Annotated in this window: 38 protein-coding genes and 1 tRNA gene; 22 read left to right on the forward strand and 17 right to left on the reverse strand. The window is 66.3% G+C overall.

Annotated features, from left to right (window positions below; translation table 11 throughout):
* Positions 1-171: 171 nt before the first annotated feature.
* Genes ABE483_RS16275 through thiS form a run of 4 tightly spaced genes read right to left on the reverse strand, consistent with a single transcriptional unit; the run spans position 172 to position 3,811 of the window.
* Positions 172-2,019 carry an SLC13 family permease gene (locus ABE483_RS16275; protein ID WP_121039313.1) on the reverse strand — a complete coding sequence of 616 codons (1,848 nt, stop codon included), beginning with the start codon at positions 2,017-2,019 and terminating at the stop codon, positions 172-174.
* Positions 2,020-2,043: 24 nt separating this feature from the next.
* Positions 2,044-2,778: a tRNA (guanosine(46)-N7)-methyltransferase TrmB gene (gene trmB, locus ABE483_RS16280; RefSeq protein WP_313210056.1), complete on the reverse strand. Its 735-nt coding sequence runs from the start codon at positions 2,776-2,778 to the stop codon at positions 2,044-2,046.
* Complete coding sequence (locus ABE483_RS16285; protein ID WP_313210058.1) at positions 2,778-3,572, reverse strand: thiazole synthase; 795 nt, start codon at positions 3,570-3,572, stop codon at positions 2,778-2,780. Before ABE483_RS16285 ends, trmB begins: the two co-directional genes overlap by 1 nt.
* A gap of 38 nt (positions 3,573-3,610) precedes the next feature.
* The gene (gene thiS, locus ABE483_RS16290; protein WP_121039303.1) at positions 3,611-3,811 is read right to left on the reverse strand and encodes a sulfur carrier protein ThiS; all 201 of its coding nucleotides are present in this window, start codon (positions 3,809-3,811) and stop codon (positions 3,611-3,613) included.
* Positions 3,812-4,015: 204 nt separating this feature from the next.
* Between thiS and ABE483_RS16295 the strand changes: the two genes are divergently transcribed.
* A complete protein-coding gene (locus tag ABE483_RS16295; RefSeq protein WP_313210061.1) occupies positions 4,016-5,836 on the forward strand; it encodes an autotransporter domain-containing protein in 1,821 nt (606 codons plus the stop codon).
* Positions 5,837-5,961: 125 nt separating this feature from the next.
* Positions 5,962-6,035: transfer RNA gene (locus ABE483_RS16300), tRNA-Gly, on the forward strand.
* A gap of 24 nt (positions 6,036-6,059) precedes the next feature.
* On the opposite strand, the gene ABE483_RS16305 is transcribed toward ABE483_RS16300, so the two are convergent.
* Complete coding sequence (locus ABE483_RS16305; RefSeq protein ID WP_346482042.1) at positions 6,060-6,806, reverse strand: hypothetical protein; 747 nt, start codon at positions 6,804-6,806, stop codon at positions 6,060-6,062.
* Between the two features lie 142 nt (positions 6,807-6,948).
* Between ABE483_RS16305 and rimK the strand changes: the two genes are divergently transcribed.
* The 4 genes from rimK (at position 6,949) to ABE483_RS16325 (ending at position 10,742) form a co-directional block, all read left to right on the forward strand.
* Entirely contained in the window at positions 6,949-7,842 is an 894-nt protein-coding gene (gene rimK / locus ABE483_RS16310; protein ID WP_121039296.1) for a 30S ribosomal protein S6--L-glutamate ligase, read from the forward strand.
* A gap of 250 nt (positions 7,843-8,092) precedes the next feature.
* Positions 8,093-8,581 (forward strand): hypothetical protein, encoded by a 489-nt coding sequence (locus ABE483_RS16315; RefSeq protein WP_313210067.1) that lies wholly within the window; start codon positions 8,093-8,095, stop codon positions 8,579-8,581.
* A 156-nt stretch (positions 8,582-8,737) separates the two neighbouring features.
* Entirely contained in the window at positions 8,738-9,415 is a 678-nt protein-coding gene (locus ABE483_RS16320; protein ID WP_019183933.1) for a response regulator transcription factor, read from the forward strand.
* Complete coding sequence (locus tag ABE483_RS16325; RefSeq protein ID WP_346466647.1) at positions 9,378-10,742, forward strand: HAMP domain-containing sensor histidine kinase; 1,365 nt, start codon at positions 9,378-9,380, stop codon at positions 10,740-10,742. The genes ABE483_RS16320 and ABE483_RS16325 overlap by 38 nt, the downstream gene beginning before the upstream one ends.
* 80 nt (positions 10,743-10,822) lie before the next feature.
* Here the strand turns inward: ABE483_RS16325 and coaE are convergent, their stop codons facing one another.
* The 3 genes from coaE to ABE483_RS16340 are packed head-to-tail and all read right to left on the reverse strand — an operon-like array spanning position 10,823 to position 13,575.
* The gene (coaE, locus tag ABE483_RS16330) at positions 10,823-11,434 is read right to left on the reverse strand and encodes a dephospho-CoA kinase (protein ID WP_346482043.1); all 612 of its coding nucleotides are present in this window, start codon (positions 11,432-11,434) and stop codon (positions 10,823-10,825) included.
* A gap of 10 nt (positions 11,435-11,444) precedes the next feature.
* Positions 11,445-12,308 carry an A24 family peptidase gene (locus ABE483_RS16335; RefSeq protein WP_121039283.1) on the reverse strand — a complete coding sequence of 288 codons (864 nt, stop codon included), beginning with the start codon at positions 12,306-12,308 and terminating at the stop codon, positions 11,445-11,447.
* A gap of 7 nt (positions 12,309-12,315) precedes the next feature.
* A complete protein-coding gene (locus tag ABE483_RS16340) occupies positions 12,316-13,575 on the reverse strand; it encodes a type II secretion system F family protein (protein ID WP_346482044.1) in 1,260 nt (419 codons plus the stop codon).
* Positions 13,576-13,937: 362 nt separating this feature from the next.
* Between ABE483_RS16340 and ABE483_RS16345 the strand changes: the two genes are divergently transcribed.
* The 3 genes from ABE483_RS16345 to pilB all read left to right on the forward strand — a co-directional run bounded on the left by ABE483_RS16345 (position 13,938) and on the right by pilB (position 16,824).
* Positions 13,938-14,405, forward strand: coding sequence for a pilin (locus tag ABE483_RS16345; protein WP_346482045.1), 468 nt, complete (start codon positions 13,938-13,940; stop codon positions 14,403-14,405).
* Between the two features lie 149 nt (positions 14,406-14,554).
* The gene (locus tag ABE483_RS16350) at positions 14,555-14,968 is read left to right on the forward strand and encodes a pilin (RefSeq protein WP_346482046.1); all 414 of its coding nucleotides are present in this window, start codon (positions 14,555-14,557) and stop codon (positions 14,966-14,968) included.
* Between the two features lie 125 nt (positions 14,969-15,093).
* On the forward strand, positions 15,094-16,824 hold the full coding sequence (gene pilB / locus ABE483_RS16355; RefSeq protein ID WP_346482047.1) for a type IV-A pilus assembly ATPase PilB: 1,731 nt from the start codon (positions 15,094-15,096) through the stop codon (positions 16,822-16,824).
* Between the two features lie 89 nt (positions 16,825-16,913).
* On the opposite strand, the gene ABE483_RS16360 is transcribed toward pilB, so the two are convergent.
* A complete protein-coding gene (locus ABE483_RS16360; RefSeq protein WP_121039246.1) occupies positions 16,914-18,299 on the reverse strand; it encodes a sigma-54 dependent transcriptional regulator in 1,386 nt (461 codons plus the stop codon).
* Between the two features lie 70 nt (positions 18,300-18,369).
* Complete coding sequence (locus ABE483_RS16365) at positions 18,370-19,983, reverse strand: ATP-binding protein (RefSeq protein ID WP_346482048.1); 1,614 nt, start codon at positions 19,981-19,983, stop codon at positions 18,370-18,372.
* A gap of 332 nt (positions 19,984-20,315) precedes the next feature.
* On the opposite strand from ABE483_RS16365, the gene sucC reads away from it, so the two are divergent.
* Complete coding sequence (sucC, locus tag ABE483_RS16370; protein WP_313210085.1) at positions 20,316-21,485, forward strand: ADP-forming succinate--CoA ligase subunit beta; 1,170 nt, start codon at positions 20,316-20,318, stop codon at positions 21,483-21,485.
* 21 nt (positions 21,486-21,506) lie between these two features.
* Positions 21,507-22,382: a succinate--CoA ligase subunit alpha gene (sucD, locus tag ABE483_RS16375; RefSeq protein WP_137190155.1), complete on the forward strand. Its 876-nt coding sequence runs from the start codon at positions 21,507-21,509 to the stop codon at positions 22,380-22,382.
* On the opposite strand, the gene ABE483_RS16380 is transcribed toward sucD, so the two are convergent.
* Positions 22,375-22,575 (reverse strand): hypothetical protein, encoded by a 201-nt coding sequence (locus tag ABE483_RS16380; RefSeq protein WP_346482049.1) that lies wholly within the window; start codon positions 22,573-22,575, stop codon positions 22,375-22,377. The genes sucD and ABE483_RS16380 overlap by 8 nt on opposite strands.
* Positions 22,576-22,774: 199 nt before the next feature.
* Here ABE483_RS16380 and ABE483_RS16385 point away from each other — a divergent pair, with 199 nt between their 5' ends.
* The gene (locus tag ABE483_RS16385) at positions 22,775-24,409 is read left to right on the forward strand and encodes an NAD+ synthase (RefSeq protein ID WP_313213006.1); all 1,635 of its coding nucleotides are present in this window, start codon (positions 22,775-22,777) and stop codon (positions 24,407-24,409) included.
* Between the two features lie 157 nt (positions 24,410-24,566).
* Here the strand turns inward: ABE483_RS16385 and ABE483_RS16390 are convergent, their stop codons facing one another.
* A complete protein-coding gene (locus ABE483_RS16390; RefSeq protein ID WP_088433876.1) occupies positions 24,567-25,451 on the reverse strand; it encodes an outer membrane protein assembly factor BamD in 885 nt (294 codons plus the stop codon).
* 116 nt (positions 25,452-25,567) lie between these two features.
* Here ABE483_RS16390 and rluD point away from each other — a divergent pair, with 116 nt between their 5' ends.
* From rluD to ABE483_RS16405, 3 genes are read left to right on the forward strand one after another with little or no spacing between them, the layout of a single operon-like run.
* The gene (rluD, locus tag ABE483_RS16395; protein ID WP_123730367.1) at positions 25,568-26,563 is read left to right on the forward strand and encodes a 23S rRNA pseudouridine(1911/1915/1917) synthase RluD; all 996 of its coding nucleotides are present in this window, start codon (positions 25,568-25,570) and stop codon (positions 26,561-26,563) included.
* Positions 26,563-27,342, forward strand: a complete 780-nt coding sequence (gene pgeF, locus ABE483_RS16400) for a peptidoglycan editing factor PgeF (protein ID WP_346482050.1) — start codon at positions 26,563-26,565, stop codon at positions 27,340-27,342. Before rluD ends, pgeF begins: the two co-directional genes overlap by 1 nt.
* Entirely contained in the window at positions 27,339-27,764 is a 426-nt protein-coding gene (locus ABE483_RS16405; RefSeq protein ID WP_346464017.1) for a thiol-disulfide oxidoreductase DCC family protein, read from the forward strand. The genes pgeF and ABE483_RS16405 overlap by 4 nt, the downstream gene beginning before the upstream one ends.
* 82 nt (positions 27,765-27,846) lie before the next feature.
* Here ABE483_RS16405 and otsA read toward each other — a convergent pair whose 3' ends face one another.
* The 4 genes from otsA to ABE483_RS16425 form a co-directional block, all read right to left on the reverse strand.
* Positions 27,847-29,211, reverse strand: coding sequence for an alpha,alpha-trehalose-phosphate synthase (UDP-forming) (otsA, locus tag ABE483_RS16410; RefSeq protein ID WP_313213011.1), 1,365 nt, complete (start codon positions 29,209-29,211; stop codon positions 27,847-27,849).
* On the reverse strand, positions 29,208-30,989 hold the full coding sequence (locus ABE483_RS16415; protein WP_346482051.1) for a glycoside hydrolase family 15 protein: 1,782 nt from the start codon (positions 30,987-30,989) through the stop codon (positions 29,208-29,210). The genes otsA and ABE483_RS16415 overlap by 4 nt, the downstream gene beginning before the upstream one ends.
* Positions 30,990-31,075: 86 nt before the next feature.
* Positions 31,076-31,834: a trehalose-phosphatase gene (otsB, locus tag ABE483_RS16420; RefSeq protein WP_088433909.1), complete on the reverse strand. Its 759-nt coding sequence runs from the start codon at positions 31,832-31,834 to the stop codon at positions 31,076-31,078.
* 204 nt (positions 31,835-32,038) lie between these two features.
* Entirely contained in the window at positions 32,039-34,489 is a 2,451-nt protein-coding gene (locus ABE483_RS16425; RefSeq protein WP_346482052.1) for a TonB-dependent receptor, read from the reverse strand.
* 242 nt (positions 34,490-34,731) lie between these two features.
* Here ABE483_RS16425 and ABE483_RS16430 point away from each other — a divergent pair, with 242 nt between their 5' ends.
* From ABE483_RS16430 to ABE483_RS16445, 4 genes are all read left to right on the forward strand, one after another.
* Positions 34,732-35,214 carry a DUF3574 domain-containing protein gene (locus ABE483_RS16430; RefSeq protein ID WP_313219712.1) on the forward strand — a complete coding sequence of 161 codons (483 nt, stop codon included), beginning with the start codon at positions 34,732-34,734 and terminating at the stop codon, positions 35,212-35,214.
* A 35-nt stretch (positions 35,215-35,249) separates the two neighbouring features.
* Entirely contained in the window at positions 35,250-36,110 is an 861-nt protein-coding gene (locus tag ABE483_RS16435) for an SH3 domain-containing protein (RefSeq protein ID WP_313219713.1), read from the forward strand.
* Between the two features lie 84 nt (positions 36,111-36,194).
* Positions 36,195-37,916 carry a thiamine pyrophosphate-dependent enzyme gene (locus ABE483_RS16440; protein WP_346482053.1) on the forward strand — a complete coding sequence of 574 codons (1,722 nt, stop codon included), beginning with the start codon at positions 36,195-36,197 and terminating at the stop codon, positions 37,914-37,916.
* Between the two features lie 138 nt (positions 37,917-38,054).
* Positions 38,055-39,653, forward strand: coding sequence for a hypothetical protein (locus ABE483_RS16445; protein ID WP_313212525.1), 1,599 nt, complete (start codon positions 38,055-38,057; stop codon positions 39,651-39,653).
* Between the two features lie 231 nt (positions 39,654-39,884).
* Here ABE483_RS16445 and ABE483_RS16450 read toward each other — a convergent pair whose 3' ends face one another.
* Positions 39,885-40,595, reverse strand: a complete 711-nt coding sequence (locus tag ABE483_RS16450) for a glutathione S-transferase (RefSeq protein ID WP_346482054.1) — start codon at positions 40,593-40,595, stop codon at positions 39,885-39,887.
* Between the two features lie 114 nt (positions 40,596-40,709).
* Between ABE483_RS16450 and ABE483_RS16455 the strand changes: the two genes are divergently transcribed.
* From ABE483_RS16455 to ABE483_RS16465, 3 genes are all read left to right on the forward strand, one after another.
* Positions 40,710-42,026: a retropepsin-like aspartic protease gene (locus ABE483_RS16455; protein ID WP_346482055.1), complete on the forward strand. Its 1,317-nt coding sequence runs from the start codon at positions 40,710-40,712 to the stop codon at positions 42,024-42,026.
* Positions 42,027-42,131: 105 nt separating this feature from the next.
* On the forward strand, positions 42,132-44,717 hold the full coding sequence (gene clpB, locus ABE483_RS16460) for an ATP-dependent chaperone ClpB (RefSeq protein WP_346482056.1): 2,586 nt from the start codon (positions 42,132-42,134) through the stop codon (positions 44,715-44,717).
* A 124-nt stretch (positions 44,718-44,841) separates the two neighbouring features.
* Positions 44,842-46,143, forward strand: a complete 1,302-nt coding sequence (locus ABE483_RS16465) for an aminotransferase class I/II-fold pyridoxal phosphate-dependent enzyme (protein ID WP_313212521.1) — start codon at positions 44,842-44,844, stop codon at positions 46,141-46,143.
* The last annotated feature ends 131 nt before the right edge of the window (positions 46,144-46,274 follow it).

The raw sequence follows: 46,274 nt of genomic DNA on the forward strand, positions 1-46,274 counted from the left end.
CCGCTGGCCGGCTGCTCTTGATGGCCAACCGTACGTGGAGCCGGCCAGCGGCCGGCACTACTACGTCTTCAATGCCGGCCAGCGGCCGGCACTACCTAGGGTATTGGGCGAGCCGGCCAGCGGCCGGCACTACCTGGGGCATCGGGCGAACCGGCCAGCGGCCGGCACTCCCTAGAACATCAGGTTGATCATCAGCACCACCACCGCCGTATAGATCAACGACAGCGGGGCGCCGACGCGCCACAGCTCGCGCGGGGTGTAATTGGCCGGGCCGGTGATCATCGAAATCACCGGGTTGGAGGCTGTCATCAGATTGTTCGAGGCCGACAACGCCACGATCAGCGCGAACGCGGTCGGGCTGCCCCCGGCGGCCAGCGCCAGGTTCACCGCGATGGGCACCATCACGATGGTTGCGCCCACGTGGCTGATCACCAGCGAGAACATCGTGGTCAACAACGCCAGCGCGATTTCCAGCACCCACACCGGGATGCCGGTCGGCAGGCGGTCGATGGTGTGCCCGGCGATCCACGCCGCCGCGCCGCTGCTGTCCATTGCCCAGCCGAGCGGAATCAGCCCGGCCATCATGAACACGGTTTTCCAGTTGATCGAGGCGTAGGCCTCGTCCATGCGCAGCACGCCGGTCAGCAACATGCCGGCCACGCCGGTCATCAGGGTCAGCGCCACCGGCAGCTTGGAGGTCAGCGCGATCAGGATGGTGATGGCGAAGATACTCATCGCGATCTTGAACTTGTGCGGCCGCTGCTCGCCCTTGGGGTAATCGGTCACCACCACGAAGTCGCGGCTCTTGGCCGCCTGCGCCAGGTCGGTCCAGATGCTGTGGAAGACCAGCATGTCACCGGCGCGCAGCGCCACGTTGCGCACGTCTTCGCGGATCACCTGCTTGTCGCGGTTGATCGCCAGCAGGCTGATCCCACGCTGCTTGCGCAGGCGCAGGTCCGAGGCGCTCTTGCCGATCACATCGGAGGTGGGCGGCACCACTGCTTCGGAAATGCCGGCGCGGCTGGGGTTGAACAGGTCGCCCAGGTGCTTCAGCCGCGAGGACATCCGCAGGAACTGGTTCTGTGCGAAATCGCTGACCTGCTGGCGCGCGCCCATCACGCCCAGCACGCTGCCCACCCAGATCCGCATCTCGGCCGGCGGGGCCAGACGGGTGTCATTGCCGGTCTTGAGCGCCAGCAGCAGCGGCGCATCGTGCACGTTCTCGGCCTCGCCCAGGGTCATGCCGACCAGGGGGCTTTCGGCGGTGACCACCAGTTCGAACACATCGCCTTCGATGCCGTAGGTCTTGGCGAAGTAGCTTTCGGTGCGTGACGGGGTGACGCCATCGTTGGCCAGCGTCTCTTCCTCCACCAGCTTGCGATCACCGAAGTAGCGGAAATACAGCAGCGAGGCGATCAGCAGCGCCACGCCGATCGGCAGCGGTGCGAACATGCGCAGCGGTTCGATCGTGGCCAGGCCCGAGGGCAGGTTGTTGTTGGCCGAGGCCAGCAGATCGTTGAGCAGGATCAGCGGCGAATTGCCGACCATGGTCAGCGCGCCGCCCATGACGATGGCCGCGGCGATCGGCAGCAGCAGACGCTGCAGGGTCAGCCCGGTGCGCGCGGCCAGCCGCGAGGCGACCGGCAGGTACAGCGCCATCACCGAAGGGTTCTGCATGAACGAAGAGTTCAAGCCGGCGATCGCGGTGGTCATCATCAACAGGCGTGTCTCCACGCCATGCCCGCGCCGCAGCAGCCACGCCGCCAACCGGTTCAATGCCCCGGTGCGGTCCAGGCCCGCGCCGAGGATGGTGGTGGCGATGATGCTCATCACCGCGTTACCGGAAAAACCACCGAAAATTTCTTCCGGGGCGATCAGGCCGGTAACGCCGAGCACCACCAGCACCACCAAGGCCACCACGTCGGCGCGAATGCGCTCGAACAGGAACATCGCCATCGTGAAGCCGACCAGCCCGAGAACGAGCTTCATGTCGGTAGTCAGCGTCAGCGCGGTATCCATGGGGTGGCGCGGTTCCTTGTGGGATCAGGTGCGGTCGTACAACAGGTCCCACACCCCATGGCCAAGCTTCTGGCCACGGGTTTCGAAGTGGGTCTGCGGGCGCCATTCCGGCCGCTCGACCTGCCCACGCGGACCGGCGCGGTTGCTCAGCCCGGCGGTGGCGTCGAGCACGTCCCACATCTGCTCGGCATAGTCTTCCCAGTCCGTGGCGCAGTGCAGGCGGCCACCGACGCGCAGCTTGCGCACCAGCAGCTCGGCAAAGCCAGGCTGGATCAGGCGACGCTTGTTATGGCGCTTCTTGTGCCACGGATCCGGGAAGTAGATGCGCACTTCATCCAGCGCGCCATCGGCGATTTCCTTCTCCAGCACCTCCACGGCATCGTGGTGGTACAGGCGCACGTGGTCGGCGTTGTCGTCGGCCAGTGCATTGAGCAGGCGTCCCACGCCGGGCGCGTGCACTTCCAGGCCGATGTAATCGCGGCTCGGGTCCTGCTGCGCGGCGAAGCGCAGCGCGGCGCCATTGCCGAAGCCGATCTCCAGCACCTTGTGCGCATCGCGCCCGAAGGTGGCATCCAGATCGCGCGGCTCGCCGGTGAAATCCAGCCCGAAGCGCGGCCAGCGGTCGTCGAACGCACGCTGCTGGGCGGGAGTGAAACGCCCCTGGCGCAGCACGAAACTGCGGACCTCGCGGCGGCCTTCGGTGATGGTGAAGGGCTTGGGCGGTGCCTTGGCACCGGCGCTGTCGAAAGGATTGGTCATCAGCCGATCAACCCGTCGATCGGCGAGGACGCACTGGCGTAGCGCTTGCGCGGAATGCGCCCGGCCAGGAAGGCCTCGCGGCCCGCCTCCACGGCCTTGCGCATCGCGCTGGCCATCAGGATCGGGTTGCGCGCGCCGGCGATGGCGGTGTTCATCAGCACGCCATCGCAGCCCAGCTCCATCGCAATGGCTGCATCGGAGGCCGTGCCCACGCCGGCATCGACGATGATCGGTACCTTGGCGTCTTCGATGATCTGCAGCAGGTTGTACTTGTTCTGGATGCCCAGGCCCGAGCCGATCGGCGCGGCCAGCGGCATCACCGCAGCGCAGCCGATGTCTTCCAGGCGCTTGGCCAGGATCGGGTCATCGGAGGTATAGACCATCACCTCGAAGCCATCCTTGACCAGCTGCTCGGCCGCTTTGAGGGTCTGCACCACATCCGGGTACAGGCTCTTCTGGTCGCCCAGCACTTCCAGCTTGGTCAGGTTGTGGCCGTCCAGCAGCTCGCGGGCCAGCCGGCAGGTGCGCACGGCGTCTTCGGCGGTGTAGCAGCCGGCGGTGTTGGGCAGGATGGTGTAACGGTCCGGCGGCAGCACGTCGAGCAGGTTCGGCTCGCCCGGGTTCTGCCCGATGTTGGTGCGGCGGATCGCCACGGTGACGATCCGGGCGCCAGCGGCCTCGGTGGCCAGGCGGGTTTCTTCCAGATCCTTGAACTTGCCGGTGCCGGTGAGCAGGCGGGAAGCATAGGTCTTGCCGGCGATCACCAGCGAATCAGTGGGGGCAGGTGCATTCATGGCCCGAATTATCGCCTATCGCGCGTCACGATGCTGCCTCAGCCGCCGCCCAGTGCATGCACGATCTCGACCACGTCGCCCTCGCGCAGGGGGTGGCTGGCGTGCTGGCTGCGGGTGACGATCTCGCCATTGACTTCGACCGCGACGCGGCGCTCGAGCAGGTCCTCGCTGCGCAGCAGGTCGTGGACAGTGGCGGTGTGCGGAAGCTGGCGGTTCTCGCCGTTGAGCTGGATGTTCATGACGGTATTGTCCCGTAATCACATCCCAGTGCGTACCCTGTGCGCCCCGCGGCAGAGGTGCCGCGAGCGCCAGGCCAACGATGGCCGGGCGGCGGGCTGCGGCGTTCATGCCGCAGCGCAGCGTGATGCCGGCCAGGTGCAGTGGAACCATGGCACCGTGCGCCGGCGTACGTCCGCCGTCTTCCCCACCCTCAAGGAGTTTCCATGTTGCTCAGCAAACGCCCGATCCGTTCCCTCATGGCCGTGGCCATCGCCCTGGCGGCGATGCCGGCCATGGCCCAGTCGCCGTACACCAAGACCGTCTTCATCGGCGACAGCCTGACCGATTCCGGCTACTACCGCCCGCTGCTTCCGGCCGCTGTCCGCCCGGTGACCGGCCAGGCCACCACCAACCCGGGTTGGCAATGGGCGCAGCACGTGGCGAACTACTACGGCACCGATGCCAGCCCGAACGGTAACGGCCAGAACGGCGACAACTACGCCGTTGGCGGGGCCCGCGTGGGCGTGGACCTGACCCAGCCCGCGCTGGGCGGTGTGCCGATTCCTTCGCTGAAGACCCAGACGGCCAACTATCTGGCGGCCAACGGTGGCAAGGCCGACCCGAACGCGCTGTACACCGTGTGGGGCGGTGCCAATGATCTGTTCGCGATCCAGACCGGTGCGCCGCTGGTCCCGACCCTGACCGGTGCCGTCACCGACCAGGTCGGCATCGTCGGCACGCTGAAGGCAGCGGGCGCTGAATACATCGTGGTGCCGACCATCCCGGACATCGGCCTGACCCCGGGCGCCCGCGCCGGCGGCCCGGCTGGCATGGCCGCCGGCACCGCGCTGGCCAAGGCCTACAACGACGCCCTGTTCGGTGGCCTGAAGGCCGCCGGCCTGCAGGTGATCCCGGTCGACACCTTCCACATCCTGCAGGAAATCGTCGCCAACCCGTCGACCTACGGCTTCAGCAACGTCAGTGGCACCGCCTGCACGGTGCCTTCGTCGCTGACCTGCAACCCGACCAGTCTGGTCACCCCGGACGCATGGCGCACCTATGTCTTCGCCGACGGCGTGCACCCGTCCTCGGCCACGCATGAAATGCTGGGCCAGTACACCCTGTCGATCCTGGAAGCGCCGCGCAACCAGCAGATCCTGACCCACTCGGCACAGACCATCGGCCGCTCGCGCGCTGACCAGGTCAGCTGGCACGTGGATGGCCGTCCGGCCGACGGCCTGAGCTGGTGGGGCAACCTGCGCGGCGACATGCAGCGTTACGCCCACGCCGATCTGTACGACGGCATGGCCCCGGCCGGCCTGTTCGGTGTGGATTGGGCGCGTGATGGCATGGTGGTCGGCGGCTTCGCCGGCTATGGCCGCATGGACGCCGATTTCGGCAACAACAAGGGCGACTTCACCCAGTCCGATACCACCCTGGGCCTGTTCGCCGGCTGGTACGGCGAGCGCGCCTGGGTCAACGGCCAGCTCAGCTACAGCTGGCTGGACTACGACGTGACCCGCAAGCTGCAGCTCGGCCCGGCAACGCGCATCCACAAGGGCTCGCCGGAAGGCAGCAACCTGACCGCCGCGTTGAACGCCGGTTACGAGTTCGGCACCGAAGGCGGCTTCCGTCACGGTCCGGTCGCCGCGGTGATCTGGCAGAAGGTGAAGCTGGATGGCTACACCGAGTCCAACCTGAGCGCCTCGGCGCTGGGCTATGGCGACCAGGATACGGATTCGACCGTCGGCCGCGTCGGCTGGCAGGCCCGCTTCGATGGCGGCAACGTCAAGCCGTACGTGCAGGTCACCTATGACCACGAGTTCGAGGACAGCAAGCAGGCCAGCGCCTGGCTGCAGACCATGCCGGACGTGGGCATGTACAAGGTGCCGGGCCTGGAGTTCGACAAGAACTACGCCACCGCCGTGCTGGGTGCGCGCCTGAACCTGTGGGGCCTGAGCAGCAACATCGGCATGAGCACCACCACGATGCAGAAGCGTGCACGTGACGTGTCGCTGTTCGCCAGCTTCGGCGGCAGCTTCTGATCCCACGTGCGCAGCGCCCGCCCGCGGGCGCCGTGCACGGCGGTGGAAAAGCGTGAAACAACGGGCGGCCCAGTGCCGCCCGTTGCGTTTGAGGGCCCCGCCCGAATAGACTTACGCCGCGCCTTGCGGGTGTAGCTCAATGGTAGAGCTGTAGCTTCCCAAGCTACTGACGAGGGTTCGATTCCCTTCACCCGCTCCACGCTTCACCCTCCCATGCCGCCCGTCACCGCACGCGCGATGCCTCGAAGGTGAAGGGGTCGCTCTGATCCGGAAAGCGCAGCAGATAACGCGCAACGCGTGTCGTGCCATCCGATAGCAGATAGTCCACCTGCAGGCCGCTTGGATTCGTTTCCATCCCCGGGCCCAGATAGGTCGTGCTCGGATAACTGAATCCATCGCCCGCCGCCTTCTGTATGGCCACGCAACTGCCAAAGAGCGGGGGCAGGGTGTACAGATGCTCACCGTGCAACAGCATCACCAGCGTGTAGCGACCGCCTTTGCCACTGCTCACATAGTGCATGTCCAGGCACACCGACGTGCCCTGCTGCCAGGCGGTGACGTTCGCCAGATTCTCCGGGTCGATGGGGGTGCGGCTGGGCCAGTCCGGTGGTGCAAGAGCGACAGCGCTGCGCAATGGCCATCGCTGCGTACCGACCATCAGCGTCTGGCCGTCAAAGGCAATGTCGGGTGCGCCATCGGCCGGGTTCATCTGCAAGGTGCCCGGAACGATCCAGTCGGTCGCCTCGTAGCGCCGCAGGGCCTGCGTCATCGAGGTGGTCCACAGGCACGCGCGCGGTGCGTCCGTGCAGGGCTTGTCGAGTGCGGTCCCCTTTCCCTCGAACAGGGGATCGCCCAACGACCTGTAGAAGTCGTTGTAGCTGGTGAAATGGGCCGGCGCGGCCTGCGTGCCCGCTGAGAGCAGAACCGCGAGCAGGGCCGCGAAACAATGACGGGTGGGAGGCGTGGTCATCCGTGTTGCCGGGGCATCTCTGTGGGCGCCCATTATTGTGGAACAACCGCTGGATGCGGGCCGCAGCATCGTCGGGGCGGTCCGTCATCGCGGCCTACGCACCGCACGCTATGCTTCGCGCTTTCCCGTCCCCTGCGCCGCGATGAAACTCGCCATCCTGTCCCGCAACAGCAAGCTGTACTCCACGCGTCGCCTGGTGGAGGCCGCGCGTGCGCGGGGCCATACCGTGCGCATCCTCGATCCGTTGCGCTGTTACATGCGCATCGCCGCGGATGGCTTCACCATGCATTACAAGGGGCGGCCGATCACCGGGGTGGACGCGGTGATCCCGCGCATCGGTGCCTCGGTCACCCGCTACGGGACGGCCGTGCTGCGCCAGTTCGAGATGATGGGCGCGCGCACGCCCAACCCCTCCGATGCCATCCTGCGCGCCCGCGACAAGCTGCGCGCCCACCAGATCCTGGCCTCCAAGGGCATCGACATGCCGGTCACGGTGTTCGGCGACAACCCCGATGACACGGTCGATCTGCTCTCGATGCTGGGGCCGCCGCCGCATGTGGTGAAGCTCAACGAGGGCACCCAGGGCCGCGGCGTGATCCTGACCGAGAAGGCCAGCGCCTCGCGCGGCATCGTGGAGGCACTGCGCGGGCTCTACGCCAACTTCCTGATGCAGGAGTTCATCGGTGAGGCGCAGGGCGCCGACCTGCGCTGCCTGGTGGTCGGCGACCAGGTGGTCGGGGCGATGCAACGGCAGGCGCCGGAGGGGGATTTCCGCTCCAATCTGCATGCCGGGGGCAGTGCCCGCGCCGCCAAGGCCAGCCGGGCCGAGCAGCTGGTGGCGGTGCGCTCGGCCAAGGCGCTGGGCCTGGGCGTGGCCGGTGTGGACCTGATCCGCTCCAGCCGCGGCCCGCTGGTGTTGGAGGTCAACTCCACGCCTGGGCTGGAAGGCATCGAGGCGATCTGCCAGGCCGATCTTGCCGGGCGCATCATCGATCATGTTGCTTCCTTGAAAAAACCTGCAAATACAAAGGGTTGATGCGGTTTTCCAAGGTGGGGCAGGGCCTTAACATCGGTTTAATCGGCCCCGGCGTAGGCTCTGTCGAACCGCAGCTCTGCCCTCCTCAGCAGGATCGGTAATCGGGAAACACCTTCAGGCCCGGCCAGCGTCAGTTGGTCGGGCCTTTTTCCGGCCGGCAGCGCTGCCAAGCCCCTGCCATCGGTAACTTGTCGGCCCGGTTCCATCCTCGTAGAGTTGGCATTCATTCATGTGGATAAGGAAGTCGCAGATGTCAAAGATGCATCGAATCATCGCTGTCGCGCTGCTCGGCTGTCTCTCGCTGGGTGCCCACGCCAAGCCGACTGCGAAAGCCGATGAGGCCGCGATGGCGCTTGCCGACGATGCGCCTGTTGCCGAACAGCTGGCCAAGGTCGAGCGCGCGCTGCACAGTGAGGACTACAGCGAGCTGAGCGTGGCCGACAAGAGCCGCGTTCAGGCCGCCTTGGACCGCATCCGCACCAAGATGGGCGATCGCGAGCGCTTCGATCAGCTCACCCCGCCGCAGAAAGTAGAGGTCTTCAATGACCAGGAAGTGGTCAATACCTTGATGACCAACGCCAAGGAAGACAGCCGCATGGTCTGCCGCAGCGAACGTCCGATCGGCAGCAACCGCCCTCAGCGCACCTGCATGACGGTGGCTCAGCGCCGCCAGGCGACGGACGACGCCAGGCAGATGAAGCGTGATCTTCGGATTTCCGAAGTGAGGGACGCAAAGTGACCGAAGGCCGCTGAGTTTTGACGCTGCGCCAGCATTCGACGGTGTCTAATGTTAAGAATCGAAGCTGTATGGTCAGCTTGAGGTCGCGCAGTCCTGTTCCCATTGCTGCCCTGCGGCTCCGTTCTTTCCGTTGAACCCCACGAATCAGAGGTCCCAGTGCGAATTCTCGTCATCGAAGACAACAGCGACATTGCCGCCAACCTGGGCGATTACCTCGAAGACCGCGGTCACACCGTGGACTTCGCAGCCGATGGCGTCACCGGCCTGCACCTGGCGGTCGTCCATGAGTTCGACGCGATCGTGCTGGACCTCAACCTGCCCGGCATGGATGGGATCGAGGTCTGTCGCAAGCTCCGCAACGAGGCGCGCAAGCAGACGCCGGTGCTGATGCTCACGGCGCGCGATTCCCTGGATAACAAACTGGCCGGCTTCGATTCCGGCGCCGATGATTACCTGATCAAGCCGTTCGCGCTGCAGGAAGTCGAGGTGCGTCTGAACGCCCTGTCGCGTCGCGGCAAGGGCGTGCAGACCCGCGTGCTGGAAACCGGCGATCTGGAATACAACCTGGACACGCTGGAAGTGCGCCGCCAGGGCAAGCTGCTGCAGCTCAACCCGACCGCGCTGAAGATCCTGCAGGCGCTGATGGAGGCCTCCCCGGCCGTCGTCACCCGCCAGGAGCTGGAAACCCGCGTCTGGGGCGAAGAGCTGCCCGATTCGGATTCTCTGCGCGTGCATATCCATGGCCTGCGCGCCGTGGTCGACAAGCCCTTCGAGGTTCCGATGATCCAGACCCGTCATGGCATCGGATACCGCATCGCCGCGCCGGAAGCCTGATCCGGTGACGGGCAGGGGGGGGCGTCGCCGCGCGCCATACCGGCGCCGGCTGCGCAGCCGCATCATCGTCTCGTTCGTGCTGTTGGGCTTCTGCCTGACCACGCTGTTTGCGTTCGCCACCAACTGGGCGCGTGCCCGTGTGGAGAACCAGCTCGTCGAAGACGTGATGAACCGCAACATCGATGAGTTCGCCAAGCGCTTCTATTCTGACCGTACCCGTAATCCGGATCTTCCCGTGCAGCAGATGCGGGCCTTCGCGTATCCGCGCGAAATGCTCGACCGTGTACGGGTAGAGCGGGCGGAATGGGCGGCGTTGCCAAACGGCAACCACAACGTGAGCGGCCTGGACGAAGAGGGCAGGCCTTACGCCTACAAATTGGCGGTCCGCAAAGCTGACGATGCCTGGTTCTTCCTGGCATACGACATGACCGAGGCCACGCGCGGGGAGGCCCAGCTCAAGCGCGCGCTGTGGATTTCGGTGCTGGTGTTCAGCGCCCTGTCCCTGGTGCTGGGCTGGTGGTCCGCCTCCAAGGTGATGAAGCCGGTGTCCGATCTGGCCGCCCGCCTGCGCGCCTACCGCGGTGGCACCAGCGAGCCCGAGCCGCTGGCACCGCGCTTCCCGGACGATGAGGTGGGCCAGCTGGCCCAGGCACTGGATGACTATTCCGCGCGGCTGACCGAAGTGGTGCAGCGCGACCGCGAGTTCAATGCGGACGTCAGTCACGAGCTGCGCACGCCCCTGGCCGTGATCCGTGGCGCCACCGAGCTGCTGCTGACCCGCCCGGATCTCGATCCGAAGGTGCTGCAGCGCCTGCAGCGCATCCAGCGGGCCGAGCAGCAATGCACCGATCTGATCGGCGCGCTGCTGCTGCTCTCGCGCAACGAGCGCGGGCAGGGCAGCAGCAATGTCGCCCGCGTCTCCGAGCAGCTGCTGGATTCGCACCGTGCCCAGCTCGGCGGCAAGCCGCTCGAACTGATCCTGGAAGGCAACCACGACCTGGTGATCGATGCGCCGGAATCGGCCCTCTCGGTCGCGTTGGGCAACTTGATCGGCAATGCCGTGAAGTACTCGAAGGAAGGCGCAGTGCGCGTGCGCGTGGGCAACAACGCGGTCGAAGTGATCGACAGCGGCCCCGGCCTGAGCGAAGAAGATGCCGCCAAGCTGTTCCAGCGCGGCTACCGCGGAACGCATGCGGGGCATTCGCAGGGCGGCGGTATCGGCCTGTCCATCGTCAGCCGCCTGTGTGATCTCTACGGCTGGCAGGTCAACGTGCGGCCAGGCGCCGGGCGTGGCGTCATCGCCACGCTGACGTTCTCCCCCGCCTGAAACGGTAGAGCCGACCGTTGGTCGGCTCCTCCACGACCGTTGGTCGGCTCCTCCACGACCGTGGGTCGGCGCCTCCAGATCTACCGCGCCGCCAACTCCCGATACGCCCGATCCAGCCGCGCCACATGCGCCTGCAGATGATCCGGGTGGCCGTCATTGACCACCACATCATCGGCCAATGCCAGGCGCGCCTCGCGGCTGGCCTGGGCGGCGATCATGCGGTCCGCCAGGGCGCTATCGATGCCATCGCGCTGCATCAGACGCGCGTGCTGCACGGCCACCGGCACGTCCACCACCAGGATCCGGTCCAGCCACGGGTACTGCTGGCGGCCACCGGCCTCGGTGAGCAGCGGAATCGCCGCGATCGCATACGGTCCCTCGGCCTGCTCGCAGGTCTCGCGCAGCAACTGACGAATAGCCGGATGGGTGATCGCCTCCAGCGCCTGGCGCTCCTGCGCCGACGCGAAGATGCGGGCCCGCAGGGCGGCACGGTCCAGCTGACCATCGGCCAGCAGGATCTCGGTGCCGAAGTGGGCGGCGATCCGCGCCAGCCCCTCGCTGCCCGGTGCCACCACCGCGCGTGCGGCCAGGTCGGCATCGGCAACGGTGATGCCCAGCGCCTCGAAGCGGCGGCTGACCTCGCTCTTGCCGGCGGCAATGCCGCCGGTCAGCCCGATCACGAAGCGGCTCATCGCGCGGCCCTCAACGCAGGCCGGCGTAGCTCAGGTAGCCGTCGATCAACGGCTCGCCCCACATGAACACGATCCAGCCGGCAATGGCCAGGTACGGCCCGAACGGGATCGGCGTGGCCCGGTCACGGCCGCGCGAGTACAGCCAGATTGAGCCGATGATCGCGCCCACCACGGACGACAGCAGGATGATCGGCAGGATGCCCTTGAGCCCGCACCAGGCGCCCAGGGCCGCCAGCAGCTTGAAATCGCCGTGGCCCATGCCTTCCTTGCCGGTGATCTGCTTGAACAGCCACCACACCGACCACAGCGACAGATAGCCCGCCAGCGCACCCAGCAGGGCAGGCTTGGCCGGCATATAGAGATTGTCGCTGGCCGCGATCAGGCCCAGCCACATCAAGGGCAGGGTCAATTGGTCCGGTAACAGCTGGGTACGCAGGTCGATCCCGGACAGCGCCACCAGGAAGCAGCTCAGCACGATCGCGCCGAAGCCCTGCCAGCCGAACCCGAACTGCCAGACGCTGGCCGCCACCAGCACGGCGGTCAGCAGCTCCACCAGCGGGTACTGGATCGAGATCGGGGCGTGGCAATGCCGGCACTTGCCGCGTAGGGCCAGCCAGCTGAACAGCGGGATGTTCTCGTACCAGGACAGCTTGTGCTTGCAATGCGGGCAGTGCGAGGGCTCGACCACGATGCCCGGTGGTGGCGGCTCGTAGATGTCCGGCTCTTCCAGCACCTCGCGCGCATCGCGCTTCCACTCCCACTCCAGCCGCTTGGGCAGGCGCAGGATCACCACGTTGAGGAAACTGCCGATCAGCAGTCCCAGTCCGACCGCGGCGGGGTAGCCGAGACCGGGATGCTGGTCGAGAAATGCCATTGATTAGTTATCCAACTACCGCGCCGAGTTTGAAGATGGGCAGGTACATGCCGATCACCATGCCGCCGACAAGAGTACCAATGAACACCATGATCATCGGCTCCATCAGGCTGCTCAGGGCGTCCACGGCATTGTTGACCTCCTGCTCATAATACTCGGCCACCTTGAACAGCATGGTATCCAGCGCGCCGGCCTCTTCGCCGATGGCGGTCATCTGCACCACCATGTGCGGGAAAAGGTTGACCTGCTTCATGGCCATGTTGACCGGGTAGCCGACCGACACATCGTCGCGCATGCGCAGGACCTTCTCCTCGTACACCTTGTTGCCGGTGGCGCCGGCCACGATGCCCAGCGCTTCCACCAGCGGCACACCGGCCTTGAAGGTCACGGCGGTGGTGCGGGCGAAGCGCGCGATCGCACTGTTGTTCATGATCTGGCCGATGACCGGGATCTTGAGGACAAGACGATCCATGTTGTGCTGCATCGTGGGCGAGCGTTTGTAGGCATATATGAAGCCAAACAGTGACCCGAGCACTACCGCAAGCAGCACCCACCAGTACGACACCATGAAGCGAGAGGCAGCCACGATCATCTGCGTGAAGGCCGGAAGTTCAGCGCCAAAGCTCTTGAATACTTCTTCAAACTGCGGCACGACGAACAGCAGAAGGATAGCGCTGACTACGATGGCCACGGCAATGATCATGGCCGGATAGAACAAGGCCTTTTTGATCTTGCCTTTCAGTGCCTCGATGTTCTCTTTGTACGTCGCAATCGTGTCTAACACCGTTTCAAGCACACCCGCGCCTTCACCTGCACGAACCAGGTTGCGGTAGAGTTCATCGAACTGCACGGGGTGGCGACTGATCGCCTCGTAGAGTGATGAACCGCCTTCGATGTCGGTGCGAATGGTCTCTACCAGCTTTCTCATTCGTGGATTCTTGTGGCCGCTGGCGATGATCTCCAATGAGCTGACGATCGGCACGCCGGATTTCATCATGATCGCCATCTGGCGACTGAAGAACGCAATGTCCTTGGCCCCTACAGCCGAGCCAGCCGCTCCGAACAGTGGCTTCGGCTTGGGCTTGACCACACCAGGCATGATGCCTTGGCGGCGAAGCTCGGCACGCAGCAAATTGGCATTCTTGGCGGGCTGCTCACCCTTCATCTTGATGCCGCGCTTGTCGGTCCCCTCCCAGACAAACGGTTGCAACTCCGTGGTGCTACGCGCCACGGGCTCTTTCTTGATCGCGCTACGGCTGACAGACATACAGGGCTCCCCAGCCACACCATCCCCAGGCGGGCTATCTCGGCGCATGGTAGCCGGTTCCGGGAGGTGTTGGCAGTCCTGCCGGGCGTGCGGCTTTGGGCAGCAAGCCCGGACCGGGGAGGTCAGAAGGTGACGCAACAGGTCACATTGCCGGATGCGTCGCAAATTGCTGTGAGGGGGGTTCCAATCCTGAAGATTGGTGCCATGATTGCGCCGGGGAATGCTGGGGAGCATTGCTGGCACTGTTGGCACGCAACCTGCTTCGATCCACCCGCACAGGGCGCACGCCTCGCTCAACCGGCCTTCCGGTCAGGTAACGGCCCAGTGCCCTATCTATATTTCTACCTCTAGGGGATGTACTCATGAAGAAGCAGCAGGGCTTTACCCTGATCGAACTGATGATCGTTGTGGCGATCATCGCTATCCTGGCCGCCATCGCACTGCCGGCATATCAGGACTACACCGTCCGTGCCAAGGTGTCGGAAGGCATCGTGCAGGCTGACGCTGCCAAGTTGGCTGTTGCTGAAACCGCGCAATCGCAGGGTATTAAGGCAACCGCGGTGACGAATAACGACGCTGCTGGTTTCGTCAGCAAGGCCACCAATAATGTTGCCAGTATCACCATTGCGAACGGCGTCATCACCGTCGTGACCAAGTCCACCGGCGCAAAGGTTCAGCCGCAGCTGGTTCTGACCCCGTCGCAGGTTGATGAAGACTCCCCGATTACTTGGGCTTGCACCTATACCGCTGGTGAAGCCAAGCACGTGCCGGCTAGCTGCCGTACGAAGGGCGACGCCCCGGCCGGTGGCGGTGGCGATGGCACGACCTAATCGAATTTAGGCTTGAGAGGCCCGCCAATGGCGGGCCTTTTTTTTGCTAGTCGTATGAATGAACGGGGCGCTATATACTTCGCTTGCGATGTGCATGCCTATAAAGACGGCGGAGACCTAGTCGGGAAAATCATCTTGGGGAGATGAGAATGGCTGCGGAAAAAGGGTTTACCCTCATTGAATTGATGGTCACCGTTGCCATCATTGTGGTTCTAGCCGCGCTTGCCCTTCCTGCTTATCAGGATTACTCGGTCCGAGCGCGTGTCAGCGAAGCAATTGTCAGTCTCGGTGCGCAGAAAAATGGCGTGATGGAGAATTTTGTCGCCGATTCCGAGTTGACAGAGCATGTCTGCGCCGATATCACGTCAATGCGCGGTGCGACCACTAATGTTGCTTCTCTTAGTTGTACGGGTCAGGGGGTTCTTGTTGTAAAAACCACCTCTGCTGCGGGCTCTGTAACACTTACCCTCAGCCCGGAGTTGAATCCAGACCGGCTGATTGAGTGGAAATGCGCCTTGTCTGAGGGGAAGCCGTCGCATGTGCCTGTTGACTGTCGGACTTGAGTTGGGTTGAGCCGAATCGCGGGCAATGGGAGTAGTCGGACGCTTCTTGTTATGATCTTCCATGGCAAGGACGCTTGGTGCTGTTGTCACCATTACGTACCTGCCCGAACTTTGGAATTCCCCGCATGAATGCTGCACTGAACACTACCGCTAATCTTGTTGGCATTACCGGTATCGCCCGGCGCCTTGTACAGGACGGCGCGCTGGAAGAGGCCGCTGCGCGGGAAGCGATGGCCCAGGCAGCTGCGGCGCGTCAGCCGTTGCCCCAGTGGTTCGCGCAAAAGAAGCTGGTGACAAACGCACAGCTTGCAGCCGCCAATGCTGTCGAGTTCGGGATGCCATTGCTGGATGTATCGGCGTTCGACAACAACCAGAACGCCATGGGCCTGGTCAGCGAAGAACTGCTGCGCAAGCACCACGTCCTGCCGCTGTTCAAGCGCGGCGGCAAACTGTTCATCGGCACCAGCAATCCCACGCATTCGCTGGACGAAATCAAGTTCCACACCAATCTGGTGGTGGAGCCGATCCTGGTCGATGAAGACCAGATCCGACGCACCCTCGAGCAGTGGCAGTCCAAGCAGGACACGCTGGGATCAGCGCTTGGCACCGACGACGAGATGGGCGACCTGGACGTCTCCGCAGGAGACGAAGAGGGTGGCTCCATCGACTCCGGCGTCGACGCCAAAGGCGACGACACCCCGGTCGTAAAGTTCGTCAACAAAGTCCTCGTCGACGCCATCCGCAAAGGCGCCTCGGACATCCATTTCGAACCCTACGAAGACGACTATCGCGTGCGCCTACGCATCGATGGTCTGCTCAAGAACGTGGCCAAGGCCCCGGTCAAGCTCAACCAGCGCATCGCCGCGCGCCTGAAGGTGATGGCGCAGCTGGATATCGCCGAGAAGCGCGTGCCGCAGGATGGGCGCATCAAGCTCAACCTCTCCAAGACCCGCCAGATCGACTTCCGCGTCAGCACGCTGCCGACCCTGTTTGGCGAGAAGGTGGTGCTGCGTATCCTCGATGGCAGCGCCGCCAAGCTGGGCATCGACAAGCTCGGTTACGAGCCGGCCCAGCAGAAGCTGTTCCTGGATGCGATCCACAAGCCGTACGGCATGGTGCTGGTCACCGGTCCGACCGGCTCGGGTAAGACGGTCTCGCTGTATACCGCGCTGGGCATCCTCAACGATGAAACGCGCAACATCTCCACCGCCGAAGACCCGGTGGAAATCCGCCTGCCCGGCGTCAATCAGGTGCAGCAGAACGTCAAGCGCGGCATGACCTTCGCCGCGGCGCTGCGCTCGTTCCTGCGCCAGGATCCGGACATCATCATGGTCGGCGAAATCCGCGATCTGGAAACGGCGGAGATCGCGATCAAGGCGGCGCAGACGGGCCACATGGTGCTCTCCACGCTGCATACCAACGATGCGCCGCAGACCATCGCGCGCCTGATGAACATGGGCATTGCCCCGTACAACATCACCAGCTCGGTAACGTTGGTGATCGCCCAGCGCCTGGCGCGCCGGCTGTGCAACAACTGCAAGCGCCCGGTGGAACTGCCGGCCAATGCGCTGCTGGCCGAGGGTTTCACCCAGGCGCAGCTGGATGCGGGGATCAAGCTGTTCGAGCCGGTCGGCTGCGATGAGTGCACCGAGGGTTACAAGGGCCGTACCGGTCTGTACCAGGTGATGCCGATGACCGATGAAATTTCGACCATTGTGCTGGCCGGTGGCAATGCGCTGCAGATCGCCGAGGCCGCGCAGCTGGCGGGAGTGAATGATCTGCGCCAGTCGGCGCTGATCAAGGCCGCGGCGGGGGTGACCGGTCTGGCGGAGATCAATCGTGTGACCAAGGATTGAGCGGCGTCCGCAGATGAGAAAAGGCCCGCGCAAGCGGGCCTTTTGGTTTCTGGGGCGGTGGATCCAAAGCAGCCACCCATGGGGTGGCGCTACTCCATGCCGAGCTTTTTCAGCTTGTACCGCAACGCGCGGAAGGTGATGCCCAGCTGCGCCGCAGTACGCGTCTTGTTCCAGCGGTTTTCTTCCAGCGCCTTCTGGATCGCGGTGCGCTCCATCTGCTCGATGTAGGAGGGCAGGGCGCCATTGCCGGCCGGCAGATCGACCACCGCTTCCTCCTGGGTGGGCGGCGCATTGCCGGCACCGAAGCGTGGCGCGTGCTGGGGCAGGCGCAGGTCGCTGGCCCCGATGCGGTCTTCTTCGGCCAGGGCGAGGGCGCGCTCGAGGATGTTCTCCAGTTCGCGCACGTTGCCGGGGAAGTGGTACTGGGCCAGGGCTTCCAGCGCCGAGGGCGCCAGCAGCGGGGTCGGGCGGCCGTGGGTGCGGGCCAGCCGGGCCAGGATCGAGGCGGCCAGCGCGGGCAGGTCGCTGCGGCGTTCGCGCAGCGGTGGCACGCGCAGTTCGATCACGTTGATGCGGTAGTACAGATCGTGGCGGAAGCGGCCGTCTTCAACCAGTTCGCCCAGGTCCTTGTGCGTGGCCGAAAGGATGCGCACGTCCACCGGCACTTCGGTGGCGGCGCCGACCGGACGGATCGATTTTTCCTGGATCGCGCGCAGCAGTTTGACCTGCATCTGCAGGGGCAGCTCGGCCACTTCATCCAGGAACAGGGTGCCGCCGTGCGCGGCCTGGAACAGGCCGGGCTTGTCCGCATGGGCGCCGCTGAAGCTGCCCTTCTTGTGCCCGAAGAACTCGCTTTCCATCAGTTCGGACGGAATCGCGCCGCAGTTGACCGGCACGAAGGCGCCGGGGGCGCGCGCGCTCTGCGCGTGGATGGTGCGGGCGACCAGTTCCTTGCCGACGCCGGATTCGCCAAGGATGTAGACCGGCGCCTGGCTGCGCGCGACCTTGCCGATGGTGGCGCGCAGCACATCCATCGAGGGCGAATCGCCGAGCAGGCGTGCGGCCTGTTCCGGGGCGAGCGGCGCGGGCGCGGCGCGCTCGGTGTTGTTGAGTTCCAGTGCGTGCTTGACCAGGCCGCGCAGCACCGAGATGTCCACCGGCTTGCTGACGAAATCGAAGGCGCCGGCCTTCAACGCTTCCACCGCCAGGTCCATGCTGCCGAACGCGGTGATCATCGCCACCGGTGTGCGCGGGTAGTGCTGTGCGATCTCGGTGACCAGCTCGATGCCGTTGCCATCGGGCAGGCGCATGTCGGTGATGCACAGGTCGTACGGATTGCTGGCCAGCAGCTCACGGGCTTCGGCGAGGTTGGCTGCGGTGCTGATGCGCAGGCCCATGCGGCCCAGGGTCAGTACCAGCAGTTCGCGGATGTCACGCTCGTCATCGACGACGAGGGCGCTGCGGGTGTCATTCATAAGGAAGGAAGATAGCCGAGGGCGGTCGTTGGCGACAAATGTTTGACGGTGGCGTCCGGGTGTGCGCGGCTCATCCGGCCATCATCGTGTGGGGACCGGCCAGCACCAGCCGGAAACACGCACCGCCGGCAGGCACTGAGACGTACTCCAGCCGTGCCTGGTTGGCGCGGCACAGTTCGCGGGCGATATACAGGCCCAGCCCGGTGCCGTGCTCGGAGGTGGTGAAGAACGGGCGGAACAACTGGGTGGCAACCGTCTCGGGAATGCCCGGGCCGCGGTCCATCACATCGATGATGGCGGTGCGGTCCTGGCGCGCCACGCGCAGCCGCACGCGCGCCGGCTCTTCGGCCACGCGGCCGTACTTGAGCGCGTTGTGCACCAGCACGGTGAGGATCTGATGCAGGTGGCGCGGATCGACCAGGGCGTGCACCGAGGTCTCGCTGATGATCGGCTCCACGCTGTCGGTTTCCAGCGACAGGACCTGTTTGTACTCCAGCACGAAGCGGCGCACGAACGAGGCCAGATCCACGTTCTCCGGATTGGCACGCTCGCGCCGGGCCAGCCCGAGCACGCTTTCGACGATGCCGTTGGTGCGCTGGCACTGCTGGTTGATGATCTGCAGCAGGCGGCGGTCGGTGTCGCCGATATCGGTGGATTCTTCCAGCAGCTGGGCGGCGTAGTTGATTGCCGCCAGCGGGTTGCGGATCTCATGGGCCAGGCTGGCCGAGAAGCGCCCCATCGCCGAGAGCGTCAAGGACTCGGCACGCCGCGAGACCACGGTGGAGTCATCCAGGAACACCAGGGTGAGGTCGCTGCCGGCCAGCAGGCGGGCAAAGCGTGGCTGCACTTCGGGCTGGTCCGGCGAGAGCTGCAGGGGCATTTCTTCGTTGGTCCAGCCGTTGCGCCAGCGCAGCAGCCGGCGGCTCAGCTCGGGCGAGGCACTGCCCAGTTCCAGCTTGCCGCTGCCACTGTTGCCGTCGGCATCGCCGAGCAGGGTGGAGGCGGCTTCGTTGGCCAGGGTGATGCGGTTGGCGCCGTCCACCACGATCACGCCGGTGCGCATGCGGCGGATGATCAGCTCGTTGATCTGGAACAGGTTGGCCACTTCATCGCCGCGCTGGTTGGCCAGCTGCTGGTTCATGCGGGCGCGGTTGCCGACCTGGTAGCTGATGAAGGCGACGGCCAGATAGCTGGTGACGAACATGGCCAGCTCGGCCAGGGTGCGGGTCGGGTCGCCGCCTTCGAGCTGCTTCCAGAGGTACTCGCCGGCGGTGGCGGTGCTGGCGGCAGCGGCCAGGCCCAGCCCCATGCTCAGCGGCAGCAGGGTCGCGGCGGCGGCGATGTTGAACAGCAGCGACATCGAGATGCCCGCGCTGGCGCCCGGCAGGGCGTGGGCGAGCAGGGTGGCGGCGATGATGTCGGCGGCCACGCTCCACCCCACGATGGTGCGCAGCCAGCGCTCGTTGCGCCCGAACAGCAGCACCAGCACGGCCACCACCAGGTAGCCGCTGGCCACGATGGTCGCCAGCGTCGGGTGGTCCGCGGTGCCGACCAGGCCGCTCAGCGGGCTGAACAGCAGCGCGCCGATGACGGTGGCCATCAGCAGGCGGTACAGCGCGAAGAAATACAGCTCGCGCCGCGGTATCGATTCGATGCGGTCGATCAATGAAGCACTGGGTGACACGCCGGAACTCCCCTTCTGGCATGGGGGCAGTGTAGGGGGTCCGGCCGGGTTTGGGGGCAGGCGGCGGGGGCGGGGCGTGTGAAGGCCGGGCGGTGTGCGGGCGCCGGCCAGCTGCGCGGCCGTGCCACAGGGGCCCGGGTGGCCGTTCCCGGCCGCTGCCGCAACTGTCTGAAATTGCGTCGGAAACGCCTCCCCGCGCGTGTCTTGGGACTGACTTCTTTGCGCCCGCGCGCCGGGTCGTCCACAATAGTGGGCCCGCCGCGGTCCTTACCGGCGCCCCCGTGAGGGAGCCTTGGAGATGCGTGCGGTCGTTCCTATTCCCACGGTGACGCATGAATTTCCACGAATACCAGTCAAAACAGCTGCTTGCCGAGTACGGCATTCCCGTTCCGGCCGGCAAGGTCGCGGCTACCCCGGACGAAGCGGTTGACGCTGCCAACGCCCTGGGCCAGGGCCCCTGGATGGTCAAGGCGCAGATCCACGCTGGCGGCCGCGGCAAGGCTGGCGGCGTCAAGTTCTGCAAGACCACCGACGACGTGAAGGCCGCTGCGGCCAAGATGCTCGGCACCAAGATGGCCACCTACCAGACCGCAGGCGTTGAACTGCCGGTCAACCTGGTGCTGGTGACCACCGCCGGTGAGATCGTCAAGGAACTGTACCTGTCGGTGCTGGTTGACCGTGGCACCAAGACCATCACCTACATCGCTTCTTCGGAAGGCGGCGTGGAGATCGAGCAGGTCGCCGCTGAAACCCCCGAGCTGATCCACTCGCTCAACGTTGATTTCGTTGAAGGCGTGCAGGGTTACCACGGCCGTGATTTCGGCTTCAAGCTGGGCCTGACCGCCAAGCAGGCCGGCCAGTTCGCCAGCATCATGGTGAACCTGTACCGCCTGTTCAACGAAAAGGACCTGGCCCTGGTTGAAATCAACCCGCTGGCCATCCTGGACGACGGCAACCTGTACGCGCTGGACGGCAAGTTCGACAGCGACGACAACGCCGCGTTCCGTCAGAAGGCGCTCGTTGCCATGCGCGACAAGACCCAGGAAGACGAAACCGAAGTGACCGCTTCGGAGCTGGACATCAACTACGTCACCATGGACGGCAACATCGGCTGCATGGTCAACGGCGCCGGCCTGGCCATGGCCACCATGGACGTCATCAAGCTCAACGGCGGCGAGCCGGCGAACTTCCTGGACGTGGGCGGCGGTGCGAACAAGCAGCGCGTCATCGAAGCGTTCAAGCTGATCCTGTCCTCGGACAAGGTCGAAGGCATCTTCGTCAACATCTTCGGCGGCATCGTCCGCTGCGACATGATTGCCGAAGGCATCATCGCCGCGGTCAAGGAAGTGGGCGTCAAGGTTCCGGTCGTGGTGCGCCTGGAAGGCACCAACGTGGAAGAAGGCAAGCAGCTGCTGCGTGACAGCGGCATGGCCATCATCCCGGCCGACAACATCAACGACGGTGCCAAGAAGGTCGTCGCTGCTGTCAAAGCCGCCGCCTGATCCGACACCGAAGGAAATCCAATGTCAGTTTTGATCAATAAGAACACCAAGGTGATCGTGCAGGGCTTCACCGGCCAGCAGGGTACCTTCCACGCCACTCAGATGATCGAGTACGGCACCCAGGTTGTTGGCGGCGTGACCCCCGGCAAGGGCGGCACCACCCACATCGATCTGCCGGTCTTCAACACCGTTGCCGACGCCGTGCAGAGCACCGGCGCCAACGCCTCGGTCATCTACGTGCCGCCGCCGTACGCGGCTGACGCGATCCTGGAAGCGGCCGCTGCCGGCATCCAGGTCATCGTGTGCATCACCGAAGGCATTCCGGTGCTGGACATGCTGCGCGTCAAGAACGTGCTGACCCGTGCCCATCCGGACACCGTGCTGGTCGGCCCGAACTGCCCCGGCGTGATCACCCCGGGCGAGTGCAAGATCGGCATCATGCCGGGCCACATCCACATGCCGGGCAAGATCGGCATCGTGTCGCGCTCGGGCACCCTGACCTACGAAGCGGTCAAGCAGACCACCGAAGTCGGCCTGGGCCAGTCCACCTGCATCGGCATCGGTGGTGACCCGATCAACGGCCTGAACTTCGTCGACTGCCTCAAGCTGTTCAACGAAGATCCGCAGACCCTGGGCATCATCATGGTCGGCGAAATCGGCGGCGACGCTGAAGAAGCCGGTGCCGAGTACATCAAGAACCACGTGAAGAAGCCGGTCGTCGGTTTCATCGCGGGCGCCTCGGCTCCGGCCGGCAAGCGCATGGGCCACGCCGGTGCGATCGCATCGGGCGGCAAGGGCACTGCCGAAGGCAAGTTCGCCGCCATGGAAGCAGCCGGTGTTGTCACCGTCCGCTCGCCGGGCGACCTGGGCGCTGCCATCGCCAAGCTGGTCAAATAAGCCGCCGGCCGCACCCGCGGCCGACGCGCGGGTAGAGCTGACCGTTGGTCAGCTGCCCGTAGAGCCGACCGTTGGTCGGCTGCCGGTAGAGCCGACCGCTGGTCAGCTGCCGGTAGAGCCGACCGTTGGTCAGCTGCCGGTAGAGCCGACCGTTGGTCAGCTGCCCGTAGAGCCGACCGTTGGTCGGCTGCATCAAACAGAAAGGCCGCCTCCGGGCGGCCTTTCTGCGTTTCAGGCGATCCCCACCTTGGTGGGTACCAGCCGCTGACCGGTACGCACGCCACGTAGTGCCGGCCGTTGGCCGGCTCCTCATCGTGCTGCCGCCGAATGCGTGGTTGCCGGCCAGCGGCCGGCACTACAATGAGCGCAGTACACCTACAGGCTGGACCCCCATGACGTCGCTCCGCATTGCCCTGGCGCAGTTCGATTTTCCGGTTGGCGCAGTGGCGCAGAACACCGACACCATCATCGCCATGATCGCCGAGGCGCGCGATGAGTACGGTGCCGAGCTGGTGGTGTTCCCCGAGCTGGCGATCAGCGGCTATCCGCCGGAGGATCTGCTGCTGCGGCCGGGCTTCCTGTACGACTGCCAGCAGGCGCTGGAGCGCATCGCCGCAGCCACCACCGGCATCGCGGCCGTGGTCGGTTGGCCCCAGGCCGCCGGTGCGGTGGTCTACAACGCGGCCAGCGTGCTGCGCGATGGCCAGGTCGAACACACCTACCGCAAGCGCGAGCTGCCCAATTACGCGGTGTTCGATGAGCGCCGTTATTTCGATGTCGATCCGGACGGTGGCAGCTGCGTGTTCGAGCTGAAGGGCGTGCCGGTGGGCGTGCTGGTCTGCGAAGACCTGTGGTTCGCCGAACCGCTGGCCGATACCGTCCGTGCGGGCGCGCAGCTGGTGGTGGTGCCCAATGCTTCTCCCTACGAGCGTGGCAAGCATGCCCAGCGCGATGCGCTGCTGGCCGAGCGTACCCGCGAGAGCGGGGCGGCGATCGCCTACCTCAACGTGGTGGGTGGGCAGGACGCGCTGGTGTTCGATGGCGCCTCGGTCGTCGCTGACGGCGACGGCACGGTGCATCCGGCGGCTGCGGCCTTCACCGACCAGTGGCTGGTGGTGGATTACGACGCCGGCACCCGCCGCTTCCTGCCGCGCGAGTGGATCGACGACGGCGACGAGAGCATGGATGCACTGGCCTGGCGCGCGGTGACCCGCGGGATCCAGGATTACTGCCGCAAGAACGGCTTCAAGAAGGTCTGGCTGGGCCTGTCCGGCGGCATCGATTCGGCCCTGGTGCTGGCGATGGCGGTGGACGCGCTGGGCGCGGCCAATGTCACCGCGGTGCGGCTGCCGTCGCGTTACACGGCGGATATGTCCAACGACCTGGCGGCCGAGCAGTGCCGCGCGCTGGGCGTGAAACTGGAAGCGGTCTCGATCGAGCCGGTGTTCGAAGGGCTGATGGCCGCGCTCGGCCCGATGTTCGAGGGGCAGGCGGCGGATGTGACGGAAGAGAACCTGCAGTCGCGCAGCCGTGGTGTGATCCTGATGGCGCTCTCCAACAAGTTCGGCGGGCTGCTGCTGACCACCGGCAACAAGAGCGAGTACGCAGTGGGCTACGCGACCATCTACGGGGACATGTGCGGTGGCTACGCCCCGCTCAAGGACCTGTACAAGACGGAGGTGTTCGGGCTCTCCAAGTGGCGCAATACCGTGGGCGGCGCTCCGGTGATCCCGCCGGCGGTGATTTCCCGCCCCCCCTCGGCCGAGCTACGCGCCAACCAGACCGACCAGGACTCGCTGCCGGCCTACGATGTGCTCGATGGCATCCTGTACCGCTATGTGGACCAGGAGCAGTCGCGCGAGGAGATCGTGGCCGCAGGCTATGCCGCCGAGGTGGTGGACCGTGTGCTGCGCCTGGTGCGCACCAGCGAGTGGAAGCGCCACCAGGCCGCCCCGGGGCCGAAGGTCTCGCGCCGGGCGTTCGGGCGTGAGCGGCGGTACCCGATCAGCAATGGGTACAAGGGCTGAGACGCCAGCCGGTAGGCGCCGACCGTTGGTCGGCGCAGGGTTGGGGGCGAAGGGCGGCCGGGTGACCGGGGTGACCGCGGAGAGCAGCCGACCAACGGTCGGCTCTACCGGCGTCGCCGCCGGGGAATAAAAAAGGCCCCTTTCGGGGCCTTTTCTATTATTTGCGGTTCATCGTGGCGTTGCGTTCGCCGGTACTGGCGGACTTCTCGCCGGCAAACGGGTTCAGCTTGCGGACCATCCACGGGTACTTCGGCCACTTGCCCTGCAGCCAGGGGTGGTCGGGCTGGTTCAGCTCGAGCACGCGGCGGGCATCGTCGGCCAGGGTCTTGTTGCCCAGGTGGGTGTAGGCCTCGCCCAGGGCGGCCACGGCGTCATACTGGAACGCGCTCTGCGGGTAGTTCTCCAGCAGGAAGTTGGCGCGGCCAGCGGCCGAGACGTACGCCTCGCGGCGCAGGTAGTACAGGGCGTTGTCCAGCTCGTACTGGGCGAACACGTCGCGCAGGGCGATCATCCGCTGGCGCGCATCGGCGGCGTAGCGGCTGTTCGGGTAGCGCTCGGTGACGATGGTGAAATCGGCATAGGCCTGGCGCGGGCTCGACAGGTCACGGCGGCTCGGGTCCAGCGACCAGACGCGGCGCAGGAAGACCGTGTCGCGGTTGCCGTTGGCCAGGCCGCGCAGGTAGTACATGTAGGCGATGTTGCGGTGGGTCGGGTAGGTACGGATGAAGCGGTCCACGCTGGACACCGCGTCATCGTGCTTGCCGGCCTTGTACTGCGCGTAGGCGCTTTCGATCATGGCCTGTTCGGTATACGGGCCATACGGGTACTGGGCCACCAGGCGGCGGAAGCTGGCTTCGGCACCGCTCCAGTTCCCCCCTTCCATGAGCTTGTGGCTCTTCTCATAGAGCGTTTCGACCGGCAGGCCTTCATCCGGATTCTTGCCCTTGGTACCGCGGTGACAGCCGGTGGCGACGAAGAGCAGCACCAGCATCAGGGCGGCGAGGCGGACGGGCGCGGACAGCATAACGGAGCGTCGGATCATGGGGTCAGGGCGGGACGCGGCTGGAATACGAAGGGTCGATGATAGCCTAGTGGCCTGTCCCGCGACTGAAACTGGTCGCCCGGACCCCAAAATTGTCCCTATTGCGGTGTACCCCCATGTCCGATACCCCTGCTGATTCCGATTCCCCCCGCCAGGCCATCGTGCCCGATACCGCTGCCGGCCGGCGTTTCGACGCCGTCCTGGCCGAGCTGTTCCCCGAATTCTCCCGGTCCAAGCTGACCGAGTGGATCAAGTCCGGCGACGTCCTGCTGGACGGCGACACCGTGCGCGGGCGCGACCCGGTGCGCGGCGGCGAGGTGGCCAGCCTGCATGTCGTTCTCGACACCCAGACCCATGCCGAGCCGGAGGACATCCCGCTGGAGGTCCTGTACGAGGACGAGCATGTCTTCGTCATCAACAAGCCGGTCGGCCTGGTGGTCCACCCCGGCGCGGGCAACCCGACCGGCACCCTGGTCAATGCGCTGCTGTTCCGCGATCCGTCGCTGTCGGTGCTGCCGCGTGCGGGCATCGTGCACCGCCTGGACAAGGACACCAGCGGCGTGATGGTCATCGCCCGCACGATCCAGGCGCAGACCGCGCTGGTCGAGCAGCTCTCGGCGCGTGAAGTGCATCGCCAGTACCTGGCCGTGGTGGTGGGTGCGCTGGTCTCCGGCGGCACCGCCACCGCCGGTATCGACCGCCACCCGCGCGATCGCATCCGCATGGCCGTGCGCGAAGACGGCAAGGAAGCGATCACCCATTACCGCCTGCGCGAGCGTTTCCGTGCGCACACCGCGCTGGAGTGCCGCCTGGAAACCGGCCGTACCCACCAGATCCGCGTGCACATGGCGCACCTGCGTCACCCGATCATCGGCGATCAGCTGTATGGCGGCGCGCTGAAACTGCCCAAGGGCGCCAGCGAGGAGCTGGTCGCCGAACTGCGCGGCTTCAAGCGCCAGGCGCTGCACGCCGAAACGCTGGAGTTCGTGCACCCGATCACCGGCGAGAAGATCACCAACAGTGCGCCGCCGCCGGCCGACATGCAGGCGCTGCTGCACGCCCTGCGCGAAGACAGCAAGCGCTTCGCCGAGCAGGAACGCAACCGTCGCTGATGGAGCCCACCGTGCCCGTGCTGCGCGCCGACTGGCAGGCCCCGACCGGGGTCCATGCGCTGACCACCCTGCGCTACGGCGCGGGCGGTTCGGTGGCGCCGTTCGACCAGTTCAACATGGGCAACCGCTACGCCACCGAGGGCGATGACCCGGCGCAGGTGCAGCGCAACCGCGACCTGCTCGTGCCCGGGTTGGGCCTGCCCTCGGCGCCGCATTGGCTGCGCCAGGTGCATGGCACCGGCGTGCGGCGCTTCACCGCGCCGCCGACGGCCATCGGCGTGGAGGCTGAACCCACCGCCGATGCCGCCGTGACGTCGGTTGCGGGCGTGGTATTGGCGATCCTCACCGCCGACTGCCTCCCGGTGGTCTTCGCCGCACGCGAGGGCGGTGAGATCGGGGCCGCCCATGCGGGGTGGCGTGGGCTGGCCGACGGCATGCTGGAGGCCACCGTAGCCGCCATGCAGACCCCGGCCGCCCAGCTGCAGGCCTGGCTGGGCCCCGCGGCCGGGCCCGCGCTGTATGAGATCGGCGAGGACGTGTTCGAGGCGTTCGTGGAACGTGATGAAGGCGCTGCCACGGCCTTCGTGGCAACCCGGCCGGGGCACTGGAAGGTGGACCTGTATGCGTTGGCCCGCCGGCGGCTGCAATCGGCAGGGTTGGACCCGGTACACATCAGCGGCGGGCAGTACTGCACCCTGGCCGATCCGCAGCGGTTCTATTCGCATCGGCGCGACCGCCGCACCGGCCGCATGGCGACCCTGGCGTGGATCGCACCCTGACCGTTGGACAGACAGTGAGTGGCGCGGCCGACGCGGTCATCGTCTTCGACGGCGTCTGCGCCCTGTGCAACCGCTGGGTGCGGTTCCTGCTGCGCTTTGATACGCGTGGCCGCTATCGCTTCGCTGCGATGCAGGGCGTGCACGGACGCGCCCTGCTGCAGGCGCACGGGCTGGATCCGGAGGATCCGTCGTCGTTCCTGCTGCTTGAACAGGGGCGCGCATGGACGGACACCGATGCGATCCTCCGCGTGCTGACCGGCCTGGGCGGTGCATGGCGTCTGATGCAGGTGCTGCGCTGGCTACCCCGCAGGCTGCGCGACCGCGCCTATCGCGCGCTGGCGCGCAACCGGTATCGGTGGTTCGGTCGTTACGACACGTGTTTCCTGCCGACACCAGAGCAGGCGGCGCGGTTCCTGGACTGACGGGTGGGCGCGTTGCCGGCCAGCGGCCGGCACTACCGTAAACGTTCGCGCCATCCCCCGTCGTGCCGGCCGCTGGCGGGCATCACCCTTCCAGTGCCTGCAGATACGTCCGCCGCCAATGGTTGATGTCGTAGGTGCGCAGGTGCTCCATCATCGCCTGCCAGCGCTCCACGCGCTTTTTCAGCGGCATCGTCGCCGCCGTGGCGATCGCATCGGCGACGCCATCCAGGTCATGCGGATTGACCAGCAGCGCCTGCTTCAATTCATCGGCGGCACCGGCCAGCAGTGACAGCACCAGCACGCCCGGGTTCTCGGGGTCCTGCGAGGCGACGTACTCCTTGGCGACCAGGTTCATGCCGTCGCGCAGCGGCGTGACCAGGCCCACCGCGGCTGCCCGGTAGAAGCCGGTCAGCGTGGCATGGGTGAAGTTCTGGTTGACGTAGCGCAGCGGGGTCCAGTCCGGTGCGGCATGCCCGCCGTTGATGTGCCCGGCGATCTGTTCGAGCTGGCTGCGCAGCTGGCGGTACTCGGTGACATCCCCGCGCGAGACCGGGGCGATCTGCAGGTAGGTCAACGAGCCGTGCTGGTCCGGATGACGCTCCAGATACCGCTCGAACCCCTGGAAGCGTTCGGGCAGGCCCTTGGAGTAGTCCAGCCGGTCCACGCCGATCGCCAGCTGACGATTGCGCAGGCTGCCGCGCAGGTCCTTGACGGCGGGTTTGTTCGCCCCCGCTTTGGCCTGGCGGGCGATGAATTCGGTATCGATACCGATCGGGAAGGCCGCAGCGCGGAAACGCCGGCCGCCGGGTGCTTCCAGCTCACCGTCAGGCAGCACGCGGCCACCACCGAACAGGCGCACGTAGGACTGGAAGCGGTCCGCATCGCGCTGGGTCTGGAAGCCGACCAGATCGTAGGCGTACAGGCTGGAGAACAAACGCAGGTGATCCGGCAGCGCCTGCAGCAGATCGGCCGAGGGCATCGGCACGTGCAGGAAGAAGCCGATCCGGCAGCCGATGCCGCGCTCGCGCAGCAGCGAGGCCAGCGGGATCAGGTGATAGTCGTGGATCCAGACAATGTCGTCCTCGCGCAGCAGCGGCGCGAGTTTCTCGGCGAACAGCGCGTTGACCCGGCGGTACGTTTCGCGCGTGGCGCGATCGTAGTCGACCAGGTCCAGCCGGAAGTGCAGCAGCGGCCACAGCGTGCGGTTGGCGAAGCCGTTGTAGTAGCCATCCACGTCGCGCTTGTTGAGGTCCATGGTGACGTAGCGGATGTCACCGTCCACCTGCTCGTGCAGCGTGCCGCTGTTGTCGCGGGTGGATTTCCCGCTCCAGCCGAACCACAGGCCGCCACGCTCCTTGAGCGCGGCCAGCAGGCCGACTGCCAGGCCGCCGGCGCGGGATTCACCGGGAACGGCGACCCGGTTGGACACGACGACCAGGCGGCTCATGATGCCTCCTGCCAGCTGCGCGACAGGCGCATGGCGGCGGTGATCAGGCCCACGTGCGAATAGGTCTGCGGGAAATTGCCCCAGGCCTCGCCGCTGTCGAACGCAAGATCCTCGGACAGCAGGCCCAGGTGATTGCGGCGTTCCAGCAGCATCTCGAACATCTCGCGTGCTTCCTCCAGACGACCGATCGCGGCGAGCGCATCGATGTACCAGAACGTGCAGATGGTGAAGCTGGTTTCCGGCTCGCCGAAATCATCCGGCGCGACGTAGCGATACAGCGCGTTGCCGTGCTTGAGATCGCGGCCGATCGCCTCGACCGTGGCAACGAAGCGCGCATCGGTGGCGTCGATGAAGCCGATATCGGCCAGCAGCAGCAACGAGGCATCCAGGCGATGGCCGCCGAAGGTATCGGTGAAGTGGCCGAGTGCTTCGCTCCACGAGTCGCGCATGATGCGCGCATGGATGATGTCGGCGCGCTCGCGCCAATAGGTGGCGCGGTCATCCAGTTTCAAGCGCACGGCGATCTTGCACAGGCGGTCACACGCGGCCCAGCACATCGCACTGGTGTAGGTGTGCACTTCGGTGCGGCCGCGGAATTCCCACAGGCCGGCATCGGGCACATCGTGCAGGGTGAAGGCCTGCTCGCCGAGCGGCTCCAGCCGCGCGAAGGTGTGCGCATCGCCCGGGTCCTGCAGGCGGCGATCGAAGAACAGCTGGGTGGAGGCGAGCACCACGCTGCCGTAGACATCGTGCTGGCGCTGCACCCAGGCCAGGTTGCCGCGCCGCACCGGGCCCATGCCGCGATAGCCGGAGAGCGACGCGACTTCGGTTTCCTCCAGCTTGGCCTCGAAGCTGATGCCATACAGCGGTTGCAGGCTGCCATCGGCCGTGGCCAGGTTGAAGATGTAGCCGAGGAACTGCTCCATCGTGCGGGTCGCACCGAGACGGTTGAGCGTACGCACCACGAAGGCGGCATCGCGCAGCCAGCAGTAGCGGTAATCCCAGTTGCGGATGCTGCCGGGTGCTTCCGGAATGGAGGTGGTCATCGCGGCGATGATGGCGCCGCTGTCCTCGTACTGGCACAGCTTCAGCGTGATCGCGCTGCGGATCACCGCGTCCTGCCACTCCAGCGGGATCGACAGATAGCGCACCCATTCGCGCCAATAGTCACGCGTGCGCTGGAAGGATTCCTGCACGTAGCCACTGAGCGAACGGTTGAGCGATTCGTCCACCCCGAGCACCAGATGCACCGGGTGGTTCAGCACGAACGGCAGGCCATCGCGGACGAAACGCAGCGGCACATCGGTGGTCAGGCGCAGCACGTGGTCGGGAAGCACCCAGCGGATGTGGTTGCTGCCCCACGTGGCATCCGGGACGCGGGCGCCCCAGTCGGCCAGTGGACGCGCGCGCACGATGATGCGCGGGTTGCCGGACAGCGGCCGCACCTGGCGGATCAGGCTGACCGGTCGGTAGAAGCGGTCGTTCTGACGCCAGCGCGGCGCGAAATCGATGATTTCCAACGCACCACCGTGCTTGTCGCGCAGCACGGTGCGCAGGATGGCGGTGTTGGTCAGGTAGCTCTGTTCGCTGTCGACCATGTCCTCCAGCTCGATGCCGAAGTCACCGCCGTCCTGTTGATTGGGGCCGAGCAGGGCGCAGAAGGTCGGGTCGCCGTCGAAGGTCGGCAGGCAGCTCCAGACGACGCGCGCGTGCTTGTCGATCAGCGCGCCGAAGCTGCCATTGCCGACCACGCCCAGATTCAGATCGGGTTCGCTCATGATGCAGGAAGTCTCGTGTCATGCCGCGGCGGCACACCGGTGGGGGAGACCTGCGCGCGGCGTCAGGGGGCCTTGGGGTCAAGGCATCAGTAGGCATTCTCGCGAAGCCAGGCGTGCACGCTGCGTATCGTCGGCAGCGCGAACACCGCATCGCTGGGCTCGCGCGCACCGACCAGCACGCTCCAGCCATGCAGGTCGTTGGCCGCGCCGAAGCCGAATTCATCGGTGAGGTCATCGCCGACGAACACCGGCATGCGATCGCGGAACGGCGGCTGCAGCATCAGCTGCCGCATCGCACGGCCCTTGTCGCTGCCTTCGGGCAGAAACTCGATGACATGGTCACCGGGCTGCAGCCGGTAGCCGCCATGGCCACGGATATGCCGTTCGGCGAAGGCGCGCACGTCGTTGGCGGCGTGCGGGGCACCGCGCCAGTGCAGGGCCAGGCTGCGGCCTTTGTCCTCCACCAGTACGCCGGGATAGCCATGCGCGAAACGCATCGCCTGCTGGTGCAGGGCATGCAGCCACTCGCTGGTATCGGCAGAAGGATCGCTGCTCTGCGCGCGCTGCTCATGGTTGCGCAGCTCGTGGCCGTGCAGGCCGGCCGCAGGCAGGCTCAAGGGGGCGAAAAGTTTGTCCAGTTGCGCCAAAGGGCGCCCGCTGATCAGCGCGACCGCGCCATCCAGCCGGTCGCTGATGCGCCCGATCGCTTCACGCACATCGGGCAGCAGCGCGACCGACTCGGGGTCGTCCGCGAATTCGATAAGGGTGCCATCCACGTCCAGGAACAGCGCACAGGCATCGTCCAGCAGCGGCGGCGGCGGACGTTGGGGGAAGTCGTTGGCCATGTTGACCAACATGCCAGCGTGGATGTGATCGCCAGGTCATGGCATCACGCACGCGTCCTCCCCATTCACCACCGGTAGAGCCGACCGTCGGTCGGCTGCACCCATCAGGTAGAGCCGACCGTCGTCGGCTGCACCCCTCCGGTAGAGCCGACCGTTGGTCGGCTGCACCCCTCCGGTAGAGCCGACCGTTGGTCGGCTGCCCCATCAGAACGTATACCGCACGCGCCCGTAGTAATACGCGCCATTGCTGCCGATCGGTGACAGCACGTCGTACGGCAGGTTACCGAAGTAGTAGATGTCGTCGTTGGACAGATCCGAGTAATTGTCGGTCAGGTTCTGCCCACCCACCGCCACGCTCCACTGCGGGGTGATCTTGTACTCCACTTCGGCATCCAGCTGCCACTCGGCGCCGTAGGTCTGGCGCGGGATGTAGCCATCGCCGAAGTTGAACACACGGGTCACGCTGCCATAGCGGCTCAGACGGCTGGTCAACGACCAATGATCGTCGGCCCAGCTGGCGGCCAGGGCAGCGCGGGTGCGCGGGGTGGCATCGGTCAGCGTATTGGTTTCTTCCACGCCGAACAGCACGTAATCCGGATCCAGCGCGAGCAGGCCCGGCGGCGTGGCGAGCACGTTCTTCAGCGTGGTCTTGGTATAGGCATAGGTGCCAGTCAGCACCAGTTCGCCGCCACCCAGCGACTGCCGCCAGTTGCTCACCAGTTCCGCACCGCGGGTGCGGGTATCGGCGGCGTTGACGAAGAAGCTGGCGCTCTGCAGGCCGGCCACGCCGAACTGCTGCTGCACGTAGTCGGTCAACGCATCACCGGTGATGCTCTCCGACAGCGCGATGCGGTCATCGATGTCGATCTGGAAGAAGTCCAGCGAGACATCGAAGTGGTCGCCGATGCGGCTGGTGAAGCCCAGGCTGGTGTTGAGCGACTTCTCCGGCTTCAGATCGGTGGCACCCAGGCCACGCGCGATCGGATTGTTGACCGACAGCACGCGGCCCTGCACCAGCTGGCCGGCGGCGTTGTAACCGGTGGAGGTGGATTCGTAGCCGATCTGCGCCAGCGACGGGGCACGGAAGTTGTTGGAGATCGCACCGCGCAGCGCGAAGGCCGGGGTGAATTCATAGCGCAGACCGAGCTTGCCGGTGAGCTCACCGCCGAAGTCATCGCTGTGCTCGTAGCGCGCCGCCAGATCGCTGGAGAAATGCTCGCCGAACTGGCTGGAGAGGCTGGCGTAGGCGCTGGCGACATCGCGCGACAGCGAGGTCGCATCCTGCGGGGTCAGGCCGCCACCGGCCTGCGAGCCGGTCGGGCGATCCGTGAACGGGCCGGCAGCATAGCTGCTCGGGTCACCGGGGCGGGTTTGGTAATGGTCGCGGCGCGCTTCCAGGCCCAGGCCCAGGCTGTGGGTGATGCTGTCGCCCTGCGAGAACACGCGGCCGAGGTCGAAGTTCGCCACCGTCAGCTCGTTGCGGTAATCACCGGTCTTGAAGCGGGTCGGGCTGGTCGGGCCCAGCGAGGCGTTGAGCGAGTTGCGCAGGCGGTAGGTAAACGTGTTGACGCCGTAATCCAGGCTCGCGTCGTAGTTCCACTCGCCCCACTGGCCCTTCGCGCCGGCCACGGCCTGCACGTCGCGGTTCTCGCCTTCGGAGATCGGGCGGTAGCCGTTGGGGTAGATCTGCGCCCAGTTGGCGTCGCTGTCCGGGTAGCGGAAGTAGTTCGCGCCTTCGCTGTCGCGCTGGTTGAAGGTGGCGAAGCTGTAGAAGGTGGAGGTCTCACCGAACGGCAGCTGCGCGTTGTACCAGGCGTTCAGATCCTTGGTCTTGCCATCGCCGAGCACGTAGTTGCGCTTGCCCTGCAGGGCCAGGTTGGTCGGGGTCTGGTCCCACGGCGGAATCTGGTCGAAGCCGGCGCGGTTGGTGCCCTCGTGATTCTTCAGCTCCAGGCCGACCCGCAGGAAGCCGCCGTTGTCACCCAGCGCGGTGCCGACCTTGGCGCTGGCGTAGCTGGTCTGGCCATCGGTGAGGGTGCGGTCGATCGGCTTGAGATCGGTGTGGTTGGCGCCGAAGCTGGCTTCGAACGCGCCACCTTCCGGAGCGTCATCCAGGATCACGTTGATCACGCCGGCCACCGCATCCGAGCCATACAGCGCGCCGGCGCCATCGCGCAGCACCTCGATGCGCTTGATCGCGCTGACCGGGATCGCGTTGAAGTCGACCGGGGTGGTGCCCTTGCCGATCTTGCTGTCGGTGTTGACCAGCGCGCTGCTGTGGCGGCGCTTGCCGTTGACCAGCACCAGCACCTGGTCTGGCGAGAGCCCGCGCAGCTGGGCGGCACGGATGTGGTCGGCACCGCCGGAGTTGGACTGGCGCGGGAAGTTGAACGAGGGCAGCAGCGCCTGCAGCGCGCTGCCCAGTTCGCCATTGACCACACCGGCCTTGCGGATGTCCTCGGCGGTGAGCACGTCCACCGGCGAGGTGGATTCCAGCACGGTCCGGTCCACGGCGCGGGTGCCGGTGACGATCACGGTGTCCAGCGTTTTGGCGGTGTTCGGCGCGTCCTGCGCAAGTACGTCCTGGGCCAGCAGGGGGGAGGAGAGGACGAGCGCGATGGCAAGGCCAAGGCGCGACGCGGACGGACGGGACATGCGGACTCCAGCAGAACGACGAGGGGGAGGAACGGGGGAGGGGGGGACCGGCGTTGCCGCCTAATGGCCGGCGCTACCAATCCATCCGGATGAAGCGATATATTATCTTCGCGTGATGTCCCTGTGTGATGCAAGTCCCATCGGGGTGGTTATCAGCAGATAGCCGTTGGCGATCTGCGCCGGACCCGGATGTCCGGCACGCTCCTTCCCCTGCCTGTCCCTGTGTTTCCGGAGAGTTGTCCATGTCGTTCCGCGCCATTCTGTTTGCCCTGGTCCTGGCCACCAGCGGCTGTGCCACTGCCGCCCCGGCCGCCAAGCCGACCCCGCCCGCCACCGCCACGGCCACCCTGCAGGGCGACGCCGCGCGCCCGGATACCGCCGCCGGCTGGGTCCGCAGCGAGCTGTACTTCGGCGTGGGCGAAGAAACCGGCGTGGCTGACCGCCCGCAGACCGAGGGCATCAGTGACGCGCAGTGGCGCGCCTTCCTCGACAAGGACGTCACGCCGCGCTTCCCGGACGGCCTGACCGTGTTCGACGCCTACGGCCAGTGGCTGTTCCGCGGTGCGCCCGAGCCGAATCGCCTGCGCACCAAGGTGCTGGTGGTCCTGCACGAGAACACCCCGCAGCGCCGCGCCGATATCGAAGCGATCCGGCTGGCGTGGAAGCAGGCCACCGGGCACCAGTCCGTGCTGTGGGCACAGCAGGCGGTTGAAGTATCGTTCTGAGCCAGGGCGCCGCGGTGGCGCTGCACGGAGCGATGATGAAACACAGGGATGCGATGCTGGCCGCGGTGGTGATGGGCCTGGCGGCAACGTGCGCGCACGCGCAGGATGCCGACCAAGCCCGGCTTCAGCTGGAGGTGGCCGCCGGCGTGCAGGCGCAGGCGACGCTGCAGGACGGCGGCGGCATCGCTGTCGTGCTGGCACCGTCGGGCAAGCGTCAGGTGCTGCCGGGCGTGGCCGATGCGGATGGCAACGTGCGCCTGTCGGCGGAGGACGTCGATTTCGATGGCCACCCGGAGCTGGTGGCGCGTGCCTCGGTCGGCATGGTCAACGAAGCGGTGGCGGTGTATCGCTTTGATCCGGCGCGACAGCAGCTGGTCGCATTGGAGCCGATCTCCACAGAAGGCGCGCAATGCGGTGGCCTGATGGGCCTGACCGTGGATGCAACGACGCGCACCCTGAGCAGCAGCTGCCGCGGTGGCCCGATGTGGTACGTGGACCAGTACCGCTACGACGGTGCGCGCCTGTATCTGTACCGCGCCGAGCGCCTGCTGATGCTCGACGATGTGCTCGAGCCTTACGTGTTCATCAAGCAGACCGCCGACAGCGGTCCGCTGGCGGTCTGGAGCACCTTTGATCCTGACGGCAACGTGCTGGAGACCGCCATCGGCGATGGTCTGGAGACGCCGCGTGCCGGGTCGCCGCTGCGGCGCATTTCCGGTCATGTGATGGTGGCGCGGCTGCCCCTGTACAGCCAGCCCGGTGATGCCACGACCCAGCGGTATCTGGTACGCGATGACCGCGTGGAACTGCTTGATGAGCGCGATGGCTGGGTGCAGGTGCGTTATGACAATCCCACGCGGGGCGCGGTGCTGGGCTGGGTGAACACGCAGCCGTGATCGGGCGCTGCCACGGGTAAACCTACATGAGTGTCACTTGCCCGGGACTAGGCTGACCCTTCCCCCTCGTCGTGGAAGCATGTCATGAGCAAGCGCGTTGCCGAGATCGTGGTTGAAACCCTGCAGGCCGCTGGTGTCCGTCACTGTTACGGCATCGTCGGCGATACCCTCAACTACGTCACCGATGCCATCCACCACAGCGAGATCGAGTGGGTGCACATGCGGCATGAGGAAGTGGCCGCATTTGCCGCCGGTGCCGAGTCGTTGATCAGCGGGCAGCTCACCGCCTGCGCCGGTTCGTGCGGCCCCGGTGGCCTGCATTTCATCAACGGCGTGTTCGAGACCAACCGCAACCGCGCACCGATGGTGTTGATCGCCAGCCAGATAGTCACCGCCGAACTGGGTATGGAGTTCCCGCAGGAAGTCGATTTCAAGGCGGTGTATGGCAGCTGCAGTGTGTTCTGCGAACAGGTACAGAGCGCCGAGCAGGCGCGCCGCGTAGTGACCCTTGCCTGCCAGGCGGCGATCAGCCGCCGCGGTGTGGCCGTCGTCATCCTGCCCGCCGACATCAGCGAAGCCGAGGTCAAGCACGATGTGCCGTTCTCGGTGCACTACACCCAGCCGGTGTTGCGCCCCTCGGACGACGAACTGCAGCGCATCGCCGCGCTGATCGGCGAGGGCAAGCGGATCGGCATCTACGCCGGCGCTGGCTGCGAGCATGCGCACGATGCGCTGGTCGCCCTCGGCGCCCGGCTCAAGGCGCCGATCGCGCATACCTCGCGCGCGAAGGATTTCGTGGAGTACGACAACCCGTACAACATGGGCATGACCGGCATCTTCGGCATCGAATCCGGGTATCACACGCTGATGGCCTGCGACACGCTGCTGCTGCTCGGTGCGGACTTCGCGTGGGGCCAGTACTACCCGGACAAGGCCACGCTGATCCAGGTGGATCGCGATGGCAGCCATCTTGGCCGCCGTCACCCGGTGAACCTGGGCGTGGTGGGCGATATCGGCCCGACCCTGGAGGCGCTGCTGCCGTTGCTGCCCGAGCGCGAGGACCGCAGCTTCCTGGACGAATGCCAGGAGCATCGCGTAAAGGCGCTGGCCACGCGGGCCAAGGAAGAGCAGCCGGGCGAGGGTGAGCTGATCCACCCGCAGCACCTGACGGCACTGATCGACCGGCATGCCGCCGACGATGCCTTGTTCACCGCTGACGGCGGCTCGCCGATGGTCTGGATCCTGCGCCATATCCGCGTCAATGGTCGCCGCCGCACGCTGACCAGCCTGCTGCACGGCACGATGGCCAACGCGATGCCGCAGGCGCTGGGCCTGCAGAAGGCCTACCCGGGCCGGCAGGTGATCTCGCTGTCCGGTGATGGTGGCCTGGCGATGCTGCTCGGCGACCTGCTCACCGCCGTGCAGGAAAACCTGCCGATCAAGGTGGTGGTCTACAACAACAGCTCGCTGAACTTCGTGGAGCTGGAGCAGAAGGTCGAAGGCCTGCTGGACAACTACACCGACCTGAAGAACCCCGATTTCGGCCGGCTGGCCGAGGTGATCGGCTTCTACGGGCGCACGGTCACGCGCTCGGAAGACCTGGAGCAGGCCGTGCAGGACATCCTGGCCCATCCCGGCCCGGCGCTGCTGGACGTGCACACCAGCCCGACCGAACTGGTGATGCCGCCGCAGGTGGAAGCCAAGCAGGTGGCCGGTACTGCCCTGTACGCCGCCAAGGCGCTGCTGAGCGGGCGGGTCGGGGATGTGCGGGACCTGCTGGCCAACAACTTCCTCAACAAGCCCTGATCCTCACGCCAGCGGCCGGCACTACCGCACGGTGACGCGTTCCATCGGCGGACGTTTCCCGGCGTTCCATTCATGCGCCTGTTACTGGGGGCGGGGAGGCCCTACCATCGGCTACCCCTCCCCACGGCCGCCCTGCGCATGTCCGCCACTGCTCCCGTCCCCACCGGACGCCCCCGCTGGTTCGTTGCCGGCGATCTCAACGGCTTCTTCGGCCTGGTGGTCGACAATCTGTCGATCCTCGGCTTCATCGCGATGGCGCTGGTCGGCATCTTCCAGTTCCCGGCCGATGTGGTGTTCGGCCGCATGTTCCCGGGCACCGCCTTCGGCGTGCTGGTCGGCAACGTGCTCTACACCTGGATGGCCCGGCGCCTGGCGGCGCGCACCGGCCGTGACGATGTCACCGCGATGCCGCTCGGCCTGGATGCGCCGACCAGCATCGGCATGGCGCTGCTGGTGCTCGGCCCGGCCTTCCTCGCCTTCAAAGGGCAGGGCTTGGCACCGCACGATGCCGCCATCGCCACCTGGCAGCTGGGCATGGCCTCGCTGGTGATCATGGGCGTGCTGAAGGTGATCCTGTCGTTCTTCGGCGAAGCGGTCACCCGCGCACTGCCGCGTGCCTCGCTGCTCGGCTCCATCGCCGGTATCGCGATCGTGCTGATGGGCTTTCTGCCGCTGCTGGAAACGCTGCGCTCGCCGATCGTCGGCTTCGTCACGCTGGGCCTGCTGCTGTACGTGCTGATCGCCAAGCGCACGCTGCCGATCCGCGCCCCCGGCGTGCTGGTCGCGTTCGTGTTCGGCACGATCCTGTATTACGGCCTCGGGCTTGCCGGGCTGGGCGCACCGGGCTTCAAGGTGCCCGAGTGGGTGCCGCCGCAGGTGGTGCTGCCGTGGCCGACGCTGGGCTTCATCGACGGCCTGCCGACCGCGATCACCTACCTGCCGCTGCTGCTGCCGTTCGGCCTGCTGATGGTGGTGGGCGGCATCAACGTCTCGGAGAGTGCGCGCGCGGCCGGTGACGATTACCGCACCCGCGACATCCTGCTGGTGGAAGCCATCGCCACGCTGGTGGCCGGCTTCTGCGGCGGTGTGGCGCAGACCACGCCGTACATCGGCCAGCCGGCCTACAAGCACATGGGCGCCCGCAGCGGCTACACGCTGCTGACGGGCCTGTTCGTCGGCATCGGCGGCATGCTGGGCGTGATCTCCGGGCTGGTGCAGTGGCTGCCGCTGGCCGTGCTGGCCCCGATCATCGTGTACGTGGCGATCGACATCACCACCCAGGCCTTCCAGGCCACGCCGCGCGAGCACGCCGGCGCGATGGTGCTGGGCTTCCTGCCCTCGGTGGCGTACCTGCTGGCGATCAAGGCCCCGGGCTGGATCGCACCGGAACAGCTGGCGGCGATGACCTCCACCCTGGACGGGCATGGCCTGCCGGAGCTGGCGGTGATCTTCACCCTGGGCAATGGCTTCATCATCACCTCGATGCTGTGGATCGCGGCGGTGGTGGCGATGATCGACGGGAAGCTGCTGCGCGCCTCCGGATTTCTGCTGGTGGCTGCGGCGCTGACGCTGTTCGGCCTGATCCACTCGGTGGACCCGCGCGGTGGCATCTACCTGCCGTGGCAGTTGGAAGGACTGCCGAAGATCATCAGCTGGCAGTTCACCGGCGCCTATGTGGCGCTGGCCGGGTTGCTGGCGCTGTTGTCGCTGCAGAAGCAGCCTGCGGAGCGGACGTAACGCCCCGGTAGTGCCGGCCGCTGGCCGGCTGCTTTTCCTTGCGCTCACGACCCACGGTCGTGAGCTACCGAATGGGCCGGTCCGCTGCGGAGCCGGCCAGCGGCCGGCACTACCGGCTCACGACCAAACCTGCGCTCACGACCAACGGTCGTGAGCTACCGGGTGGCAACGGTCGTGAGCTACCGGGTGGCAACGGTCGTGAGCTACCGGTGGAGGCGGGCCGGCGAGGGATCACGCTTCGCCATCCAGCTCGGGGTAGTGCCGGAAGATGCCGTTGGTGTTGAACGCCAGGCGCCGTTCGGAGGCGAGATAGGCGGCGATGTTGGGCCGGGTTTCCACCCGGTCCTTCAATGCACGCAGGTGTGGCAGCGTCGGCCACAGCGCCTGCATGCGGCGCGGGAACATGTACTCCAGCCCGCTCAGCAGCTGGAACAGGGAGAGATCCACGTAGGAATGCTCCCGCAGCGGGTGCCGCCCGCCGTTGTGCTTGAGCACGTTCTCGAAATAGCCCAGGAACTTGGGCATGCGCTCGCCGCGCATCGACGCGGCGCGCGCGTTGGCTTCGTGCTTCTGATCCTCGTAGTACGCCGACATCGCGATCGGATGGTGGGTGTCGTGGACCTCGGCGACCAGATCGGCGATGGTCAATTGCAGCTGGAGTGCCTGCTGCCGCCGTGAGCTGGCATCCGGGACGAGGCCGAGTTCCGGGCCCAGGTGGTCCAGGATCGCGCCGACCTGGGCGATCACCTGCCGACCGGTACGCAGAAACGGGGGAGCGAATGGCTGCAGGCCTTCAACCTTGCCCTGCAGGTACGGCTGCATTACCGCATCGCCATGGACGCGCGCCATATCGGTGTAGCCCGCGCCGGCATCCTCCAGCGCCAGCCGCACGAACTCGCCGCGGCCCTGGATGCCGGTCCAGTAATACAGTTCGTAATGCATGCCGCCACTCCGTATGGAACCGGCCTCCAGCATGGCCCGTGCTGCCGAAAGCAGGCGTGAGCGCAGCGTGGTTCCCGTGCTAGGGTCGAGCGGGGATGTTGATGGGAGTACGCGATGCGGAAGTGGGTCCTGGGCATGTGCGTGGCAGTGTTGCCCGCCACGGTGGCGGCCGATCCGGTGGCACTGCACGATGGGTTCGGCTACAGCGATGCGGTGCTGCGTGCGGAACTGACCACGTTGCGTGCGATGAGCGGCGCATCCGGCCCGCGCCGGCACCTCGGTGCAGCGGGCTACCATCGTGTCCGTGGCGAGCTGGCCGCCTCCAACCGTGCCGCACGCCAGTGCCTGGATGAAACCCGCGATGCACCGCCCGCGCTGCAGGGGCTGGCGTTCCTGTGCGAATCCACCCTCGCGGGCAATGCGCTGATCGAGGGTGATATCGCCGGATGGGCGCGCCTGATGCTGCGCGTGCGCGAGGACTACCAGCGCACCATCGTGCCGATGCTCCGGACCGGCGATGAAGTACCCGATGTCACCCGGCCGGTGTTTGCGTCCTTCACCACATGGCCGCGCAGCGCGCTGCCCGCAGCCGAGCGGGCGCAGGACGTGGCGGTGCCGATCCAGTTCAGCAATGAGCTGCCCTCGGTGACCCTCACGCTGCACGGCACGCGCGAGGGCAGGCCGGTCGCCCACGAGGCCGCTTTCATCGTCGATACCGGGGCCCCGCGCTCGCACATCAGCCGCGCGCTGGCCGAGTCGCTCGGCCTGGCGGTCACCGAGGGCTTCGTGGTGTCGCGCATCGTCGAGGGCGATATCCAGCAGGCTGGCCTGGTGGCACCGATCGATATCGAGGTGGGTGGGCAGCGGGTGCGTGATGTGTCGTTCAACAGCGAGGCGGCGCGCGAGCTCAACCTGATCGGCCTGGACGTGCTGCGCGCGCTGGGACGGATCACCCTCTCGCGTGAAACGCTGACGCTGCTGGGCGCACGGACACCGGCAGCGTGCACGCGGCGGACGGTCTTCACCTCATCGCTGTGGGGGCCCTTCCAGCAGGTCCGCTTTCCGATCCGGGGCCGCGAGAACAACCTGATGCTGGTCGATACGGGCTTCCATGGGGCCTTCCAGATGCGTGGTGCGCCGCGCTCGTCGGTGCCGGCCGCCGCGATCCAGCGCAGGAACGTGATCACCACGCGCGGTGCGGAGGACATCGAGTACGCGCCCGCCAGCACGCCACTGCAGGTCACCGATACGTTGAGCGACATTGCCGTGGATATCGCGTTCCAGCCACCGGATCTGTTCCCGTCGTCGTGGCGGATCGGCTACGGCGTCACCGGGGGCTACACCGTGGTACTGGACCTGCCCGCCGCGCTCGGCTGCCTGGTCCCGCAGCCGGCCGAACCATCGCTTCTGGCCCGTCCACCGACGGCCTGACGAACCCTGAATCGGCATCTCATCCACCCTTGAAACACGCCCCCGTAACCGCATTTCAGGGACAGTGCTGGCACGGCCAGCCCCGTTTACATCGAGGACAAGAACATGCGGATGGACAAGCTTACCTCGCGTTTCCAGCAGGCGCTGGCCGACGCGCAGTCGTTGGCCGTGGGCCGCGACCACAACATCATCGAACCGGTGCACGTGTTCAGCGCGCTGCTGGACCAGCAGGGCGGCAGCACGCGCCCGCTGCTGGCCCAGGCCGGCGTCAACGTGCCGGTATTGCGCGAACGCTTGAATGAAACCCTGGAGGCCCTGCCCAAGGTCTCCGGGCAGGAAGGCAACCTGTCGATCGGCAACGATCTGAACCGGCTGCTCAACAACACCGACAAGCTGGCCCAGCAGCACGGCGATGCCTTCATCGCCAGCGAGTGGTTCGTGCTGGCTGCGGTGGACGATGGCGGCACCCTGGGCATGGCGCTGCGCGCCGCCGGTGCCGACAAGAAGAAGATCGAGACCGCGATCGACAAGGTCCGCGGCGGCGAGACCGTGCAGTCGGAAAACGCCGAAGACCAGCGCCAGGCGCTGGAGAAGTACACCATCGACCTGACCGCGCGGGCCGAGAGCGGCAAGCTGGATCCGGTGATCGGCCGCGATGAGGAAATCCGTCGCACCATCCAGGTCCTGCAGCGCCGCACCAAGAACAACCCGGTGCTGATCGGCGAACCCGGCGTGGGCAAGACCGCCATCGTGGAAGGCCTGGCCCAGCGCATCATCAACGACGAAGTGCCCGAAGGCCTGCGTGGCAAGCGCGTGCTCTCGCTGGACATGGGCGCGCTGATCGCCGGCGCCAAGTTCCGCGGTGAGTTCGAAGAGCGCCTCAAGGGCGTGCTCAACGACCTGGCCAAGAGCGAAGGGCAGGTGATCCTGTTCATCGACGAGCTGCACACCATGGTCGGTGCGGGCAAGGCCGATGGCGCGATGGACGCCGGCAACATGCTCAAGCCGGCGCTCGCGCGCGGTGAACTGCACTGCGTCGGTGCGACCACCCTGGACGAATACCGCAAGTACATCGAAAAGGATGCTGCGCTGGAACGCCGCTTCCAGAAGGTGCTGGTCGGCGAGCCGAGCGTGGAAGACACCATCGCGATCCTGCGCGGGCTGAAGGAAAAGTACGCCGTGCACCATGGCGTGGAAATCACCGACCCGGCGATCGTCGCGGCGGCCACGCTCTCGCACCGTTACATCGCCGACCGCCAGCTGCCCGACAAGGCCATCGACCTGATGGACGAGGCCGCCTCGCGCATCCGCATGGAGATCGACTCCAAGCCGGAAGAGTTGGACCGCCTGGAACGGCGCCTGATCCAGCTCAAGATCCAGCGTGAAATGCTCAAGAAGGAAAAGGACGATGCCTCCCGGCAGCGCCTGGCCGATCTTGAAAACGACATCGATACGCTGGAGCGCGAGTTCTCCGACCTCAACGAAATCTGGAAGTCGGAGAAGGCAACGCTGCAGGGCGCGACGCGGATCAAGGAACAGATCGAACAGGCCAAGCTGGAGCTGGAATCGGCGCAGCGCCGCCAGGATTTCGGCCGCATGAGCGAGATCCAGTACGGGCAGCTGCCGCAGCTGGAGAAGCAGCTCGCGGCCGCGCAGGAAGTGGAAACCAGCGAGTTCAAGCTGGTGCAGGATCGGGTCACCGCCGAAGAAATCGCCGAAGTGGTCTCGCGTTGGACCGGCATCCCGGTCAATCGCATGCTGGAAGGCGAGCGCGACAAGCTGCTGCGCATGGAAGACATGCTGCACAACCGCGTGGTTGGCCAGGAAGAGGCGATCAAGGTGGTCTCCGATGCGGTGCGGCGCTCGCGTGCGGGCCTGTCCGATCCGGATCGCCCGAGCGGCTCGTTCCTGTTCCTGGGGCCGACCGGCGTGGGCAAGACTGAACTGTGCAAGGCGCTGGCCGAATTCCTGTTCGACAGCAGCGACGCGATGATCCGCATCGACATGAGCGAGTTCATGGAGAAGCACAGCGTCGCGCGCCTGATCGGTGCGCCCCCGGGGTATGTGGGCTACGAAGAAGGCGGCTACCTCACCGAGGCGGTGCGCCGTCGCCCGTACTCGCTGATCCTGCTGGACGAAGTGGAGAAGGCGCATCCGGATGTGTTCAACATCCTGCTGCAGGTGCTCGACGACGGTCGCCTGACCGATGGCCAGGGCCGCACGGTGGACTTCCGCAACACCGTCATCGTGATGACCTCCAACCTGGGCTCGCACCAGATCCAGGACATGAGCAGCGATGACAGCCCGGAGGCCTACACGCAGATGAAGGCGGCGGTGATGGGGGTGGTGCAGGCGCACTTCCGCCCGGAATTCATCAACCGCCTGGACGACATCGTCGTGTTCCATCCGCTGGACAAGGTGCAGATCAAGCAGATCGCCCGCATCCAGATGCAGGGCCTGGAAAAGCGCCTGGCCGAGCGTGGCCTGCGTATCGAGGTCAGCGACGGGGCCTTCCAGCTGCTGGGCAACGTCGGTTTCGATCCGGTCTACGGCGCCCGCCCGCTCAAGCGTGCGATCCAGTCGCAGCTGGAGAACCCGCTGGCGCAGAAGATCCTCTCCGGCGAGTTCCTCAACGGCGATGTGATCCGGGTCGATGCGGCCGAAGGCAAGCTGGTGTTCGTGAAGGGCTGAGCCCCGCGCGCACCGGCGGCCTGATAACCGTTGGGCCTCACACCATGCATGTTTGGCATGAACCCCCGCTTCGGCGGGGGTTTTTTGTTCGGTATCGTCGGCATTCACCTGGAGACGATGCGCTATGTCCGAACACGGCAGTCCCGAATCACAGTGGCGCGCGGAGACCATCGCGGTGCATGGCGGTTACCGGCCTGACCCCACCACCCGCGCGGTGGCGGTGCCGATCTACCAGACCGTCGCCTACGCCTTCGATGACACCCAGCATGGCGCGGACCTGTTCGATCTGAAGGTGCCGGGCAACATCTACACCCGCATCATGAACCCGACCACCGATGTGCTGGAGCAGCGCATCGCGGCGCTCGAAGGTGGCATCGGTGCGCTCGCACTGGCCTCGGGCCAGGCCGCGATCACCTACGCGATCCAGACCATCGCCGAGGCCGGCGACAACATTGTCTCGGCCAGTGCCCTGTACGGTGGCACCTACAACCTGTTCGCGCACACGCTGCCGCAGTTCGGGATCGACACGCGCTTTGCCGACTACCGCGATCCGCAGGCGTTCGGCGCGCTGATCGATGACCGCACCAAGGCCGTGTTCGTCGAATCCATCGGCAACCCGCGTGGCAACATCACCGACATCGAAGCGGTGGCGAAGATCGCACATGCGCATGGCGTGCCGCTGATCGTGGACAACACGGTGGCGACACCGTACCTGCAGCGCTCGTTCGATTTCGGCGCGGATATCGTGGTGCATTCGCTGACCAAGTACCTCGGGGGCCATGGCACCAGCCTGGGCGGGGCGATCGTGGATTCCGGGCGCTTCCCCTGGGCGGAGCACAAGCAGCGCTTCCGCCGCTTGAACGAGCCGGACGTGAGCTACCACGGCGTGGTCTACACCGACGCACTCGGGCCCGCCGCCTACATCGGCCGCGCGCGGGTGGTTCCGCTGCGCAATACCGGCGCGGCGATCTCACCGTTCAATTCCTTCCTGATCCTGCAGGGCATCGAGACGCTGGCACTGCGGCTGGACCGTATCAACGCCAACACCCTGGCGGTTGCCAGGCACCTGCAGGGCCATGCCAAGGTGGCGTGGGTCAACTACGCCGCGCTGCCCGACCACCCCGAACACGCGCTGGTGCAGAAGTACCTGCGCGGCCACGGCTCCGGCGTGCTGACCTTTGGCCTGCCCGGTGGGCGCGCTGCCGGCGCGCGCTTCCTGGATGCACTGCAGCTGTTCACCCGCCTGGTGAACCTCGGGGATGCCAAATCCCTGGCCACGCATCCTGCCTCGACCACGCACCGGCAGCTGGATGCGGCCGAACTGGAGAAGGCGGGGGTCAGCGAAGACACCGTGCGTTTGTCGGTGGGCATCGAGCACATCGACGACCTGCTGGCGGATCTGGAGCAGGCGTTGGCCAAGGCGTAGTGGCAGGCCCCACGGCGGCCGGCGCGGGCCGGCTGCCGTGGGGGTCTTGCCATGGCGCCATGGAATTCTCCGGCATGGGGGTAGAGCCCCCCCCACCGGGGGGGGGCGGGGCCCGCAAAAAACCCCCCCCC

Source organism: Stenotrophomonas sp. TWI602, assembly GCF_039674045.1.
Taxonomy (GTDB): domain Bacteria; phylum Pseudomonadota; class Gammaproteobacteria; order Xanthomonadales; family Xanthomonadaceae; genus Stenotrophomonas.

Bases quoted from the DNA above. Each gene is read 5' to 3' on its own strand.
- ABE483_RS16295 (WP_313210061.1), top strand. From the start codon at position 4,016: ATGTTGCTCAGCAAACGCCCGATCCGTTCCCTCATGGCCGTGGCCATC.
- pilB (WP_346482047.1), top strand. From the start codon at position 15,094: ATGAATGCTGCACTGAACACTACCGCTAATCTTGTTGGCATTACCGGT.
- rimK (WP_121039296.1), top strand. From the start codon at position 6,949: ATGAAACTCGCCATCCTGTCCCGCAACAGCAAGCTGTACTCCACGCGT.
- ABE483_RS16435 (WP_313219713.1), top strand. From the start codon at position 35,250: ATGAAACACAGGGATGCGATGCTGGCCGCGGTGGTGATGGGCCTGGCG.
- thiS (WP_121039303.1), bottom strand. From the start codon at position 3,811: ATGAACATCCAGCTCAACGGCGAGAACCGCCAGCTTCCGCACACCGCC.
- ABE483_RS16430 (WP_313219712.1), top strand. From the start codon at position 34,732: ATGTCGTTCCGCGCCATTCTGTTTGCCCTGGTCCTGGCCACCAGCGGC.
- trmB (WP_313210056.1), bottom strand. From the start codon at position 2,778: ATGACCAATCCTTTCGACAGCGCCGGTGCCAAGGCACCGCCCAAGCCC.
- ABE483_RS16455 (WP_346482055.1), top strand. From the start codon at position 40,710: ATGCGGAAGTGGGTCCTGGGCATGTGCGTGGCAGTGTTGCCCGCCACG.
- pgeF (WP_346482050.1), top strand. From the start codon at position 26,563: ATGGAGCCCACCGTGCCCGTGCTGCGCGCCGACTGGCAGGCCCCGACC.
- ABE483_RS16445 (WP_313212525.1), top strand. From the start codon at position 38,055: ATGTCCGCCACTGCTCCCGTCCCCACCGGACGCCCCCGCTGGTTCGTT.
- ABE483_RS16390 (WP_088433876.1), bottom strand. From the start codon at position 25,451: ATGATCCGACGCTCCGTTATGCTGTCCGCGCCCGTCCGCCTCGCCGCC.
- ABE483_RS16285 (WP_313210058.1), bottom strand. From the start codon at position 3,572: ATGAATGCACCTGCCCCCACTGATTCGCTGGTGATCGCCGGCAAGACC.
- ABE483_RS16360 (WP_121039246.1), bottom strand. From the start codon at position 18,299: ATGAATGACACCCGCAGCGCCCTCGTCGTCGATGACGAGCGTGACATC.
- ABE483_RS16305 (WP_346482042.1), bottom strand. From the start codon at position 6,806: ATGACCACGCCTCCCACCCGTCATTGTTTCGCGGCCCTGCTCGCGGTT.
- ABE483_RS16450 (WP_346482054.1), bottom strand. From the start codon at position 40,595: ATGCATTACGAACTGTATTACTGGACCGGCATCCAGGGCCGCGGCGAG.
- ABE483_RS16465 (WP_313212521.1), top strand. From the start codon at position 44,842: ATGTCCGAACACGGCAGTCCCGAATCACAGTGGCGCGCGGAGACCATC.
- ABE483_RS16415 (WP_346482051.1), bottom strand. From the start codon at position 30,989: ATGAGCGAACCCGATCTGAATCTGGGCGTGGTCGGCAATGGCAGCTTC.
- ABE483_RS16345 (WP_346482045.1), top strand. From the start codon at position 13,938: ATGAAGAAGCAGCAGGGCTTTACCCTGATCGAACTGATGATCGTTGTG.
- rluD (WP_123730367.1), top strand. From the start codon at position 25,568: ATGTCCGATACCCCTGCTGATTCCGATTCCCCCCGCCAGGCCATCGTG.
- ABE483_RS16350 (WP_346482046.1), top strand. From the start codon at position 14,555: ATGGCTGCGGAAAAAGGGTTTACCCTCATTGAATTGATGGTCACCGTT.
- sucC (WP_313210085.1), top strand. From the start codon at position 20,316: ATGAATTTCCACGAATACCAGTCAAAACAGCTGCTTGCCGAGTACGGC.
- ABE483_RS16425 (WP_346482052.1), bottom strand. From the start codon at position 34,489: ATGTCCCGTCCGTCCGCGTCGCGCCTTGGCCTTGCCATCGCGCTCGTC.
- clpB (WP_346482056.1), top strand. From the start codon at position 42,132: ATGCGGATGGACAAGCTTACCTCGCGTTTCCAGCAGGCGCTGGCCGAC.
- otsB (WP_088433909.1), bottom strand. From the start codon at position 31,834: ATGGCCAACGACTTCCCCCAACGTCCGCCGCCGCCGCTGCTGGACGAT.
- coaE (WP_346482043.1), bottom strand. From the start codon at position 11,434: ATGAGCCGCTTCGTGATCGGGCTGACCGGCGGCATTGCCGCCGGCAAG.
- ABE483_RS16315 (WP_313210067.1), top strand. From the start codon at position 8,093: ATGTCAAAGATGCATCGAATCATCGCTGTCGCGCTGCTCGGCTGTCTC.
- ABE483_RS16440 (WP_346482053.1), top strand. From the start codon at position 36,195: ATGAGCAAGCGCGTTGCCGAGATCGTGGTTGAAACCCTGCAGGCCGCT.
- ABE483_RS16325 (WP_346466647.1), top strand. From the start codon at position 9,378: ATGGCATCGGATACCGCATCGCCGCGCCGGAAGCCTGATCCGGTGACG.
- sucD (WP_137190155.1), top strand. From the start codon at position 21,507: ATGTCAGTTTTGATCAATAAGAACACCAAGGTGATCGTGCAGGGCTTC.
- ABE483_RS16335 (WP_121039283.1), bottom strand. From the start codon at position 12,308: ATGGCATTTCTCGACCAGCATCCCGGTCTCGGCTACCCCGCCGCGGTC.
- ABE483_RS16380 (WP_346482049.1), bottom strand. From the start codon at position 22,575: ATGCAGCCGACCAACGGTCGGCTCTACGGGCAGCTGACCAACGGTCGG.
- ABE483_RS16340 (WP_346482044.1), bottom strand. From the start codon at position 13,575: ATGTCTGTCAGCCGTAGCGCGATCAAGAAAGAGCCCGTGGCGCGTAGC.
- otsA (WP_313213011.1), bottom strand. From the start codon at position 29,211: ATGAGCCGCCTGGTCGTCGTGTCCAACCGGGTCGCCGTTCCCGGTGAA.
- ABE483_RS16275 (WP_121039313.1), bottom strand. From the start codon at position 2,019: ATGGATACCGCGCTGACGCTGACTACCGACATGAAGCTCGTTCTCGGG.
- ABE483_RS16385 (WP_313213006.1), top strand. From the start codon at position 22,775: ATGACGTCGCTCCGCATTGCCCTGGCGCAGTTCGATTTTCCGGTTGGC.